The sequence below is a fragment of the Nitrosospira sp. NpAV genome, from assembly GCF_000832065.1.
Classification (GTDB): domain Bacteria; phylum Pseudomonadota; class Gammaproteobacteria; order Burkholderiales; family Nitrosomonadaceae; genus Nitrosospira.
In genome coordinates, this window is the sequence record NZ_JXQM01000019.1 from 1 (window position 1) to 56984 (window position 56984).

The 56984-nt window shown below is 54.6% G+C and carries 59 protein-coding genes (1 of these 59 running past the window's edge); 30 read left to right on the forward strand and 29 right to left on the reverse strand.

Annotated elements, in window-relative coordinates:
- Both SQ11_RS11095 and SQ11_RS11100 read left to right on the forward strand, forming a co-directional pair.
- Positions 1-346: hypothetical protein (locus SQ11_RS11095; protein WP_232297979.1), on the forward strand; the 346-nt coding region annotated here is incomplete at its 5' end.
- A 187-nt stretch (positions 347-533) separates the two neighbouring features.
- Positions 534-725, forward strand: a complete 192-nt coding sequence (locus SQ11_RS11100; RefSeq protein WP_041514254.1) for a hypothetical protein — start codon at positions 534-536, stop codon at positions 723-725.
- 20 nt (positions 726-745) lie between these two features.
- Here SQ11_RS11100 and SQ11_RS11105 read toward each other — a convergent pair whose 3' ends face one another.
- Complete coding sequence (locus tag SQ11_RS11105; RefSeq protein WP_198140855.1) at positions 746-1384, reverse strand: hypothetical protein; 639 nt, start codon at positions 1382-1384, stop codon at positions 746-748.
- Positions 1385-1719: 335 nt separating this feature from the next.
- Here SQ11_RS11105 and SQ11_RS11110 point away from each other — a divergent pair, with 335 nt between their 5' ends.
- Positions 1720-2829 carry a GGDEF domain-containing protein gene (locus tag SQ11_RS11110; RefSeq protein WP_041514255.1) on the forward strand — a complete coding sequence of 370 codons (1110 nt, stop codon included), beginning with the start codon at positions 1720-1722 and terminating at the stop codon, positions 2827-2829.
- A 26-nt stretch (positions 2830-2855) separates the two neighbouring features.
- Here SQ11_RS11110 and pyk read toward each other — a convergent pair whose 3' ends face one another.
- Positions 2856-4358, reverse strand: a complete 1503-nt coding sequence (gene pyk / locus SQ11_RS11115) for a pyruvate kinase (RefSeq protein WP_041514256.1) — start codon at positions 4356-4358, stop codon at positions 2856-2858.
- Between the two features lie 73 nt (positions 4359-4431).
- On the opposite strand from pyk, the gene SQ11_RS11120 reads away from it, so the two are divergent.
- Entirely contained in the window at positions 4432-4692 is a 261-nt protein-coding gene (locus SQ11_RS11120) for a hypothetical protein (protein ID WP_041514257.1), read from the forward strand.
- 227 nt (positions 4693-4919) lie between these two features.
- Here the strand turns inward: SQ11_RS11120 and SQ11_RS11125 are convergent, their stop codons facing one another.
- Positions 4920-5105, reverse strand: a complete 186-nt coding sequence (locus tag SQ11_RS11125) for a hypothetical protein (RefSeq protein WP_041514258.1) — start codon at positions 5103-5105, stop codon at positions 4920-4922.
- A gap of 61 nt (positions 5106-5166) precedes the next feature.
- On the opposite strand from SQ11_RS11125, the gene SQ11_RS11130 reads away from it, so the two are divergent.
- Positions 5167-6522, forward strand: a complete 1356-nt coding sequence (locus SQ11_RS11130; protein WP_084226827.1) for an esterase-like activity of phytase family protein — start codon at positions 5167-5169, stop codon at positions 6520-6522.
- Positions 6523-7074: 552 nt separating this feature from the next.
- Positions 7075-8790, forward strand: coding sequence for a di-heme-cytochrome C peroxidase (locus tag SQ11_RS11135; RefSeq protein ID WP_041514259.1), 1716 nt, complete (start codon positions 7075-7077; stop codon positions 8788-8790).
- A gap of 76 nt (positions 8791-8866) precedes the next feature.
- Here SQ11_RS11135 and SQ11_RS11140 read toward each other — a convergent pair whose 3' ends face one another.
- The 5 genes from SQ11_RS11140 to SQ11_RS16845 form a co-directional block, all read right to left on the reverse strand.
- A complete protein-coding gene (locus tag SQ11_RS11140) occupies positions 8867-10588 on the reverse strand; it encodes a YdiU family protein (RefSeq protein WP_084226849.1) in 1722 nt (573 codons plus the stop codon).
- Positions 10589-10732: 144 nt separating this feature from the next.
- Entirely contained in the window at positions 10733-12343 is a 1611-nt protein-coding gene (locus tag SQ11_RS11145; protein ID WP_041514260.1) for a hypothetical protein, read from the reverse strand.
- Positions 12321-12695 (reverse strand): hypothetical protein, encoded by a 375-nt coding sequence (locus SQ11_RS11150; protein WP_041514261.1) that lies wholly within the window; start codon positions 12693-12695, stop codon positions 12321-12323. Before SQ11_RS11150 ends, SQ11_RS11145 begins: the two co-directional genes overlap by 23 nt.
- A gap of 110 nt (positions 12696-12805) precedes the next feature.
- Positions 12806-13351 carry a YMGG-like glycine zipper-containing protein gene (locus SQ11_RS11155; RefSeq protein ID WP_041514262.1) on the reverse strand — a complete coding sequence of 182 codons (546 nt, stop codon included), beginning with the start codon at positions 13349-13351 and terminating at the stop codon, positions 12806-12808.
- A gap of 10 nt (positions 13352-13361) precedes the next feature.
- Positions 13362-13883 carry a hypothetical protein gene (locus SQ11_RS16845; protein WP_084226828.1) on the reverse strand — a complete coding sequence of 174 codons (522 nt, stop codon included), beginning with the start codon at positions 13881-13883 and terminating at the stop codon, positions 13362-13364.
- Positions 13884-14175: 292 nt separating this feature from the next.
- Between SQ11_RS16845 and SQ11_RS11165 the strand changes: the two genes are divergently transcribed.
- Both SQ11_RS11165 and SQ11_RS11170 read left to right on the forward strand, forming a co-directional pair.
- Positions 14176-15162: a DnaJ C-terminal domain-containing protein gene (locus SQ11_RS11165; protein WP_041514264.1), complete on the forward strand. Its 987-nt coding sequence runs from the start codon at positions 14176-14178 to the stop codon at positions 15160-15162.
- The gene (locus tag SQ11_RS11170) at positions 15159-15566 is read left to right on the forward strand and encodes a chaperone modulator CbpM (RefSeq protein ID WP_232297980.1); all 408 of its coding nucleotides are present in this window, start codon (positions 15159-15161) and stop codon (positions 15564-15566) included. Before SQ11_RS11165 ends, SQ11_RS11170 begins: the two co-directional genes overlap by 4 nt.
- Before the next feature lie 220 nt (positions 15567-15786).
- On the opposite strand, the gene SQ11_RS11175 is transcribed toward SQ11_RS11170, so the two are convergent.
- Positions 15787-16212, reverse strand: coding sequence for a hypothetical protein (locus SQ11_RS11175; protein ID WP_041514265.1), 426 nt, complete (start codon positions 16210-16212; stop codon positions 15787-15789).
- Positions 16213-16340: 128 nt separating this feature from the next.
- Positions 16341-16796, reverse strand: coding sequence for a DUF2501 domain-containing protein (locus SQ11_RS11180; RefSeq protein ID WP_041514451.1), 456 nt, complete (start codon positions 16794-16796; stop codon positions 16341-16343).
- 307 nt (positions 16797-17103) lie between these two features.
- Here SQ11_RS11180 and SQ11_RS16850 point away from each other — a divergent pair, with 307 nt between their 5' ends.
- On the forward strand, positions 17104-17670 hold the full coding sequence (locus tag SQ11_RS16850) for a hypothetical protein (RefSeq protein WP_084226830.1): 567 nt from the start codon (positions 17104-17106) through the stop codon (positions 17668-17670).
- 21 nt (positions 17671-17691) lie between these two features.
- On the opposite strand, the gene SQ11_RS11190 is transcribed toward SQ11_RS16850, so the two are convergent.
- The 5 genes from SQ11_RS11190 to SQ11_RS11210 all read right to left on the reverse strand — a co-directional run bounded on the left by SQ11_RS11190 (position 17692) and on the right by SQ11_RS11210 (position 23566).
- Positions 17692-18999, reverse strand: a complete 1308-nt coding sequence (locus SQ11_RS11190; RefSeq protein WP_052494188.1) for a ribonuclease H-like domain-containing protein — start codon at positions 18997-18999, stop codon at positions 17692-17694.
- Complete coding sequence (locus tag SQ11_RS11195; protein WP_232297981.1) at positions 18996-21551, reverse strand: DEAD/DEAH box helicase; 2556 nt, start codon at positions 21549-21551, stop codon at positions 18996-18998. Before SQ11_RS11195 ends, SQ11_RS11190 begins: the two co-directional genes overlap by 4 nt.
- A 138-nt stretch (positions 21552-21689) precedes the next feature.
- Positions 21690-21875, reverse strand: coding sequence for a hypothetical protein (locus tag SQ11_RS11200; protein ID WP_041514266.1), 186 nt, complete (start codon positions 21873-21875; stop codon positions 21690-21692).
- A gap of 41 nt (positions 21876-21916) precedes the next feature.
- Positions 21917-22858, reverse strand: a complete 942-nt coding sequence (locus SQ11_RS11205; RefSeq protein WP_041514267.1) for an SdiA-regulated domain-containing protein — start codon at positions 22856-22858, stop codon at positions 21917-21919.
- Between the two features lie 18 nt (positions 22859-22876).
- Positions 22877-23566, reverse strand: coding sequence for a lamin tail domain-containing protein (locus SQ11_RS11210; RefSeq protein WP_041514268.1), 690 nt, complete (start codon positions 23564-23566; stop codon positions 22877-22879).
- 738 nt (positions 23567-24304) lie between these two features.
- Between SQ11_RS11210 and SQ11_RS11220 the strand changes: the two genes are divergently transcribed.
- From SQ11_RS11220 to SQ11_RS11230, 3 genes are all read left to right on the forward strand, one after another.
- Positions 24305-25060 (forward strand): helix-turn-helix domain-containing protein, encoded by a 756-nt coding sequence (locus SQ11_RS11220; RefSeq protein ID WP_156972476.1) that lies wholly within the window; start codon positions 24305-24307, stop codon positions 25058-25060.
- 11 nt (positions 25061-25071) lie between these two features.
- Positions 25072-25785, forward strand: a complete 714-nt coding sequence (locus tag SQ11_RS11225; RefSeq protein ID WP_041514271.1) for a hypothetical protein — start codon at positions 25072-25074, stop codon at positions 25783-25785.
- Between the two features lie 64 nt (positions 25786-25849).
- Complete coding sequence (locus SQ11_RS11230; protein WP_041514272.1) at positions 25850-26308, forward strand: hypothetical protein; 459 nt, start codon at positions 25850-25852, stop codon at positions 26306-26308.
- Here SQ11_RS11230 and SQ11_RS11235 read toward each other — a convergent pair whose 3' ends face one another.
- Positions 26309-28084: an SIR2 family protein gene (locus tag SQ11_RS11235; protein WP_041514273.1), complete on the reverse strand. Its 1776-nt coding sequence runs from the start codon at positions 28082-28084 to the stop codon at positions 26309-26311.
- A 361-nt stretch (positions 28085-28445) separates the two neighbouring features.
- On the opposite strand from SQ11_RS11235, the gene SQ11_RS11240 reads away from it, so the two are divergent.
- Both SQ11_RS11240 and SQ11_RS11245 read left to right on the forward strand, forming a co-directional pair.
- The gene (locus SQ11_RS11240) at positions 28446-28940 is read left to right on the forward strand and encodes a Pycsar system effector family protein (protein WP_041514274.1); all 495 of its coding nucleotides are present in this window, start codon (positions 28446-28448) and stop codon (positions 28938-28940) included.
- Positions 28937-29641: an adenylate/guanylate cyclase domain-containing protein gene (locus SQ11_RS11245; RefSeq protein WP_052494189.1), complete on the forward strand. Its 705-nt coding sequence runs from the start codon at positions 28937-28939 to the stop codon at positions 29639-29641. Before SQ11_RS11240 ends, SQ11_RS11245 begins: the two co-directional genes overlap by 4 nt.
- Here the strand turns inward: SQ11_RS11245 and SQ11_RS11250 are convergent.
- Positions 29627-29881 carry a hypothetical protein gene (locus tag SQ11_RS11250; RefSeq protein WP_156972477.1) on the reverse strand — a complete coding sequence of 85 codons (255 nt, stop codon included), beginning with the start codon at positions 29879-29881 and terminating at the stop codon, positions 29627-29629. The genes SQ11_RS11245 and SQ11_RS11250 overlap by 15 nt on opposite strands.
- A 351-nt stretch (positions 29882-30232) precedes the next feature.
- On the reverse strand, positions 30233-30658 hold the full coding sequence (locus tag SQ11_RS11255) for a hypothetical protein (RefSeq protein ID WP_052494190.1): 426 nt from the start codon (positions 30656-30658) through the stop codon (positions 30233-30235).
- A 1176-nt stretch (positions 30659-31834) separates the two neighbouring features.
- On the opposite strand from SQ11_RS11255, the gene SQ11_RS11260 reads away from it, so the two are divergent.
- From SQ11_RS11260 to SQ11_RS11275, 4 genes are all read left to right on the forward strand, one after another.
- The gene (locus SQ11_RS11260; RefSeq protein WP_041514276.1) at positions 31835-32638 is read left to right on the forward strand and encodes a hypothetical protein; all 804 of its coding nucleotides are present in this window, start codon (positions 31835-31837) and stop codon (positions 32636-32638) included.
- 507 nt (positions 32639-33145) lie between these two features.
- Entirely contained in the window at positions 33146-33811 is a 666-nt protein-coding gene (locus SQ11_RS11265; RefSeq protein ID WP_052494191.1) for a phosphatidylcholine/phosphatidylserine synthase, read from the forward strand.
- Between the two features lie 264 nt (positions 33812-34075).
- On the forward strand, positions 34076-35248 hold the full coding sequence (locus SQ11_RS11270; protein WP_041514278.1) for a hypothetical protein: 1173 nt from the start codon (positions 34076-34078) through the stop codon (positions 35246-35248).
- A gap of 129 nt (positions 35249-35377) precedes the next feature.
- On the forward strand, positions 35378-37075 hold the full coding sequence (locus tag SQ11_RS11275; protein ID WP_041514279.1) for an alkaline phosphatase D family protein: 1698 nt from the start codon (positions 35378-35380) through the stop codon (positions 37073-37075).
- A 147-nt stretch (positions 37076-37222) separates the two neighbouring features.
- Here the strand turns inward: SQ11_RS11275 and SQ11_RS11280 are convergent, their stop codons facing one another.
- The 4 genes from SQ11_RS11280 to glgP form a co-directional block, all read right to left on the reverse strand.
- The gene (locus tag SQ11_RS11280; protein WP_041514280.1) at positions 37223-37708 is read right to left on the reverse strand and encodes a VOC family protein; all 486 of its coding nucleotides are present in this window, start codon (positions 37706-37708) and stop codon (positions 37223-37225) included.
- A 13-nt stretch (positions 37709-37721) separates the two neighbouring features.
- Positions 37722-38504: a hypothetical protein gene (locus SQ11_RS11285; protein ID WP_041514281.1), complete on the reverse strand. Its 783-nt coding sequence runs from the start codon at positions 38502-38504 to the stop codon at positions 37722-37724.
- Positions 38505-38513: 9 nt separating this feature from the next.
- The gene (locus SQ11_RS11290; RefSeq protein WP_041514282.1) at positions 38514-40592 is read right to left on the reverse strand and encodes a M64 family metallopeptidase; all 2079 of its coding nucleotides are present in this window, start codon (positions 40590-40592) and stop codon (positions 38514-38516) included.
- Between the two features lie 172 nt (positions 40593-40764).
- Positions 40765-43314, reverse strand: coding sequence for an alpha-glucan family phosphorylase (gene glgP, locus SQ11_RS11295; protein ID WP_041514283.1), 2550 nt, complete (start codon positions 43312-43314; stop codon positions 40765-40767).
- Positions 43315-43528: 214 nt separating this feature from the next.
- Here glgP and SQ11_RS11300 point away from each other — a divergent pair, with 214 nt between their 5' ends.
- From SQ11_RS11300 to SQ11_RS11330, 7 genes are all read left to right on the forward strand, one after another.
- Positions 43529-43867, forward strand: coding sequence for a hypothetical protein (locus tag SQ11_RS11300; RefSeq protein ID WP_156972478.1), 339 nt, complete (start codon positions 43529-43531; stop codon positions 43865-43867).
- Positions 43864-46047, forward strand: coding sequence for a VTT domain-containing protein (locus SQ11_RS11305; protein ID WP_232297982.1), 2184 nt, complete (start codon positions 43864-43866; stop codon positions 46045-46047). The genes SQ11_RS11300 and SQ11_RS11305 overlap by 4 nt, the downstream gene beginning before the upstream one ends.
- 53 nt (positions 46048-46100) lie before the next feature.
- On the forward strand, positions 46101-46826 hold the full coding sequence (locus SQ11_RS11310; RefSeq protein ID WP_041514285.1) for a hypothetical protein: 726 nt from the start codon (positions 46101-46103) through the stop codon (positions 46824-46826).
- Positions 46819-47295, forward strand: a complete 477-nt coding sequence (locus SQ11_RS11315; RefSeq protein ID WP_041514286.1) for a CYTH domain-containing protein — start codon at positions 46819-46821, stop codon at positions 47293-47295. The genes SQ11_RS11310 and SQ11_RS11315 overlap by 8 nt, the downstream gene beginning before the upstream one ends.
- The gene (locus SQ11_RS11320; RefSeq protein ID WP_041514287.1) at positions 47276-47989 is read left to right on the forward strand and encodes an endonuclease/exonuclease/phosphatase family protein; all 714 of its coding nucleotides are present in this window, start codon (positions 47276-47278) and stop codon (positions 47987-47989) included. The genes SQ11_RS11315 and SQ11_RS11320 overlap by 20 nt, the downstream gene beginning before the upstream one ends.
- 301 nt (positions 47990-48290) lie before the next feature.
- Positions 48291-49217: a cation diffusion facilitator family transporter gene (locus SQ11_RS11325; protein ID WP_041514288.1), complete on the forward strand. Its 927-nt coding sequence runs from the start codon at positions 48291-48293 to the stop codon at positions 49215-49217.
- A gap of 341 nt (positions 49218-49558) precedes the next feature.
- Positions 49559-50101 carry an SRPBCC family protein gene (locus SQ11_RS11330; protein WP_084226831.1) on the forward strand — a complete coding sequence of 181 codons (543 nt, stop codon included), beginning with the start codon at positions 49559-49561 and terminating at the stop codon, positions 50099-50101.
- Positions 50102-50260: 159 nt separating this feature from the next.
- Here SQ11_RS11330 and SQ11_RS11335 read toward each other — a convergent pair whose 3' ends face one another.
- Positions 50261-50575: a nuclear transport factor 2 family protein gene (locus SQ11_RS11335; protein ID WP_198140857.1), complete on the reverse strand. Its 315-nt coding sequence runs from the start codon at positions 50573-50575 to the stop codon at positions 50261-50263.
- Between the two features lie 172 nt (positions 50576-50747).
- A complete protein-coding gene (locus SQ11_RS11340; RefSeq protein ID WP_041514289.1) occupies positions 50748-51146 on the reverse strand; it encodes an SgcJ/EcaC family oxidoreductase in 399 nt (132 codons plus the stop codon).
- Positions 51147-51487: 341 nt separating this feature from the next.
- Here SQ11_RS11340 and SQ11_RS11345 point away from each other — a divergent pair, with 341 nt between their 5' ends.
- On the forward strand, positions 51488-52090 hold the full coding sequence (locus tag SQ11_RS11345) for a DUF4142 domain-containing protein (protein ID WP_052494193.1): 603 nt from the start codon (positions 51488-51490) through the stop codon (positions 52088-52090).
- A 25-nt stretch (positions 52091-52115) separates the two neighbouring features.
- Here the strand turns inward: SQ11_RS11345 and SQ11_RS11350 are convergent, their stop codons facing one another.
- The 5 genes from SQ11_RS11350 to SQ11_RS16500 are packed head-to-tail and all read right to left on the reverse strand — an operon-like array spanning position 52116 to position 55232.
- Complete coding sequence (locus SQ11_RS11350; protein WP_041514290.1) at positions 52116-52640, reverse strand: hypothetical protein; 525 nt, start codon at positions 52638-52640, stop codon at positions 52116-52118.
- Positions 52637-52873, reverse strand: coding sequence for a hypothetical protein (locus SQ11_RS11355; RefSeq protein WP_041514291.1), 237 nt, complete (start codon positions 52871-52873; stop codon positions 52637-52639). The genes SQ11_RS11350 and SQ11_RS11355 overlap by 4 nt, the downstream gene beginning before the upstream one ends.
- Positions 52867-53487, reverse strand: a complete 621-nt coding sequence (locus SQ11_RS11360; protein WP_041514292.1) for a hypothetical protein — start codon at positions 53485-53487, stop codon at positions 52867-52869. Before SQ11_RS11360 ends, SQ11_RS11355 begins: the two co-directional genes overlap by 7 nt.
- A 19-nt stretch (positions 53488-53506) precedes the next feature.
- Positions 53507-54250 carry a DUF6475 domain-containing protein gene (locus tag SQ11_RS11365; RefSeq protein WP_198140858.1) on the reverse strand — a complete coding sequence of 248 codons (744 nt, stop codon included), beginning with the start codon at positions 54248-54250 and terminating at the stop codon, positions 53507-53509.
- On the reverse strand, positions 54237-55232 hold the full coding sequence (locus SQ11_RS16500) for a YdaU family protein (RefSeq protein ID WP_052494194.1): 996 nt from the start codon (positions 55230-55232) through the stop codon (positions 54237-54239). The genes SQ11_RS11365 and SQ11_RS16500 overlap by 14 nt, the downstream gene beginning before the upstream one ends.
- 237 nt (positions 55233-55469) lie before the next feature.
- Between SQ11_RS16500 and SQ11_RS11375 the strand changes: the two genes are divergently transcribed.
- From SQ11_RS11375 to SQ11_RS11390, 4 genes are all read left to right on the forward strand, one after another.
- Positions 55470-56012, forward strand: a complete 543-nt coding sequence (locus tag SQ11_RS11375) for a helix-turn-helix domain-containing protein (RefSeq protein ID WP_041514293.1) — start codon at positions 55470-55472, stop codon at positions 56010-56012.
- A 109-nt stretch (positions 56013-56121) separates the two neighbouring features.
- Positions 56122-56487 (forward strand): hypothetical protein, encoded by a 366-nt coding sequence (locus tag SQ11_RS11380; protein ID WP_232297983.1) that lies wholly within the window; start codon positions 56122-56124, stop codon positions 56485-56487.
- The gene (locus tag SQ11_RS11385; RefSeq protein ID WP_041514294.1) at positions 56484-56714 is read left to right on the forward strand and encodes a hypothetical protein; all 231 of its coding nucleotides are present in this window, start codon (positions 56484-56486) and stop codon (positions 56712-56714) included. Before SQ11_RS11380 ends, SQ11_RS11385 begins: the two co-directional genes overlap by 4 nt.
- Before the next feature lie 59 nt (positions 56715-56773).
- Positions 56774-56984: the 5' portion of a hypothetical protein gene (locus SQ11_RS11390; protein ID WP_041514295.1), read on the forward strand. It continues 122 nt past the right edge of the window; the window shows 211 of its 333 coding nt (coding positions 1-211); the start codon lies at positions 56774-56776; the stop codon falls past the right edge of the window.

The window sequence follows — 56984 nt, forward strand, 5'->3', positions numbered from 1 at the left end:
TGCGCCTGAAAAGGAGCCCAGCGTGCGTTCTCCGTCGCATGTTTGGTTATCTGGCTATTGGGACTGGCAGGATCATCACTGGGTATGGAAACCTGATGAAAGCATGGCGCAGGTGCAATCAGCTGCTAACGGTCCGGCGCCTGAACCCCATGCTCAAGCCTCTGTGCCAGAAGCTATTACTCCCGCGCCTTCTCCGTTGCATGGTAAGTCTAGTTACTGGGACAACTGGATTGCACCTGAAAAGGAGTCCAGCGTGCGTTCTCCATCGCATGTTAGGCTATCTGGCTATTGGGACTGGCAGGATCATCACTGGGTATGGAAACCTGATGAAAGATATGTCAAATAGAGAAGCCTTCGAGTGGCCAGCTATGTTGGGCATGCAAGGACCGTGAAGTAAGGAAGATCTAGCGGGTTGGACATTGTTTTTTATTCAACTACATTATTGATGTCCGTACGTGTGTGAAAGTCTTATAGATCAACCTGATTGCAATGTCATGCGGGATAATGCATGGGGACCAGTGGCATTACCCCTCATGCTTCAGCCCAAATGCGATTTGCTGCTCGGTAAATTTACTCCGCTTCACGTCATGACCCCTTTCAGCAAGGTTAAAATCATGCCGGAAATTCCACTTTTAAATGGTGCTGTTTTGTGGGATGGGGTCACTGCTGAGGCCGGCAACGCTGCAGGCGTCCGGTTCATAGGCGATGAACAGCATGGCCTATGACAGCCCGGCCGGAAAACTGCTCAAGAAAAAACAATCGCTCGCGGCGCATCCAGCCCTGACAGTTCCCCGCTTTGCTGCATATCTTGCAGCGCCCGCAGAATCATTTGCTCAAGCATTCTTCCAAAGGCTTGGTTGGAAGGAAAGACCTTTATGCCCTCAGGTATCTCCGTATTGCCGAAAGCGGTATGGAATGCATGTTTGATGCCGGTTCGCCTGATTGTCTTTCCTTTCAGGGTGATGGCCATCGACATGGTATAGGCATCGGTAATGGTTTTTCCAACCATCCATAGAGGAAACCTCGAACGAGAGGCTTCCACGGCGACGGTGCCGCTGTCGGCAATATTGTTTAGAACTATCCTGATAGCGCCATCGCCCTGATCCTCGACGGCGGAAACGACATCGATCGGCAAAATCACGCCGGTATCGCCGAGTATCTTTGCGGCATAATCTCTCAATGGAACGTCTCCCTGGGGAAAGGGATCGCCATTTCGCTGAAACTCGACAACGAGCTGCAGCCGAAGTGGCGTCTCCCGTTTCTTGACATCTTCATATTTTATCTTGGGTAACGAAGCCCCCAGAAATGATCGGGGCGACGCGCACCCCATCAATGCGGAGGACACGATGACAGATGCCAGTATTACGCGGGGACCGAGGTTCATAGATGCTCCGTATGGGGTTCACGGTGAATGACGCGCGCTCAGGAACCGGTGCTTGGCGTTTGTCCTATGACTAATTTCTTGCTATCTGTTGAGGGTAGTCCATTATGCTTAATGCTGCAACCTGTAGGATATCGTCATCCTTAAAACTATCCCAGATCTACTGAAAATATCGTGCCGGGGAACCTCTCAACGGATTTTCCTCTTCATATATAATCCTGAATCCGGCGGCTCGCCGCTCATTTTCCAGTTTAGGGCTATGCATCCACCAAATTTTTTATGCGGCTTGCTTCTCATCTTTGCGGTGAGCTCGTGCGGCTGCCGAATCTAAGGTAATAATGAGCCCGGAAACTCCCTTCGATTGTGTCACCTTTGGATTTGATCGCGTGCGAATTCGCGAGGCGCTGTCGGTGCTGGGATTGAACGGGGAGCATGCCGGGCTGGCAAATCGCATACGGAGCGAGGTCATAGAAGAAAAGGCCGATGCACTGGTTCATTCCTGTTGCCTCACACTTGCGCGCGATCGAAGTTTCGCATTGATCGAACGGAGTATCGGTATCGAATGCTTCAAGCAAACATGGAGCGGGCATCTACAAAACTACGGCCGGGATTTCGATACGTCGGAATATTTTGGAGAACGGCTGGCCATCGCCGCCGCTTTCGTTCGCGCAAAAATCCCCCTGAGCATTCTGCAGTTGCAGCACAGCCTCACCCAGCAAGCGCTGATAAGTAATCTGTCCGTCAAGTTTGTGGACGATGCGGCAACCTTTCAGTCATTCGTCGACTGCATTCTCAAGCTCACCTCCCTTGACATGTACCTGAGTGCCGAGGGATACCACCTTCCGCAAATTGACGAACTGCGAAAGGCGCTCGCCAGGCTGCGCAAGGAAACATCCCGCTGGCACCAGGAGGCTTCAACCGATCAACTCACGGGCTTGATGCGGTATAACGCGCTCATGGAAACCCTGGGACACCATATCGATATTGCGCATGAAGGTCACGAAGGCCCAGGCGGCGATGCTCTGTGCCTGGCGATGATCGATCTGGATTTCTTCAAGAAAATCAATGATACCCATGGGCACGTGGTGGGTGACTTCGTGCTCAAGCATGTGGCGGGACGGATTCAGGCGGCGGTGCGTGACTTTGACATGGTCGGCAGATTCGGCGGAGAAGAATTCGTCATCATCATGACGAATACGCATATGAAATTGGCGGAAGTCATCGCGGAGCGGATACGCAAGGGGGTGATGGACACCCCGTTGCATTTGAAGGAACTCAGCATCCCGGTCACGATCAGTATTGGCGTGGCGATGTTGAGAGAAGGCGAGCGCAAGGAAGCATTGATTGAGCGTGCGGACAAGGCCATGTACGAAGCAAAAAAAATGGGACGCAATCGCGTCATGGTTGCCAAAGACGCTGATGAATCCGGAACGCTTCCGGAGTTGTAGTTGGGTTAGGCCATATAGCGCTCCGATCACCCATCCAGCGACTCCACCCTACTCAAGCGGACAGTCCGCAGGGTGTCGGGCTGTTCACATGCACTACCGGAAGCGGAGACCAGCACAACCTGATCGTCCGGTTCCGCCAGCCCCTGCGAGATCAGCCACTCCCTGGCTTGAACCAGACACGCCTGCAGGCCGGTTCCGCCAGCGCCGGACGCAGTGGAAAGCAGAGGTGAGACGCCGCGCACCAATGCCAGGCTTCGGTACAACCTGATGGAGCCCGCCACGACGACAAGCGGTGCCTGGGGGCGGAAACGGGCAATAGCCAGCACCGCTGCCATGGAATGGGCGGGCACGATGATGGCCCGGGCACTAAGCCGTGCCGCGAGCTGGCAGGCGGCGAAACTCAGAGCACTGGGCGGCTTGTCGGGCGAATTGGGCATGTCCGTCGCCCGCATCCGGTCATGCGCCATGCGTAAGCTGTAACCCTTCTCTGTCGCTGTGAGCACGCGGGCAAGAAACCGCACGGCGGCGACAGGAAACTGGCCGATGGCTGTCTCGGCCGAGAGCATCACGGCATCCGTTCCATCGAGTACCGCGTTGGCAACATCGGTGGCTTCCGCCCGTGTCGGATGCTCGCGCTCCACCATCGACTCGAGCATCTGCGTGGCGGTAACCACCGGGCGTCCGCGCGCATTGGCCACTGAGATGATGCGCTTCTGCACAACCGGTATTTCGGCAAGATCGGTTTCGACGCCCAGGTCTCCACGCGCAACCATCACCCCGTCGGATGCCTCCACGATCCCCTCGAGATCCGCCAGCGCGTGGCGCTTCTCTATCTTGGCCATCAGCAGCGGTTGCGCTCCAGCCCCGGAGGGCAGACATGCCCGCACCCGCGCAAGATCGCCGGCAGATTGCACGAACGACACGCCGACCCATTCGATCTCATGCGCCACCGCGAATGCAAGATGACGCCGGTCATCATCGGTGGGCACCAGCTCGTTCAGGACTGATTCGGGAACGTTGATTCCTGAGCCGGAGCGCACAATACCGCCGATGATCACTTCGCACCGGACGCTGACAGCGGTCGCGGTCCTGACGCACAGCTCGATCGAGCCATCGGCCAGAAACACCGACTCTCCCGGGCGAAGCGCCTGAAGCAGTTCCGGATCCCGCACCGGCAAAAGACGGTTGCGCTCTTCCGCGCCCTCCCCTTCCTCTTTCACGAGACTAACCTCCGCAATCAGTCTGACGATCTCACCTTCAGCCAGCTTGCGAAAATCATCCGGCAGATCGCCAATGCGGAATTTCGGCCCTGGCAGATCAATGAGAATGGCTACCGGCTGGCCAAGCGCGTTTGCCGCTTGCCGCACCCGCTCGATGCGCCGCGAATGATCGGCATGATCGCCGTGCGAGGCATTCACGCGCGCGACATCCATGCCGCATCCGATCAGCTGCTCGATAATTCCGGGATGGTCGGTCGCCGGGCCCAGCGTACATACGATCTTGGTTCGCTGCCAACTGTGAGGAGTCATATTGCCGTTGTCTCTATATAATTCGGCAGATTTCAGATATTGTTGTCTTCGTGGGTTCAAACAAGGAGACACCATGCCCAAACTGACCGACTACGTCAAGATGGCGGCGGACGAGTATCTGGAAGAAACGGGAAATACCGAACTGAATGCTCGCTGGATCGCCGAATTCTTCCAGGATTATGGCGTGCAGGATGCCTACCCTCGACAGGACCTGGTCGCTTTTGCGGAAATGGTGCAGAAAGAGCTGACCAGGAATGAAGAGCGAGCCGCCAAAAAAATGCGTCTTCTACTGGACAAAGCCCTGCGCGGAATAAAATCCGCACGCAAGCTTTAGATAAGCCCGCTCAATAGTTTTAGGAGTGCCAGGGGCAGGGACACGGGGCATGGCAATAGCTCCACCCCCAGCCTTCTCACCGCCTTTTGAAAGATGCCGCACCATCAGGGGCCAAAGGTTCCAGGCGACCATTTTCCTAGCGCCGGCTGCAGGAAAAAGTGATCTCGCATAGTCCTTTCGGACGAACCTGATGCCCAATCCAATGGGCGTCATGTCATATTTGCCCTCTATCCTCTTCCAAAGTTGTAATCGCGGCCTTGCAATGGCGGAAGTACGGCATCGGTCATTTCGAGTGGCATATATCCCGATGCCTTGTTCAGTGCCATGCTGCTTGAACTACTGATCGCTGTTTCTCTTTCCGCGATGGCCACGCCGCATCCAAGGTTGCCCTTGATCTGAGCGGTGATTTTCATCGCCAGTTCTCGATGCGGCAGTCATTCGTCCGCTGCCAACCGTTCGGAGAACAAACAGACCATGAAAATTGCCCTCAAACCGCTGCTCGTCATCCTTGCTGCCGCCCTCGCCACCCCGGCGTTCGCTGCCGGCAATACGCTAATCGGGTGGGCCATGCTTCCTGCCGCCACCTTTGCCGATGGCCCGACCTCGGGTCAGTTCGCCGCCGCCAACCCATATGGGACCCATCTCCCCCCATACGCCGACCTGCAGCCCGTGCAAGGTTTTTCTGCCGTGCTGGCGGGACCTGAGAAGGATACCTTCCTGGTGATGACTGACAACGGATTTGGCGCACAGGCCAATTCAGCCGATACCCTGTTGCGTATGTACGCCTTGAAGCCGGACTTCAAGACGGCATCCGGCGGTACCGGCAAGGTTTCTGCGGTTAATTTCACGTTGGGCACTGAATTGGGCAGATTTTCCGGCCCCAGCCGGATCACGCTCAACGACGCAAATCAAAAACTTGGGGTCACGATCCAGGCCGATCTGGATAACTACTATAACGATCCCAGCAAGCCAGCCGTCGACCCGGACATCAAATTCGGCCGCCTGCTGACCGGCGCTGATTTTGACATCGAATCGGTCCGCCGCGATAAGAACTGCAATCTTTGGTTCGGTGACGAGTTCGGGCCTTACCTGGTCAAGACCGATACGTCCGGCACCGTTCTGCGCAGCGAAATCTCCCTGCCCGGTGTCTACGCGCCCCAGCACAAGGATGTCATCGCTGGCTCCGCCATCGCCAACCTTGGCAGCTCCGGCGGCTTCGAGGGGATGGCGATCAACAGGCGTGGCGACAAGCTATATACCTTGCTCGAGAAGACCGTTACCGGCGATATGGCCAAGACGCTGCGCATCAATGAGTTCGATATCGACGACGAGGCCTACACCGGTGTCAGCTACGTTTATCCGCTGGACTCCGAAGGCAATGCCATCGGCGACATGACCGCCATCGACGACCATCGCTTCCTGGTCATCGAACGCAATGGCGATACCGCGACCAGCGGCACTCCATTCAAGAAGATATTCATCGTCGATATCCAGGATGTCGCCAGCGATGGCACGCTCAGGAAGAGCGAATGGGTCGACCTGATGAATATCGCCGACCCGGACGACCTGAACGGTGATGGCAAGACTACATTCACTTTCCCGTACGTGACGATCGAGGACTTGTTGATCCTCGATGCCCAGACCCTGCTGGTGATTAACGACAACAACTTCCCTTATGGCGGTGGCCGCGAACTGACGTCCGACAATACCGAACTGCTGAAAATCCGCCTAGCGAAACCGATCTCCGGCCTCGGGCACCACCGCCACGCTCATGGCAAAGTCTCTGCCAACCGCTGCGAAGCTCGCGAAGAACATCACGACCGTCGTTGACGCTGTCATAACTGCGGCTCGCGGGGCTCTGGCCGCGCGAGCGGGACAGCGGAAGAAATAGCGTCAAACCCAGATCTGCTGCATTCACCCTGATCCCGCTGCCCCCAAGAAAACAACCGACCAGCAGCGCCCATTCTGAATCGCCCGGAACTCTTCCATACCTGTAAGATTTTGCAGGTATTCACGCTCACAATTCTCCTATCTAATGCCATTATCGTTAACAGCGATGAAGGGAGGGCATTGGGAATAGAAGCACCGCTTGCGTAACACCGGTCAAGCGCAACCGCTTGACACATTCACACCAATCGTGGAACTGGCTCTATATACCGGTAAGTTGAGGTATTCGAGTCAGGTTCGCTTCATTTAATCCGGATGTTTCCATGACTTCGCGCGACCATCGCTCAGGGCTCTTGGCTGGCAGGAAATTTTGAATGGAATGGCGCAATGATGCCTGTGCCCGGCCAAACAAATCTCCGATATCGAACACTCGCCCTGTGAGGATGCGAGCCGATTCATGAAATATCCCGGTTTACCTCATACGGAGAATAACAAATGAAAAACGGATTTGCATTCTGGATCGGCGGCATAGCGTTCGCGTCCGCCATGCTCGCACCGCCGCCTTCATCCGCGGCGGCTCCGCTCCCCATTGATCAGGGGAAGGAATGGACGGCTTCCGCCCAAAAAGACTTCTATAGCCGCGACCAGGGTTCACGGATCATGCCGCTTAGCTGGATCGCCGCGTTAAAACAGCCGAACGGCAAGCCTTTTATGGCCGATAGCCTGAGCCGGTATGGTTATTTGCCTAATGAGGCGAGCCTCCCCGCCGGACTGCCGGTCGGCTTTACCGTCGGCAGCGGAAGTAACGGCCAGGAGATTGGCATGAATTGCTCCGCATGCCATACGCGCCAGATTGAAGTCAATGGTAGCCTCTACCGGATCGACGGTGGCCCGGGTATTGTCGACTTCCAAAGTTTCCTTGCCGATCTCGATACGGCGGTAAATACCGTGCTGACGAATCAACAGGCATTTACGGAATTTGCCCATGCCGTGCTGGGTCCGTCGCCAACGCCGGCAGAAAAGACGAAGTTGGGCCAGGCGCTACAGGCCTGGTATTTGCCTTATCACACGTTGATGAAAGGTGCGCTGCCCGCTTCGCCCTGGGGACCGGCACGGCTCGATGCCGTGGCGATGATTTTTAACCGGCTTACCGGGCTCGATATCGGTCCGCCGCCCACTTATATGATCCCCGAGAATATCAAGCCCGCCACCGCCCCGGTACGTTATCCGTTTCTCTGGAATGCCGCGATTCAGGACAAAACCCAGTGGCCCGGCTTTGCCGGGAATGGCAACAATATCTTGGCGCTCTCACGTAATCTGGGTGAGGTTTACGGGGTTTTCGGCGTTTTCCATCCCAAGAAAGATGCGTGGCGGTTGCTTGGCGTCGACTACCTGCATAACAACTCGGCCAATTTTCAGGGGCTCGAAGCGCTGGAGGATCTGATTCGAAAAATCGGCGCGCCCAAATGGCCGTGGAAAGTGGACCAGGCGCTTGCCAGCAAAGGCAAAGCAATCTTTGCACGCAAGACTGACCAAGGCGGCTGCGTCGAGTGCCATGGAATCAGCCCTGGCCAAACCCGGTTCTTCGACCAGAAAACCTGGGCCACACCGGTACTGGATGTCGGCACCGATTCCAGGGAATACAACATTCTTGGCTGGACCGTAAAGACCGGCGTGCTTGAAGGGGCAAAAATCCCCTTTCTCACCCAACCTCTCAAACCGGTCGATACGGCCTTCAACGTTCTGGGATTATCGGTAATCGGCTCCATTCTCCAGCATTACGTTCCGGTATTGATGAAGACGCAAGATCAGGCGCAGGTGAAGGGCATGCAATCGCCATTTACGCCCGAAACCGAATCTCTCAAGGATGCGTTCAAAGCACCGGCGCCCACAACGCCTTCCTATGCCTATGAATCCCGGGTGCTTGAAGGAATCTGGGCAGCCGCTCCGTATCTGCACAATGGATCGGTGCCAACGCTTGCCGAGTTGCTGAAGCCCGCAGCCGAAAGGGTTGCTTCGTTCAAGGTCGGCCCGGCATACGATCTGGTCAATATTGGCCTTGCCGCCGAGCAGACCAAGTTCGACTACACGTTGCAGACTACGGATTGCAGCGACCGCAATTCGGGAAACAGCCGCTGCGGCCACGAATTCGGCACCACGCTTTCGGCGGACGAGAAAAAAGCGCTGCTCGAATACCTCAAGACGCTTTAACCGCTTGACATCATGCGGCAACAGCCCCCTCTCCACATCCCCGAGAGGGGGTCATCCCGCCTAGTGCAGCAAGGATTCAAGAACTGCATGACAGCGCTGAACATCCCGCCTTGTTGCGTGCCCACTCGGGCCGCCGGTCCGCAAGCGCTTCATGCTCGGGCTGCTCGTCATAGGGGTGTTGCAACACTTCCATCAGCCGTGCGATGACGGAAGCATCGCCCTGCCCCAGCGCCTCGATGGCCTGCTGTGCCAGATAATTGCGCAGGACATACTTGGGATTGGCGCGCCTCATCCGCTCCAGGCGCACATCCGCAAACTCCGGCAAACTGGTAGCCTCCCTATCCAGGCGCACCCGTGCGATATAGCGGCGCAGCCAGGCGGCCAGGCGGCTCTGTTGCGCGGGCGTCTCGTCGGCATAAAACGCCCGGCGCAGGGGCGCGGCTAGCCCAGCGTCATCCATGGCCTCCGCTGGATTGCCACCTTCAGCATCCACGGGAATGTCCATCAGCCCGCGAAAAAACAGGGTCATATCGGTCTCAACCTGTTGCAGCAGATCAAACAAGCCGCTCACCAGCGTGTCGTCCCCATCCTGTCCCAGCGAAACCAATCCGAGCTTGTCCGCCAGCATGCCGCGCCATGCATTCTGAAACGTCTCGCCAAAGACCGTCAACCCGTATTCCAGCGCCGCGTGGTCCTCGATCAGCGGAGCAAGGGCGCTGGCTAGCCGAGTCAGATTCCAGTGCGCGATCTCCGGCTGGTTGCCGAAGCAATACCGTCGGCCTTGCGCATCTGTGGTATTGGGCGTCCATTGGAAATCAAAACCCTCCAGCCATCCATAGGGGCCATAGTCGATCGTTAGCCCCAATATCGACATATTGTCGGTATTCATCACACCGTGGACGAAACCCACCCGCATCCAGTGAGCCACCAGTCTCCCGGTGCGGCGGCAGATTTCTTCGAACCAGCGCGCGTAAGTTGACGGTGAGGGCGTGCCCAGTCCGGGGAAATGCTCGCGTATCACGTAATCGGCCAGACGCCGGAGCGAGTCCAGTTCATTGTACGCCGCAAGGATTTCAAAGTTGCCGAAGCGCACGAAAGATGGCGCCACACGGCAGACGATGGCACCCGTCTCGGGACGCGGATTGCCGTCATAAAACATGTCGCGCACCACCATTTCGCCGGTTGCCACCAGGCTCAACGCCCGGGTCGTCGGTACCCCCAGGGCGTGCATGGCTTCGCTGCACAGAAATTCGCGCACCGACGAGCGCAGCACCGCGCGGCCATCCGCGGTGCGTGAATAGGGTGTTTTGCCCGCCCCCTTGAGCTGCAGCTCCCGGCGTGCGCCGTCCGGACCGAGTATTTCGCCCAGGGTAATGGCGCGGCCATCGCCGAGCTGGCCCGCCCAATGGCCGAACTGATGTCCGCCGTAACGCGCCGCATACGGCTGCATGCCGGGCAGGACGCGGTTGCCGCCGAGCACTTCGACTGCCGGACCCGTAGGCGAATCCGGACGCGAAACGCCGAGCAGCTCACCCACCGGATCCGCCCAGGCCAACAGCCGGGGCGCCCGCACCGGGGTTGGGTCAACGCGGGTATAGCAGGCGTTGCGCACCGCACGGGGGATGTTGTGGGTCTCCGGGTCGCCCGGCAGGGCGTGCACGAAGCTATTGTCGAATTGCATATCGCACAGATCGGTGAGACTGGGGCTATCGGCGGTTGCGGGGATGGCAGGCACGGCGGCGGCATCGTGCGCCTCATCGTGCACCTTTACGCTGCGTTTAAGATTGATTGGGCTCATAAAAGTTGACTCATAAAATTTATCGATTTCAGCAGGATGGGCAAGCATGCGTAACCCATCAAAGCACGCGCACGACCCGGCACATCAAATCCCGACCGGGTGCTGGCGGACAATGCCGGCATAATGATCCATTTGTCATTTCGTTCAAACAATGGCGCGCAGCGTCTTGCCTACCGTCCTCTCGAGATCCGACGACAATCTTTTCTTCAGGAGCGGCGCACGCCCGTATGACTCCTGTTGAGAGAACGCCATATCGCAAAGCTGGGCGGCATACTCGAACGCAATCGCGTCACCCGCGCGCTGGTGATAAGTTGGCGGGGACGTTTTCAATAAATATGACAATACGGCCACGCCTCCCTCGAAATCGGCAGTCATGACAGGCTCAAAAATCTTTTGATCGAGCGTGCTTAAATCGAGCGCCGCCTCGTTATCCATTTGAAGCCGGAAAAGCGGCATGGGCAGCGTGCCTGCCCCCAGGCCTAGATAGCGCGTCACGCCCACCAGATCCTCCGGCTGCTCGAGTACATGGCCAATGAGCATGCGCTGATCATCCGCATACGCTTTCATCATATTATGCAGAATGGCATGAAAATCTTTTTCCCAACCGGGCTCCGACATTTCATGGAGTTGTCCGTAAAAACCGACACCACGATTAGCCCAATCAAGCAACTCGTTGAGCGATTCACGCCAGGGATTGAGGCCAAGCGCCTTGTCCCAGCAATCCCAGGTTGCGGCGACGCCCAAAGCGGTATTCCCAGGCGTATCCGCCTCGGCGGAATCGGCAAGGAGGAGTTTTAGCAGATTTATTAGACGCTTCGCCGGGGATACCGACCCGCCCTCCTTGCTATGACTGCCCAGCAATGTCCAGGTTCCGATCGTCATGACCTTGAAACTTGCAGCGAAAGCTTTTTCAAGCTCACCCTCACGGCCTGTAATGTCCGGCATTCCCCGTAACGATAAGTCCAGCAGAAACTGCCAAAGCCGGGCAAAGGGCGAATGACTTTGGCCCAGGAAGAATCTCGCAAAGATGCGCGCCTGCTGCTCCCCCTGCGCCTGCCATATGGCGCCCAGCTGCACCGTCAAGGCAAGTACTTCCTGTATATTGGCGGGCGTGATCAGATGCCGGTATTCAAGGGGGGCGGAATCCTCCACGCCCTGAGCAAACGCTTGTATGTTCGCATATCCGTGTGCCGCATTTCCGGCCGCCAGCGCGAATACGGCTGCCGGGTCGTCGTCAATCGCGTGAATCCCCGGTTCACGCGGCGCCAGCAACGCCTCTTTCGAGATGATGGGCACAGGTATGACGGAAGGTTTTTCTCCATTGACCCCGAATGCTGCCCATTCCTCCAATTGTGATTCCCGCTCCTCCGCGGACAACATCATCCATCCGTTCAGCGGAACAGGAAACACATTGCCGGGCAGTTCCTTGACCGCACGTAACGCCTTGATCCCGTTCAATACCGCCTGAAGCCGATTTCTGAACAGCATCCCATTATACGAACCCAGCAAAAAATCGTGATAGTGCCGAATCTCGTGCTCCATCACAGACCGTATCAGAATGGGACCAAGGGACTCCTCTTTATCTCCAGGGAGTCCGCCATGCGTTGGAGATCTCAGGAATGACAGGAATTCGTCGTAGGCCGCCTGCGAGGCGATACGGATGGTAACGCCGGCAAAACGGGGATTAAAACCGCCGAAGTCATTCTGATAAAAACCGCCCGGGATGCCTGAATCAGGCTTTATTGTCAGAGGCATCGGCTGCGGGAGCGGGTACTGTGCCGGACGAGCCGTGGGTAGATAACTGCTTTTCCAGATTTTCCGGCGTCGACTTGTTATCGATTTCGATAAGCGTCGCTCCCGTGGCGGTTTTTACTTCCAGGCGCCGCTTTTCATTGTCCTTGAAATGCCGCGCAATTTCGATCAGGTATTTGACCAGCGTGAAGGTATTGACCACGATGGCAACAATCGCGGCAGCCTCCAGCAACCCTAACGCCAGTTCCGTCTTATCGATCGAGCCTTCAACAGGCTCGACCTGCACCCCTTGTCTGGCAAGCTCCGCGCTAAGATCATCTATGAAAGATTTCTCACCCGTGATTCTTATTCGCATGATGATTCCTCCTGTAAGGGTTGGAACATTGATGGTGGTATTGAAGCATATTGACGGTTCACTCGCAAAGTTTACCCGACTCTCCCCGAGTCTCGTGACCGCCCATCACTTCATTGCGGCGGGGGAGGCGGAGGATTGCCGGGTGGCGGGGGAGGCGGAGGATTGCCGGATGGCGGGAGCAGCGGAGGATTGCCCCCAAGCCCCGGATTTCGGTCGTTATCCATGATTTGACCCGAGACAGGCACACGATGGCCTTTGGCATACATGCACTGGATGAAACCCATGTCATAACGTTGCTGAGCGGCATATCCCGAAGTCCTCGCAGCGCTTGTACCCATCAACCCTCCTACCAACAGGCCGCTACCCGCGCCAATCACCGCACCGGTTCCCCCCCCGAACGCGGCGCCTGCCGCCGCGCCAACCCCAGTGCCGATGGCGGCGCTTCCGGCTCCACTGGATACGGCTGCACGATTCGGCGTTGTTCCACGAACTTGTTCAACGGCATACTGTTTACAGTACGAGTCGTCCTCCCGGAATTGATCGAAAGTCTTGCCAGAGCCAGGCAGCACCATCACGCTAGGGCCGCTGGGTATGCTCGCGCACGCCGCCAGCAAGAACAGGGGCAGCAACGAAAATTGTCTAGGGATTTTTAGCATGGTGGACTCTTTATTGAACAGGTTGAGGAGCTACTTGCAGCCAGCCATCGGGACATTTCTTCACGTACGGATAGTATCCCTCCGGATTGCGGCAATAATGCCAATAATTGACGGGGGCCGGTGGTGGCGGTGGTTTCACCACTGCCTGTTGCGGCTGTTGTTGAATATATACGGGTGGCGCTTGCGGCACGGCCACAACCGGAGGGTACCCATAATAAGGGGGGTAATAGGGCATTCCAAAACCATAGCCGCCATAACCCCACCCCCAACCGCCATAATAACCCGGCCCGAATCCGCCGAAACCAAAACCAGGATAAAAACCTCCTATGCCAATGAAACCTATCCCCCCATGATGATGGTGCCCGCCGTGGTGATGATGCCCGCCGCCATGATGCCCTCCACCATGGTGACCTCCCCCATCGCCTCCGCCTCCCCCTCCATCTCCCCCGCCGCCCTCTTGCGCCCAGACTGACGGGGTGGAAACCGACCCAAGCGCAATGAGGACAAACCCTATTAACCCGATCTTTTTCACATACGCTCCCGTTCCCAACCGCAAGTCCGAAGCATGATTTCAATTGACCTCATTCATTCCCTCAAAAAAAAACCGTAGCTTCGCATAAGACAAGCACTACGCAGGAAAGTCCCCCATACCGCTATTTTTTTTACGCTATCCCGGCGGATTCAGGAATCTTCAACCCGCCGTGCAGCGTGTCGCCAAGGAAGCCATTGTCACAAAGGAGAATTAAAGGTTATGCTTACCTTTATTTACCTCAACTTACCTTTACTTCTCTTCGCCCTATCTCGTTATTGCTCATTGGAACAAGATGGAATTCAAGGATTACTACAAAATAATGGGCGTCGCGCGCGACGCCTCCCAGGACGAAATCAAGCGTGCCTATAGAAAGCTGGCGCGCAAATATCATCCGGATGTGAGCAAGGAGAAAGATGCCGAGGTTCGCTTCAAAGAACTGGGCGAAGCCTATGAAGTGCTGAAAGATCCGGAAAAGAGAACGGCCTACGATCAACTCGGCACAAACTGGAAAGCAAACCAGGAATTCCGTCCGCCACCGGACTGGAATGCGGGTTTCGAGTTTTCCGGACAGCGGTTTTCAGGCGGCGACGCGTCGCAGTACAGCGATTTTTTTGAATCGCTGTTCGGCCAGGGTTTTGGCGCCCGCTTTGGCGGCGGCCATGAGGCCGCCGGCAGACATGGCGCCGCGGAGGGATCCTTCCACCGGCCGGGCCAGGACCATTACGCCAAGGTGCTGATCGACCTCGAAGACTCATACACCGGCGCGACCCGTACCATCACCCTGCAAGTACCCGGAGTCGATGCACAGGGGCATGTATCAATGCGCGAACACAAGCTCAACGTAAAAATCCCCAAAGGCATCCGCGCGCGGCAGCATATTCGTCTGGCGGGACAAGGCGCGCCAGGCCATGGACAGGCCAAGGCCGGTGACCTGTATCTGGAAATAGAATTCCGGACGCACCCGCACTATCGCATTGATGAAATCGACGTATATCTCGATCTGCCAGTGGCGCCATGGGAAGCCGCCTTGGGCGCGACGGTGAAAACGCCCACCCCGGATGGCCTCGTTGAACTCAAGATACCCGCCGATTCGGCCGCCGGACGTAAATTGCGATTGAAGGGCCGCGGCATTCCCGGCAAAACGCCGGGTGATTTCTTTGTGGTGCTTCAGATCGTGGTGCCGCCCGCGGCCAATGACACCGCCAGAGATTTCTACCACAATATGGCCGCGCAGTTCAAATCTTTCAACCCACGGGCCAGACTGGGAGTTAAAACATGACAGATGAGAACCCACTCTCCTCTCCACGCGATATGCCGCCAGATAAGCCACAACACACGTCCGCCGAGAACAGCCGTGAATTGAGCGGCACTCTCCTGGATGAGCAAAACCTGCTGACCATTACTGAAATCAGCCGCATCTGCTCGGTACAAACCGAATATATCGTCGAACTGGTGGAAGAGGGCCTGATTGCACCGGAAACGTCTCCGGAGGTGGCCGAGAAAGACCAACCTCGTACCTGGCGCTTTACGGGGACCCATATGCGCCAAGCCAGGATAGCCTCGCACTTGCAGAGCGATCTCGGTGTCAACACCGCCGGGGTGGCGCTGGCCTTGCAACTGCTGGACGAAGTCGAAACCCTGCGGGCACGGCTGGAAGCAATGGGAGCGACGAGGAGCCGCTGATAATCGTATAGATCAGGTTGGCACAGCGTAACCTGACTGATGTAATAACAGCCGGCATTCCATTGACATGCCCAGTAGTGGCCCGGGGTTAATCCAGGCGCAAAAATAAATTGCCCCACTCCAAGGGCGGGGCAATTTATTATTCCTGATGCTTGTTTAGCTCACGACATCGCAAGCGGCGCAAACTTAGTCGCAAAAAACCAGGCTCCTGTTTGATATACTATAATTCGTCCGCGGCGCTAGCCGTTTGAGTACCGGACGGAGCATGCTGCTCTTCAAGTTTCGAAGCTATTTGACGATGCAAGGCGGCTTCCTGTATGTTTGTTTTGACGGCTTTCTCATAATGGCGTACTAACGCCGTGGTATGCGATTGCAGATCTTGTGCCCGCCTGCCGTAAAGATAGCTCTTGTCTTCATAATGCTCCAGCAGTTCCTTTTGTTCTTCAACTTTTGCCTGCATCTGTGCAGCCGCATCTTCATAGGATTTTGCTACCGCTTCATGATCGCTCCGGGTTGTGGCATTTTGCGCGGCCGCGAGAATCTCAGGGTTGTCAGCGGACCGGGCCGCAATCGCGGAAGGGGACAACGAAACCAGCAGGCCTACTATCGATAACGCCGCAAAAATATTTTCTAATTTTGTTTTCATGATAGTAATGAACCCAATTGGGATGAAAGTGACTTCATCCTACCTTAGTCAATACTATGAGTACATTGGGGAAACCCTGGTTCTACGCTAAGTAAAACCCTTAGGGGCGGGAAGTGCCCCGGGCATGATCAAAACATGGACTTGGCTTGGTCAAGTATCCTCTGGCATATCTCTTTGCCTGCTTCGGCCTTCAGGCCGGCCATGCTCAAATCCACGCTCTGGCCGTTGCTGCCGCTCAAAATTCCATTCGTGCCACTGATATAGTCGGGATTGTCCTTGGCCGGTTGATCCTGGCTACCGGCAAGCTTTCCCATCAGTTGATCCTTGACCGGAGACGCGTTGCTAGCGCTCAAATAATTGTTCTTGACGCAGAAGTCGATAATTCCTGCGGCATTGCCTACGCTTCCCGGCGTTATGGATGGCAGTGAGCCGAGCGACCCCAGCGACGAGGCTGCGCCGCTAACGCCGCTGCCGCCCATGATATCTTTCAACTGACCGAAGTCTTGGGCGGCAATGGAACCGGAAAATATCACCATTACAATGCTGCTGCTCAGTAACAGGGAATAACGTTTTGAAATATTCATTCCGCTTTCCTCCGGCATATTGAACGAACCTCCATTTGGCGTCCTGGATTCCACCATGAGGCCTGTCATCCTTATCATCCTCCAAATCCAATCATACCGCTTTTTTCTATAGCCAGCATAAGATTGTCATCGGATGACCGGCCCCGCGCGTTATGTCAAATACGGACCAAGATTACGGATTGACAAGCGGGATCGGCACGCCTAATACTAGTTCAGCCAGGATACACCCAGCAACAAGGATGAACCTCGATGCAGACATGACAAGTAATCTCCTTCGCGAAACGGTTAACGTGGCAAGAGGGCTTACATGAAAAAGATCAGATTACTGTGCCTCACATGCTTGCTGGCCCTGATTTCCGTAAGCCCGGCATGGACGTTCGATGGCGGTGGGGACGACGGCGGATTTGACGATGGAGGGGTCGATGATGCGGGAGAAGACCCTGGCGAAGGAGACAACGGCGATGGGGGCGATCACCATGGAGACGAGAACCACCATGGGGGCGGCCATCATCATGACCATTGGGCAGGTCACCACCATCATGGCGGGTGGGGATTAGGACCGGGCTTGGGACTGGGATTCGGCCCCGGTTTTGGTTTTGGCGGATTTGGCGGCGTCGGCTTCATGCAGCCATTTTATCCGTTCCCTTACTACGCATATCCGCCGGCAGTGGCTCAACCTGCCCCGCCCGTATATATTCAACAGCAAAATGCCGGTCAATCCGCTCCTGACTCTCAAACCAGTTTCTGGCATTATTGCCGAGCGCCGGAAGGCTACTATCCAGAGGTCAGGGAGTGCCCCGATGGCTGGCAGCAGGTGGCTCCCCAACCGGCGCCCCAGCCGCCCCCGCAGTTGCCGCAAGATAATCAAGGGTAGCTCTGCTGAACCAGTCACTCATCATACGCCGACTCCTTCCTTTCCTTTTTCCTTCCGCGGATTGAATTTCACGAGCCGCTGACATAACCGGGCCTGGCGCCTGAGGTGAATATCCATCGCCGGCTCCAGCCTCAGCAACTCCTCTGCAAGTGCCAAGGCAGCTTCCAGCTCGTGCGTGACATGCTCATGATACTTGGCCAGCGCTTCGATTCCGCGAACCGAATTGCTTTCCCTGAGGTGCGTCCAGATGGCGATGGCCCGCTCATCCTCTCGCTGATGCCGATGCAATTTGGCGAGAAACAAAAGCGCCGCCTCATCCAATACCCCCCACGCACCCGTGAGATGGTCGACGGCATACTGGATATCGCCCCGGGCCGCATGAACCTGCGCGACTTTAAGCACATTGACCGCTTCATGGCCGGGTTCGGTGTAGGTTTTGGCCAACATCGCCATCAGGGCCGCCAGCGATAAGACATCTCGCTGGTTGTGCTCGGCGATGGCGTGCAACGGCTCCACTCCCCCGCCCCGTACGAAGTCCGTCCAGGCTTGAGGAATAAGATGACTGGGAAAATCACTCTCGCGGATAAATCCGAGCAAGCACCGCTCCGCCGTTTGCAGGCGGCAATCATTCCAGCCGTGCCCGTAGGCGCGGCGCGTGAGATGCAGCAGATCGATATGACCTTTGCCTGGGCCTGTTCCTGTGCCAAAGGGATCAGTTAGCCGTGCCAGCCGATAACGGGTGGCGAGTAACGGCACGTCGAAACTCTTGCCGTTGTAGGAAACCAGATGGGCGGCGGAGGCGATCCAGCCGGAGATGGTTTCCAGCAAAGCCGCCTCCCCGGCAAACCCGGTCAGTATCCATTGCCCGAGCCGTAGGCAGTTCCCCTGAACTCGCGCCAGGCACACCATGAAAGGCAATGTGCCGGTGCCACCCGCCAGGCCGGTGGTCTCGGTATCGAGGAACAGCAACCCGTCCAGCGCCGCATCCTGCGGCAACCCCAGGGCAGCGAGCGGAGTATCCGCCAAGGCTGAAAACACAACCTTGCCATGCCGGCTGCCAAGCGGAATAGTCTGATCAATCTGGATCAGCCCCGGCGCGATCACCTCCCCGCGCAGGTGTTTGGCAACCTCGGCATCGCCGCGTCTTGTCCGGTTAACCCGGTTAGCCGCGTTGCGGAAATCGCCGCCACCGCTGCCACCTCCCAGGCGCTGCAGGCGAACATCCAGCGGAATCAAGGGCATCTGCAAAGTTTGGGACGGCTTTGCAGCGGGATACCCCGTGGGATGCCTGCCCTTGAGCAAGGCCAGACGCTCAGCCAGCGTCATCATGCTTCCATATCCAGCGTGCGGGCTGGGCCATCTGCCAGGAGCAAATCCAGGACGGTCAGCGCGGCTTGTTTGGGCGCATACCCCCGGCTTTCGTCGGAGGCAAGTATAGGGCCCACGCAAGAGGGGCAGCCCGACTGGCAGCCACAATCCTTTATCAGCGCAATGGTCCGTGCGATGATCTCATGACGCAGATCGAATAGCGGTGCGGAAAGCCCGATACCCCCCGCGTAGTTATCGTACAGGAATACCGTGGGGGTGAATTGCCGGTCATCGAGCTGGACCGTTTCACCGGAAATGGTTTGCGGACTACCCCGTCCGTTCTGGCCGACGCTGGCAAACCAAAGACCCTCGCCATCGCCCACCGCCCTGCCCAGATCATGCCGTTCCGAGAGAGTCAACAGGGCCGCCACGTGATGCAGCGCGTAGGCCGCGCCGAGAAATCCATCCAGCGCCTGCCAGCGCGCGGGAAAAGCGGCTTCCAATGCATTGGGGCTGGCCTGCCACCATACCGCAGTGGTATGCATCTCGTGGTCCGGCAGATGGACCTTGCCATAGCCCACATTCTCATGGCTGTAGTAGCGTATCTTCTTGTAGCCCGCGACACGGCGCACCAGATGCACTTCGCCACGGCCGCACAGCCCGTTCGATTGCTTGTCTTCTTCGAAGCAGTCAAGAATCTTGAGCCGGGTGTAGTCTATCGCATCGGTATAGTAGTCGGCGCGGGTCTTCGTCACGAAGGCTTTACGTCCTTCCCAGTCCAGTTTCTCGACTTGCCACGGGTTTGCCTGGATCAGATAGATCGCACCCTCGTATAGGGTCAACGCCGCGGTGGAATAATCAGCTTCGGCAATCACATCCTGCTTTCCGTCCGTTACATCCACCACCACGAAATTACCGTCCGCCACCGAGCGCAGGCTGACGCTGTTGGCGGGGTAGCTGTCCGCCATCCAGTGCCACCGCTGTCCTTCGTGGTGCAGCACACCCTGCGCCTCAAGGTAGCTCAGCATCTCCGCCAGCGGCTCCTTGCCAAAGCGCTCGTTATCCTGAAACGGCAGCTCAAACGCGGCGCAGCGAATGTGATCCATCAGGATCAGCAACTGGTCCGGATCGATGCAGCCGTGTTCGGGCGAAGCGGAAGTAAAGAATTCGGGATTGCGGATGATGTACTGATCCAGCGGATCGCTGGTGGCAATCAATACCCCCAGCGCGGGCCGGTTACGCCGCCCTGCCCGGCCCAGCCGCTGCCAGGTGCCGGCAATGGTGCCCGGAAAACCATTGAGCAGGCATACGTCCAACCCGCCAATATCCACCCCCAGCTCCAGCGCATTCGTCGCCACCACGCAATCCAGTTGCCCACCCCGCAGCCGCACCGCGGTGCCGCGCCGCTCCGTGGGCAGATAGCCGCCGCGATAAGCGGCGATGCGCGGTGCCTGCCGCGGATCATTGTCGAACACATCCTTCAGATACTTGGTCAGCACCTCCACCATCAAGCGGGTATTGGCGAATACGATGGTCTTGAGTCCGGCCTTGATGGCGCTGCGGGCGATACGGGTGGTCTGGGAGCGGGCCGAGGCGCGCAACCCCAGATCCGGGTTGATCATGGGCGGATTCCAGAACAGCAAATGCTTCTCGCCCGCCGGCGCGCCCGACCGGTCTATCGCCACCACCGGCGCGCCCAGTAATCCGCTCGCCAGCTGGCCCGGATTCGCAATCGTTGCCGAGCAAAAAATATAGGTAGGCTTGGCGCCATAAAATCCGCAGATGCGATTCAGGCGGCGGATGACATTGGCAACGTGCGAACCGAATACGCCGCGATAGGTATGCATTTCGTCGATAACCACGAATTTCAGGTTCTCGAAGAACTGCGCCCACTTGGTGTGGTGCGGCAGGATGCCCTGATGCAGCATGTCGGGATTGGAGATGACGATATCGCCATGCATCCGCACGGCCTTGCGCGCGTCCCCCGGCGTATCGCCGTCGAACGTATAAGCTCGCACGCCCAGGTTGCCCGCCTGATTGAGCTCCAGCAATTCCGCGACCTGATCCTGCGCCAGGGCCTTGGTGGGAAAAAGATAAAGCGCCTTCGAGCGATCCTGGATTGCCGCCTGCATTACAGGCAGGTTATAGCAAAGCGTCTTGCCGGAGGCCGTAGGCGTGACAATGACAACGTGTTCACCCTGGATGATGCGATCCCACGCCTCGCGTTGATGGCTGTAGAGCTGGGTGATGCCGCGCTGCGCCAGCCCTTCCGCAATGCGCGCATCCAAGTCCGGAGGGAACGCCGCGTAGCGCGCAGCGCGCGCGGGAATCAGAAGTTCGCCGGTGATGCGGCGCGCGTGTCGCTGCTTGAGCGCAGGTATCAAGCGATTCACATCGTCCGGCTCTGCCCGCACAACATCACCGCCCTGGTCCAGCTCCACTAAATCGTTCAATTTCACTCCTGCTGCGAGACTCACGGCTATGCTGGAATCAGGTACTGCGCTATTGATCCAGCGAGAAAATACTGCGAGTGCCATCATTCCGGGCTTGACCCGGAATCCAGCCCCAACCATGACGCACTTCTAGCCCCGCCGATTTAACGTTTATGCTATTTGGGCCGCCGCATCGATAACTAATTCCTGGTGGTAGGACTCCACACATACAGAACAAATGTTCTTGATCCTGGAATTTAACCAAAATATCGTCTAACGTCAACCAACTTGATCTGCCAGCGAGCATATCAGACTGGAAAATACCGTCAGATCCTTGGCAGCGAGTTCGATGATGCCCTGGAAATTGCGGAACAGACGAGATAAAACCCTTAAGCTGAAAACGGCGCCTGGATGGACGGCCGCATCCCGGAAAGAAATCGCGGTCGCCAAAAACCAAAAAGCCACAAAGGGCCATCTGCCCTCTGTGGCTCAGGCTCAGGCGCTGCCTAAGCAGTCTTGCGGCGCCGCCCCATAAAACCCACCAGGCCGAGACCCGCCAACAGCATGGCATAGGTTTCGGGTTCCGGCACCGGGGATAGCACGAACAGCATGGAGTTGGGTGTGCCCGTGTCCTCGGCCACCAGATAGATGCGGCCGAATTGGTCGACTGTCACACCCTCGATTGCCTGGGTGGTCACGCCCGATAAATCGAAGGAGCTCAGCACGTTGCCGCTGCGATCCGTTTCCACCAGCTTGCGCGAATCGAGGCTCAGGATCAGCAGATTGTCGGCCGCGGCCGTGCCGGCCAAACCGTCGATGGGCGACAGCGTCTGCACATCCGACAGGCTGGCCAGGCCCAGGAGGCTGGCATCGAACAACGGCGCCATCGTCGAGCTGCCGCCTCCGGCGGCGAAGCTCAGCGTGCCGGCGCGCACTTCCATCGGGCTGGCCTGCTTGACGGAAACAAAGCTGCCGTCACGCGGGTCGTAGCTGATACCCTCTAGTCCCGTGTTGTTGTAGGGATAGTCAGAAACCGAGGCCCATGGGGCGCTTGCCAGCGCAACGCTGCCATTAGCCACATAGGTAAACCGGAAGGCGTCCTGCAGGCGCTCCTCGCCTACTACCAGCACCCCGTTGCCGAGGTAAGTGAGACCTTCAGCATCATGGTGGCTCGTGGTCGATGGCCAGTTGCTGAAGACCATTTTTCCCTGCGTCACGCCAGTAAGCGAGACTTCGACGACGCCTTGCCCCTCGTCACCGACGAAAAACAGCGATCCGCGGTCACGGGCATAGGTCACGGCCGAGGCTTCGAGCCCCATGCCGCCCAATGCGTCAAGATTGTGGCTGCCGGTCAACTGGTAGCTGCCGAGATTGATCGAAGATCCCGCATGCGCCGAGACACAGACCGCGGCGGTAACGATGGCGGTAATCAAATGTCTGAGTTTCATGATGAGCAAATCCTCCCCTCAATGCTGACGCTTGCGGGCAACAGCGCCAATCAGCCCGAGTCCTGCCAGCATCAGTGCAAAGCTTTCAGGTTCCGGAACAGCGCTGACCAGGCCCGGTGAACCTATTTCCGCGCCGTCGTATGAGGTGAATGCGCCATTGATACCCACCGCACTTAATTGCGAAACGGCCACATTCGCCAACCCCGCCGCATTGTCAAAAGATTTCCCGGTGGTGGACGCGTTGAAGCTTATGCCAGTGATCAGGCTTCCACCACTGTTGAAGATGTTCACCGCATCGCCACTGGTGCTCAAACCGACACCCGAGCCGCCATAGTTGCCGATGACCAGTCCCGCAGGGGTATCCGTGCCAAACCAGGCGCTCCTGAAGCCTGAATTGATTGAAGAATCATTGGTGCCGCTGGCATTGCTTTCGATGAAAATGACCGATTGACCGGCCGCGATGCTGGTCACTCCGCGCAAGGCTACCCCGGAAGCGAACGAGTTGGAGTTGTCATCCACTTTCCAGCCAGTGATATCCACGGCGGATGATCCGGTATTGGTGAGCTCGAACCAGTCCGCTTCATATGCGGTATTGCCGCTGGCATACGGCGCAACTTCAGAGATAATGATATTGGCATGAGCCGGGGCAGCGGCGGCGGCGAGTGCGGCAACCAGGCCCAGCAACGGGTTTTTCAAAGCTTTCTTCATGGCTTTTTCCTATTGTATGGATTAGAGACGGGTATGACGGATGTCATTTTCAGATGCCAAGACCGCAAATATTGCGCGGCCCGGCATCTTCATCGCAGTTTTCTGTGATTGCATTACTATAGGGGATGGTTGACTTCATCATGATGACGGAGATAGCCTTTCAACATGATGAGATCGGATTAATCCGACGGGCGCATCCCTCTCTCCGCCGACTAAATACCATTCTTTTGTGGAATTTATACCGGCGGTTCAGAGAAGCACAGTAGCTTCCGACCTCAACTGACGCACAGTCGACAGCACCCTCCTCCTTCGCAGCAACAGCATCCGCACCTCAAGTTCCACACTGAAGAACGCCTCGAAAATCTTTTTAACATCTACACCCTTGCCGAGGGGGCGCGTTATCCTCGAGCTTGCGTATGCGATCGCGATAGAGCGATGGAGAATAGGTTTAGGCATGGTGTATTAGCCTTTGCCCAGATTCAATTAGATTGCTGAACTTGAGCGTGCTGCCGTTCGAGGCTTTCCATTGCATCCCGGATGAATTTGCCCACCAGATTGCTTAGGCTGCGCTGTTCCAGAGCAGTGAGTTTTCTCAAGCGTTCTTTTTTTCCCCGACGAAATGAATGATGAGAGAGTTCTTATTGTTGGGTTTGCTATTAACTTAGCTCATGACTAGAATCCACTTAATATGAATAGGGAGTCAGATCGTTCTATTTTTATGGAATGATCAACGGAATTATGCAAGAAAATTTGAATTCTTTCGCGGAAAGACTCAAGGCCATTCTTGGCGAACGAAATAAGCATCACTGGGGAATCGCCTTAGGCATAGGTCGCGGAACGATCGGCAATACGTTCAATGGCTCAGTCCCCACGTCAGAGGCGCTAAATGCCATCAGCCGCTCTGAAAATGTCAGTACTACGTGGTTGCTTGAGGGACGCGAAGATCCTTACTACGTGCGCAAATTTACAGATGATGATGAATGTGTAAATTACCTTGATGCGGTTTTCCTTGAAAGATGGACCATCTATCTGGTGACAGATCAGAAGCACCTGGCAGTGGCGTTGACAATGCCTGCACAGTACAAAATCAAGGAAGAATGGGTGAGCTATACCCCGGTGGAGGTATTGGCTGGGCGTTGCGGCAGAAAGACACTAGCCACGGGTGAAAAGGGAATTGCCTTCCTGCAAGGCATTCGTCATCAACGTGTATCCGCAGACCTGGACAATCTTTCACACAACAAGATCGGCACCTACAAATTGCTAAATGCAGAGCAGCCCTTGCTGAATCAGGATATGCTCGCCAAACGAAACCAAAAGATCTTCGATTGGCCAGAAGAAACCATGAGCCTCACGCCTGAAGAACACATCCTGATTGAGAGTTTCCCGCCACATGGCCGAAGACCAAAAAGCGGCTTACAAGACGATTGGGGACGCGCTTGTTCAACCGGAAGCGGACAAGTTAGCGGGATGATTGATGAAATTTATTTTTATTAGGGAGAAATAAAATGCCCCGTGATTCAGACTTTATGGTAGAGACTTCTTCTAAAGTTTCAGAAAAAATTATGGAACCAAGAGATTCCCTAAAAATATATATTCAATATGAATTTCTTACTATCGAGCAATTCGGGGGGATGCTACTTGCGATGGATGATATTGCGAAGCTTCTAACTTCCGAAGAAATGAAATATTTTTGGCGGGACATCTTTCAAGATGCGGACAGCTTTCTATGTGGAACAGAATTTTCTGAAGGCCGCCGGCAGAGCTTATTACTGAGCATTAATTTTGCCAAGAGTGGAACACTTTGCATTAATACGATTTATACAGGCGACTCAATAACATCGCTCTTTACAACGAAACCTGAAATGTGGGGGTTAATAATTACCATAATCGGTCAGTTATTACTCCCTGCCTACACAACATATAGAAGTGATGAAGAGATTCAACAAAAAATGCACGTTCTACAAGAACAATTAAAAACAGAAAAAATAGAACAGCAATATTGGCAGCGTAAGCATGAAGAATTAACTAACGAATTATTCTCCAAACGATTTTTTAGGAAGTTGGAATCCTTAAAACCAGGAGATGAATACTTTTCAGAAAAGAAAGCTATAGATCGCAAACTTAGCGAATTTTATTTGAATGCTATAGACAAAAATATTACAAATATTGAAATTAACGGAAAAAAAATAAACCCCCTAGAACATTTTCCGAAGTGGTAGGAAAGAATTTCAAAGTATGGAATGCCATTCTTAATTCAATTAACAAGGAGCCTGCGGATAAAATATGGACTGGATAAGTCGCCTTGAATCATTAGATCTGGTAATCAAAGCCCCCCAGATTCAGGTATTAGATTTCAATGACAGCTTCACAATTGACTCTGCTGCAGCGTTAATGGTTCAAGGTGCGCCCCAATTCTTTGCGTCGCTTAAGCCAAAAGATAAAGTAGAACTCATGAAGGGTTTCCATACAAGATCGCAAAGCCATCTTCCACCTAAAGATTGGTGGCCGAAAATAAAGGAAGAATTTCATATTTTCTTATGTACTGATGACAAAAAATATGACGAACTACGTCGGGAGCTTAAATCATCGGGAGGCAAAACATCTGCAACCATTCTGAGTATTATTACGGCGTCAATTGGTAGCAAACTTGGTTTTGAGGCCGGTACGATAGTAAGTTTGGTTGCTCTTTGTCTATATGCTTTGTTAAAAATAGGAAAAGAAGCATATTGTGCAAATATATAGTTACCACAACATCTGTCTCTGCCAACGCTTGAAATTTTCAAGAAATAACTGAAGAAATCGAGGACTGTTGCGGGCGTATCCCGCGCTAAGCAGAGCACGAATAGTTCCTGTCGACTCAAGCTCTTGAACAAGTATCGCAGCGGAAGTTGTGTTCCATCCGGCGCGGCCCATAGGCATCCACGCTAATCTATCTGAACTAGTCACTGCCTTCTCCATGGCAGCTTCATCGTTTTCTTCGAAGCTGACAAGAGAGCCCAGTATTTCGAATCTCTCGAACACAAGTTCGAAACCCGAGGCAACACCCAGGAAGCTTGTCCCCCACTCAGCCATGACATCAAGTAGATGGTCACTAAGCGGTGTCTTCCTGCGATCAAATCCTTCTAACTGTTTCCATATATCGCTCTCCACTCCTTTCCAAGACTGCAAGAACAATGTCGTAACAACCTTCTCACATTCATAATATTTCCGCACCCAAGGTGCAGCGAAAAGCTCATGAAGCATCTGCCACCGTTGAGCTCGTGTCAAACCGAGCCCATAGGCAGTAAAGACCAATACCGCGGGATATGATCGAATATTTAGCCATACAGTCAGACCACCACCTATTTTCTCAGCGTGATTATAGAGTGTTCGAATAATATCAAGTATAAGTCGCAACTCTCTATCGCCCCCCCAACGACCAAGAACACCGGCCATCCGGGCGAGCGCCTCAGTAATAGCCTCGTACTGCTGAACACGTAACCTAAACTCTGATTGACTCCACTGACCCTGTGCAGAAAAGTTAGGGGCATCAAGCTGGAGGAGGACGCGCTCAATTTCCTGCGTAAATAGGTCATCCAACTGTATCCGGTATTCCGGCTTAGCTTGATAGCGCTTGGTGCTATGGACAAGCAGTTCGATACTCAAGGGGTTCTGGTTCTGTCTTTCCGCAAGCGTTTCGACACGCTGCTTCAATGTTGTGAAGAACTCATTAGCGCTGGTAATAGTTACTACTTTCGCTTTACGATGAAATGTAAGTTCTTGTGCCCTTTCACTCAAGGCGCTACGAGTCATCCAAAATGTTGGATATCGTCGATTCGGCGCACGTAGAAAAGCACTACGCAGTGCATCGTCCCATTCACCTGACCAGCCACAGATGATTAAGCCATGCTCATCAAAAATTCGGTCGAGCAGATGATTATAGCTATCGGGGTATACGCTTAGCTCGCTATTCGTATTCAGGATGCGGGAATCTTTATAGTCACCATGAAGCTTAAGCAGGTAACATTGGCTATGTGTTAATGGCTCAGCCCCGAGAAGAGCATCTAACGATGAAACAATCGTTGGTTCCACACCACGCTCGCGGAGAGCGTTCTCCATAAGCCGATCGAAATTTGTAGTAATGATGACTCGGATATAGCCGGAGCAAACCAAACTCGCAATAGCATGGTGAGCTGCAGTTGGAATTTTTCGTCCTTCCTCTCGATCCTTTGCATTGGGCTCAATGTAACTATGAAGGATCGAACGTCGCTCTTCCGGAGAGATAGCCATATCTTCAAGGAGAGCCGAATAATTGGCTTCCAGCATAGTTTTTTGTCGGTACCACAGCGCCCAATCCGCCTGCTCCTCGATCCCCTGAGCCAGCCCCACACGCCGTATCAGATCTAACGTAATTTCCCAACCTGTTGGAATTTCGGCTGCTCGAGACAAACCGGAACCAATCAATACTGCAAATACGCCTTTGTTTTCGTGAATAGAAAAAGCCAGTTGCGTCAGCGGATCATTTTTGAGAAGGGTCATATACAAGCTATAGGCAATTATCGTAGCAGGATGAGAATACTACCAATTAATGCCGAGTTCGAGTGCTTTTGTAATGTAGGGAAGAGGATGATTTTTTTGGGGAGAGCGAACTTCAGTCGTGAGAAAAATAATCTTTTACAAAATACTGCGATTGATACTTTTAAGGTTCACAACCCTTCCTCAATATTTTTGGAGGACATCTCAATCGCAAATACCCACACTCATTCTCAGGTGTACATAAGTACAATAGACACGCTTCCGGCAAGCTGCAATGCTTTGGCATTATTTTAATAGGGGAATCCTTTGCTCTAGTTGAGCAACGAACCTCGACATTTATTCCCGGTGCTATAAGGAAATAAGTTTGAACGATAAAGAACGGCTCACTACGGCGCAATGGGTGCTAGAGAGAAATCTGGCATGGATAGCTGCAGCTGAAGTTAAATTAGGGATCATGATAACGCTGCAGCTCGCAATGATAGGAGGGTTAGCTACAGTATTCGGAGGCGCGGCTCACAAAACTACATGCTCCATAGTATTCACATGCATAAGTGGGACGCTTGGATTAATTGCTCTTTGTTGCGCCGTGATGGTGGCCATTCCGCGTTTAAATGGAACACAGCGCTCTTTATTATTTTTTGGTGAAATCACTAAGCACTCATTAAATAGTTACACGGAAAGCTTTTGTGAAGCAACCGATGCACAATTATTAATAGACTGGATTACTCAGATTCATCGAAATGCGGAGATTGCACGTGATAAACATAAGTGGATCAGATATTCCATTATATTTTCGTTTTGTTCTTTTGTTCCTTGGGTTATTGCGCTTTTCTTACTGCAAGAAATAGGAGCAATATGAGCTTAAGAGAGGAGCTGATCAGAAAGGTTGCTGAGTTTGCTACTCAAAATTGGGGGGAGATTCCAAATGCGCACACTATTCCCACAGATAGCGACTTAACATTTGGAAATGATGGTAAACGAATGCAAGTCGCCATTCTTTATGCCGATCTTAGAAGATCAACAGAAATGGTCGATTCGTTGATTGACACGCAAGCAGCGGAGTATTACAAAGCGTTTCTTCATTGCTGTGCGAAGGTGATCAAAGCGAATAGCGGAGAAATTCAAGCATACGACGGGGATCGTGTAATGGCAATTTATACTGGCAACTCTCAATGTCATCAGGCTGTGAGAACTGCGTTCCAGATAAATTATGTTGTTTCCCAGATTCTCAATGCAACGTTTTTACTTACAAGACATGAAGCACATAGAACATTACGACATACCATTGGCATCGACACAGGTCAAGTATTGGTGGCAAAAACTGGTGTACGTGTTGATAACGATCTTGTATGGGTTGGTGGCGCAGCTAATTATGCCGCAAAATTGAATAGCTTTGATGGTCTAGATGATAATTATCCTACGCGTATTACGCAGCTGGTGTTTGAAAAACTGACACCACTATTTCTAAACTCCAATCAAAATAGCATTTGGTCGGGTCCCTATAACAACCTAACCAGGCACTCGCATTATAGGAGTAACTATTGGTTAGAAATTATCTGACCTCCTATCAACCATCATAATACAGTTTTTGCTAGCCACCCCACCCACCGCCAGCATCACCAGCGAAATCCCTACCACAATCGGCACCGTATAACGTGACTGCTCAATCGTATCCAGCCTCATATCGAAAGTATTATCTGCGCTCTTATTGAGCCCCTCCTTCCGCGCTATCGCTTCCTGCAAGGTCTTGTGCACCACCTCTGCCTGAGCATTCCGCGCATGAATCAGCGCCGTTTTCAATGATTCTTGCAATGCCTGAATTGCACTTTGATTTTGTCTGCAACAAACCAACCGAGAAATTGGATGGGATAATTCGTCGCCCTGACGTCGGTCCCATGAAAAAAACGATTTGAGCAAAGCTTGAACTTAATTCGGGGGTTATCAGAAGATCGCAATCCCTCTCCCCGCCAGGCATGCTGGCATAGTCTCGGCGGGGATAAGAAAGGCAGGCTCACAGAATTAACTTAGCAAGTGATTGCGTTACCTCCCATGAACGAAGCAACGCTTGTGCACGCGGCGAGTTGGCTACTGTGCTTCTTCGTGCCGAATCCCGCCTTCAAACGTCGTGGGCAAATCCAATACTTAACAAGATTAGAAATGCTCGCAATACCCAAAATAAACAAAGTCATTTTTCAGAAAAATAAATGACTTCTTTGGAGACTGCTCAAACTCATTTATTGTCAGTGCATAGATGCTCGATCCAAGCCCGGCTCCTTCATCACGACGCATCGTAGATATCACCTTGAAGGAATTTTCGGTTGATCCATGGTCTATGACAATCGGTTTTGTTGCATATGAATTCTTGAGAACACCGGCCATCAAGCCTGTTCTTCGCTCGACGGTGAATTGTTTTCCGAGGTGCTCCTCTTCCTGGTATTTTCGCGAAGAAGACGGTTCGGTCGATGCGGTGTCGATACGCTCCACTTTGCATTGGTAATCCGGCATAGCCTGTGCATTTGCACTGTTAAAATAAAATAGTGCGCACAATAACTGTATGTAGGCGACTTGGAGTCTCATGTCTTCCTTCGGAAATTAGTATGGGTGAATTCCAGAGTGACGCCTGCTTGGAGAGGCGTCTGCCGCAATAGCCTAGTCATCATTTCCCCCGTTTCTTTGGCAAAATTAGCATGATTGGTCAATTTGTACTATCCCTGGCGACCCTTGCATTGCTGGCATTTATGAAAAGCCGAAAAATCCTTTACTTTAGAAGAAACTATATATCGGGATTATGTTTTTGCAAAGATATATGGAAGTTCAGGACCGGCTATCGAGCTATATTGCCCAGGACCCTTGACTGTCGGTGTTGATCAGGAAGCGTTTACATGGAAAATATAATATGGAAGAGCATGGGCAGCGTGTAAACCAGGGATTTTTCACTTCATCTATCAAAATCTCAGAAAAATGGATCTCAAAACACATTGGCTCGATATACCTATTGCCCAAACTGTGATCCTATCAAAAAAATGCAACATACTGTTCAATCAAGCAAATCTCGCGTGCGATCATTTTTATTGCCTGTTATAGCGCTAATCATTTTGACCGTATCAAGCTGCTCAATGCATCAACTTTACACGGTAGGCCAAGCTTGGCAGCGAAACGACTGCAACAAGCTTATAGATATGTACGAACGCCAGAGATGCGCAGACCGGGCAGATACCTCGTATGAGACATACCAGCGCCAGGCCGGAGAGATTGGAAATTCAAGGTAGAAATCAGTTCCAGAAAAGACGCGCTTCGGTGCTATTTTGATGCTGACGGTGACCTGCCCTTTCATTAGCTTCATGACATAAGGCACCCCCCCTCATTTATTGGCTGCCTTTGGAGGTGCTTTCCAGGCGATGATTGCCAGCTTCTGACAGGGTGTTATGCCGCTAATGGCAGTGTATGGCAATGAACATAGGGTATATGCACGGCGGCCGCATTCGATATCCATGCAAATTGCGTGCATCGCCTGCCATCGACCCCAGCGGATTACGTAGCCCGGCCTGCTTCTGCCTTGGGACCGAGGGACGTATGACCCTTCCAATCCAGAGCTACTATGCGCGCCAGCGCACGGACGATCGCTTTTCCCATCGATAGCATAAATACATACGTCTCGCACATAGCGCGGGAAGCAACAAGCCGCACCCGGCAAAACGAGTCCTTCGAGATCCTGAAGCGCACTGGCTCCGAAACCAGAGAAGGGAGGTCGCCATGTTACATATCACCCTGCTTGCACTTGGCGTACTGGTTGCAGGAAATGCTTTCGCAGTTCATCAGGCAGTGAACAATGATATCGGCCGGGTTTGCCCCGACGGCGTCGCCGCAATCGCAACCTGCGAAAGAGACAATATGATCAAGCCGCGGACTGCGGCCGCACACCCTGTCCAGCTTGCTGCTGTGGATACACAGGATCAACCGCGCTGCGCCGCAGATGGCGTGTGCAACCTGGCGGTATGCAGCGCAAAACAAGACCCGGACTGTCCCAAGGATCTTCCGCCCGGCGCGGGTGCCGATCCCGCCGCCTCCACCACCTCGATTTCCCTTGAAACGGTTGATTGCACCGACACGCAAGCGGTCGATATCAGTGCCGTGGCGTGGAATTTGGTGGACGACTGGGCCAACTTCGAGCGCACAGTTGAGTCGGCCACGGGTTTCAATCTCGGCAATTGCATCCGCAATCGGTTCAGGGATAACGCCCGCGTGATCTGCGAGCAACAGGCCAACTGCAATAACAACGGTCGCTGCGTGCTGGGCCGGTCTTCGCCTCTTAACAAGACCACCCGTATCTTTGGCACCTTTTTCAATAACATCGCCAACGCCTCGGCGCCCGACCGGCGCGCCTGCTACGCAGCCCTACTAACGCACGAATTCTCTCACTCCTGCGATCGCGTTTTCGAGCAACCGCGCGCCGAAGCCCGCGAGGCGGCCGCATTTACCTATTGGCGGACACGCTTTCCCGGAACTTCAGGCTGGACCAGGACGGGTACCAGCGGAACAGGTTGCGGCCTGGATTAGTATTTGTTTTGGACGTGATTTTGCTGCTGAAATCGGGATGACGACGAGTGACGCCGGATGGAGTTTATGTGCGCTGGCGAGCGGAACATGAATACATGAAGGTGGAGAATGAATGGCGAGCAAGGCATATTGAATTACGTTTCATGTGATATCGATCAACAATCCAATTCCAAGGAGGTGTTATGAACAACATTATCTGGTGGGTGGGCTTTATTGTGATTATCCTCGCCGTTTTGAGTTTCCTCGGCTTGCGCTAGGATCTATCCTCTTTGAGATGGTCCAGGACGTTCAAGTGGCCCATCTCCTAAAGGCTTGCCCACAGAGGTCGGATACAAGAGCCTGTCCTGCGACAATTTTATTTTCCGCTCCGTTTATACCGCGCATTACCATGCGGCTCGGGCAGCTTCGATAAAGTCTTCTCAGAAAATCTGAAGCAAAAGTCTGAGGCTCAAAGCGCAGGCGCAATGACAACTTTGTTAATCGCCCCTGGTGGTATTTTAACGACAGATGAAACCCTCCGCGAATGACAGGGAAAACCCCGTGCCCCCCTCCTCCAATCCTCCCAAGCATTTCTCGATGATACGCGAGTTCCAGCTGGCCGACTTCTTCACGCTGGGCAACGCGGGCTGCGGTGTGGCGGCCGTGTTCTTCGCCATGCTCTATATCGATACCCAGTCCACGGCTCATTTCTACAGTTCAGCTGGAATGATGGCTGCGGCGTTTGTGTTTGACGTGCTCGATGGACGGATCGCGCGATGGCGGCATCAGCATTCGGCGCTGGGCCGCGAACTCGACTCTCTGGCGGACATCCTCTCGTTCGGCATCGCCCCCGCAGCGCTCGGATTCGCTGCCGGATTGCGCGGCGGGTGGGATTGGATCGCGCTGATTTACTTCGTATGTTGCGGCGTAAGCCGGTTGGCCCGATTCAATGTCACCGCTGAAAATCTCTCGGGGGCAACCGGCAAGGTTGCCTATTTCGAGGGTACGCCGATTCCTACGAGTATTATTCTCGCCGCCGCGCTGGCGCTCGCCGCCTGGATGGGGCGGCTCGGCGAGAATCTGTACGGGGGAGCGTGGACGATCGGACCATGGGAATTGCATCCCCTGGCTCTCCTGTTCGTATTGTCCGGAACCCTGATGATCAGTAAAACGCTGCGCATTCCCAAAATCTAACCGGATTCGTCGGATTAGCAAGACATAATTCGACATATCCTAATCCATGCCAAGCTTCTCGCCGTGGCTGTACTAAAACAAATCGGCTTACCGAAACCATACTTGTTTGACGACTCTTAGGCCTATGGGGCTGTCTCTGCTCTCGCCTCTCGTCGGATTACGCTTTGCCAATCCGGCCTACTTCTCCCGTGTTTCGCGATAATATTGGAATGAACCGCATTTTCTTCATAGGAAGCTTTTCGTCAATACTCTTTCCACAGAACCATGATGGACGCAATCAAGTGCAAATGGCGGGTTCGTGTAACCGGATTGGATATCGCGCGAGCGCTAACGGCGCTTATATGCGGCTTTTTACTGGCAGGCTGCGCAATGAAAGGCGGCGGTCTTTGCAGAACCGAGCCGGTGATGGTGCTAAAAACCCAGGGAGGAGGGAGCGAAGACATCGTTGCGCTACCATTGGGTGATGCCGAGGGCACAATGCGCCTGTTTATACGCGAGATTTGCAATGACAGCAACGGCTCCCTGTGCAAATCCGGCCAATGGCGCGTGGGCCGTGTCGACATTGCCACGGGGAATTTGCCGGCACCGACCGCGCATGCATGGCGGCCCGAAGATGACGGTAAAGATTCGCCTTTCCTGCCTCTTGGAATGTCACTCGTGCTCGGCGCCGAACCTGGTTCAGCAACGCTCTTTGTAGTCGATATCGCCAATACCAGTGCCGTGCGAATCTGGCAGCTTCGCATCCTGGATGGAAACATAATCGGTGCCAGATCAATCAACTCCAGCGATCCGGACGCCAGGGCCAAGCTTAAAGGAGCCAACGATTTGCAAGCGATACGCGAAGAAGATCGTTTCCTGGTATATATCACCCGCTTCGACGAGTACAGCCTGTTGCCTTGGAGAACAAGTACTTGGCCGGCCCTCGTCAAAATGCGCGATGGAGCTCCCCTGGAAACTTTCGCGGAAGGTTTTAGAAGCGCCAATGGTATTATCGATCCGTGTCCGAATTGTGATCTCGTCATCGCCAGCTACTGGGAGCGCAGACTTCGATTTATCTCCAAGGCTAAAGGGGAAATCAATGGCTTTGCCTCGGGGGAATTCCCCATACGACCGGATAACCTCACACTCGACGGCGAACGTATTCTGATTGCCGGCCAGCACGGGATATTTCCGACATTCCTGAATCTCTTCGTATCATCCTGGATACCCTCGCCGTCGGCTGTCTATGCTATCGACATCAAGTCACTCCATTCCGGCGCAATACCCCAGTTGCTGTGGGAAGGCGGGTGGAGGTTTGGGCGTTCGGTTGCGGTTGCGGTTCCCATTACGGGTTCCCGATTAGCAATCGGTCAGATCAGTACGCCAGGCATTCTCATAGTCGACTGCCCTGCGCATACCAAGCCCGTGAATGACATTCAATCAGCGCTTCCATTATAAGCCGGGGTTTATACCGGAAGATTAAATCAAGCTTAGTTGCTCTATTAAATATCTCGGTTATGCAGTTATTTGGTCTATTATTAAGCGTGCGGCGATCAATGAGCTCGTGAGTAACTTTCCGGATTAATCATGAAAACTTTCCATTTCTACGACCGGGGCTCCGATCGTCCCTGGATCAACCCGATGCTCACCAATGCGGTGATAGTCGGCCATACCACGGCCACCAGCACCAAACTCTGGATGCGCGCTTATCAGGAGAACAGCTATCGCATGGTGATCTGCCCCGAGCCCCTCTTGGGTCACGATGAGGTTGCCACCGATTGGAACCCGGAAACGAAGAGTAAAAAAGGAAAGGAGTCTTTTTTACTGAGAAACATCCATAACGGCGATACGCGCGAGATCGCCAATGCCGTGCTCACGGACAAGGCGGATTTAAAGTTCGGGCACGACATCACGAACGTCTGGGAAATCGATGGCCTGAAACCCGGCCAGCGCTATTATTACGCGGCCTTTGCCCTGGATCTGGCGGCAAGGAAAACGCCATGGGAGATCGTGCCGGATAATAAAGTCAACCGCTTCAAGACACAGGGGGATTCTCAGGAATCCATGACTTTCGGTCTCTTCAGCTGCCATATGCCATACAGGAAAAATTCGTTCGACCTGGTGAATATTCACATGTGGGACCGGTTCGGCGACGAACTTGAACAACGCAATGGCGAATTTATCCTGGGTGTCGGCGATCAGGTCTATGTGGATGGTAATTCCAATGTCAGCATATGGGAGTGGCTGAAAAAAATCCGCAAGGAATTCATGCAGGAAGTAAAGCCCGAAGACCGCGTCGAGGTGATGCGCTCTTGGTACCGCGATATCTACCGGGGTTACTGGGGCCATCGCCAACTGCGCAATGTATTCTCGCGCTTTCCTGTTTATATGATGTGGGACGACCATGAAATCCTCGACGGATGGGGTTCTTACGATGCCAAGGAAAAAAGAAACCTGCTGGACTCATGGTGGGACTGGGGCAATGATGACGAGAAACTCCTGCTCCTCAACCAGATGTACGAAGCCGCGAAACTTACCTATCACGAATATGAGCATTCGCATAATCCCGAGACGCCCGCTAACCAATTCGATTATGCCTTCACCTGGGGTTCGGCGGCTTTTTATGTTCTAGACATGCGTGGGCAGCGCGACTATACCCGCACGACCAAGGATCGAATTCTTGGTCACGCCCAGATGAAGCGCTTCAAGGATTGGCTTGGTTCCAAGACCGTCAAGAACGCGGAATCGATTTTTGTGGTTTCGCCTGTCCCCATTGTGCATGCGATGAGCTTTGTTGTCAATTATCTCGATATTCTCGGCGTAGCCGACGATATGCGCGACGAATGGGAACACGAGAGCAACTGGGTAGAGCGTGACGTGCTGCTGGATGCTGCCTTTGCCGCAGCGAAAGCTTACGGAAAGGCACTTTATTTTCTCAGCGGCGATGTGCATATCGGCGCGGCGTTTCGCATGACCCACAAGAAGTATCCAGATGCCCGCATTTATCAATTGACATCGAGCGCCATCACCTATGACCTGCCCTGGGCAAAGGCTTCCGCACTTGCACTGACTGTCAGGGATAAAGGACTTTTGCAGAGGGATGCGGAACATATCGAACCCAATGTCGCATTCCAATTGCTCATGGAACCTTGCAAGACCAATAATTTTGCGCTCATCAATGTCCAACGCAACGACCAGGGGCAGACCGAAGTGCGTTGGGATCTTTACGGTTCAGCGGAGCAGCGCGCGACAGTCACCAAACTGGAGCGTCTGGTACTGATTTAGCCCGAATCCGGCAACGCCTGACACGCAAGAATAGCGACTGGTAGGGCGTCAATAAGCCAAGCGCATCGCGCCGCATGAAAATCCGTTTTAACCACTCTCCGGATTATGCTTCGTTCACCTCATGCCCGCCACCCCGCCTTCCCGCTTCTACATCCGCTGCGATAGCGGATATTTGCCGGTGAGCACCCAGGCTTCGGTAGCCAGCCGCAATGACGTGCTCAGGTATTCCATCCGGATACCCAGCTTGTCAGGCGCGGTGATGATGGCATTTGCGGGCTTTCCGCGCTCCGGGCTTATCAGCGCTTCTATGCCGATGCCTTGCTGCTTCAATTTTTTTATTCTGCCTTCGAGATCCGACTCCCACATGCCAAAGTAAAGAATTTGTCCCACGCTTTTCTCCGAAAATATCCCATTGCCACCGGCCTGGATCAATTCCAGATAAGGCGGGCGGCTCCTTGAATATACGGCGATTACTTTTATGCTTTCGGATTGTTGGGTCTCGGGATTTTCAATACACAATACGCTATCCGTTGGTTCGGTAAACTTCACGCCTAATACATTCGAATAATACTCAACGGCTTCCTTGTAATTATGAACGACTATGCCGATATGGTAGTAGGGCGAATCAAACATATTGCACCTTTTTTCAGCGAAGTAGCGACTGTTCCCGCGAGGGGGCGATGGCGGAGCGAAGCTGATTTTGCAGCGGCATGGGCATTCCGGTGAGACTGATTCCCTGCAGTTCCGCAATGGAACGAAGCTGGTTGGGGAATTGTTTGAAGAGCGGCCGCGTCCTGACCAGCGTACCTTCCGGCCGTTCTTTCATGCGAAACAGGGTCACGCGCAGACGCGGCAGGCTCCTGGCAGTAAACGCTTTCTGGGGCAAACGGACATTGAGCTCAAAACTTTCCAGCTCTTCAAGGTGATGCCCCTCCAGGCCTTCGCGTCCTTGCGGGTCGGGATAGCTGCGCCGCTGCCCAATGTCGGGCACGGAGCCCGCGGCAATGAGCCGGTTGCCGTCGGTGACCTCATAGGCAAGCCCGTATTCAAGCCGGTCCGGCACCACAATGGCTCCCGCAACGACATGAGCGCCGATAACCGATATCCTGCCGCGATTGACGCGAAGCCGCAGCCGGACCGATGCGAGGCCGCTGGTGTCGCGATCAACCGGTGCTTCGGCCTGTTCTCCCTGCGGCCGCCCGGCGGCCGCCATCCGTTCTGGCACAGGCTCCATGATTGGACCGTCGGGTTCCTGCGCCGACAAGCCGTCCGCGCTCATCAACTGTACTTTGCCGCGGATCGGGCGTGGCCGGGCAGGGAAATCGCTCATCGCCCTCAGCCTTGGATTTTCGATGACCGGAGGCGCGGATGGGTCCGAGCGCATTGCGACAAGTTTGTCGAGACCGGCCCGAATTTTACGTCTTGCCATGATATCCTCCTACCAATTCCGGCCGTGCCGGTAGTTGTGGATCCACTGATAATAGATCTTCTGTAGCGACAAGCCGGGAGTGGCCCGGATCATCCCGAACCAGTCGGTGTTATGCACGAAGAGATCCCGTCTGCCGGCAACACCCTCATAGTTACACGGGATGAACCTGTCTACCGAACCAAGGTTCCATTCACCCACCCAATCATGCCGCCAGGCGCAAGCAAGTGCTGATCCATTGGACACCATGGTGCCCAGATATTCCCGGAACCAGTTCCTGGAATTATAAACAAACAGGTCTTCCTTTCCGTCGCCGTTGATATCGCCAACAAAATGAAGATCATCCTTGCGCATTTGCCACCCCGGCGCGTTGCCATCATAGCGTTTCACCATCGCAAGTTGCCTGCCGTCGGATGCCAGCATGCCGAGGTAAGCGATTGACCAGTTTTCGCCATTGAATACATACAAGTCTTTCTTTCCGTCGCCGTTGAAGTCAGCGATGTAGTGGCGGTCGCCGCGCCTCATTTGCCAGCCCGGCATTGAACCATCGTAGCGCTTCTGCATGGCAAGCGCGGCACCTGTCGAGCGGAGGATGCCCAGATAGGGAATTGACCATTCGGTGCCATTAAAGACCCAGAGATCTTCCCTGCCCTCTCCCGTGAAATCGCCCGTATAATGGCGGTCACCGGGGCGCATCTGCCAACCCGGCATCGAGCCGTCATAGCGCTGGACCAGTGTGAAGCCGCTCCCGGACGACCGCAGCATCCCGATATAGGGAATAGCCCAATCGGCGCCATTCACCACGAAAAGATCCTTTTTTCCGTTACCATCGAAATCGGCAACATAGAAACGATCGCCTTTCTGGAATTGCCATCCCGGCATGGAATCGTCGTAGCGCGCTATCAGCTTGAGGCCGTTATCACCGTCGTCGACGAGCAGGCCCAGATATTCCATGACCCAATCGGTGCTGTTGTAGACGACAACTTCATCTTTCCCGTCTCCATTGAAGTCGCCAATGTAAAACCGGTCGTTCGGCATGAATTGCCACGAGCCCGGCACCCTGTCCACCGTGCTGAACACGAGATCGAGCTGCGCGCCGCCGGAGCGGTAGATCATGATGCCGTTGCCATTATGCACCAGTAAATCGTGCTTGCCGTCACCATTGAAGTCGCCGGCATGGCATGTGAGGAAGTTGCGCCCCGTATATGCATGGTGCCGGGTCTTCATTTCCGTGTAGCAAACCGGGCAATAGGGAGGCGAGTTGCCGCGCATCCGGCAGTTCTCGACCGGGCGGTATTTGCCGCTGGTCACGTATTGCGCCCCCTCGAACAACCCGGCATCCTGGCTGCTGTCCCATCCCGCAGGCCGGGTTCCCTGATTGTAGTTGGTGCAGCCGCCGGCGCCGGGATTGGGATTGATGCCGGTGGGAACGGGAGTGGCAGGATTGACGAATCGACCCCACTTTAAGGTCGCGCGGTCCGTGTTGGCGGTAACATTGACGCTGCCCGGCTCGCCGCCGGCATAGGTGCCGGGCTGGCAGTACTCGTCGGCGAGACCCCCTGCTCCATGACCGAATTCGTGTGCCATCACTTCCCAGGACGAGCCCAGGGTGACAATCTGGAAACCGCCGCCCCCGCAACCGCCAAAACCGTTCTCGTTCAGAATAATCAGCACGAGATCATAATCGGGAGCCCACGTGTTGAGCGCGTCTTGCACCCGCGTCGAGGTGTCTGCCCCATTCTCCAGCCAGCAATGGGCCCATGAGCCGCTGTAAATATAGCCGAGAGCCGTATTGCGCAATGTCGTGCTGACAATGGTGTCATCGCTGCCATCGGCTGGAGTGCCCTTCTCGTCATAGACACGCTGGCTGACTCCCGAATCCACGGAAATCAGGTTAACCCTGAAGATATTGAAGGCCTGCATATCCTCGTAGAAGTAGTCGTTGCCAAACACGCCATCGATAAGCAGCTCTTTGACTTTGTTGTTATAGGCGGTTTGATCGCCCTCGGCGAATCCATCGCCGAGCACCGCAATATTCTTTTTGGCGCCAACCGGCCCCGAGCGAAGAATTTGAGTGACGCTGTCGGGCATGGCGAGTCTCCTATAGCGGAAATTCAGGAAGCGGGATCACCGGCAGGCAGGCACGTCATTATGCAGACCGATCCCTCTTTATTCATAGCTGAAAACAATAAAAAAGAAAGGATTTTTTATCGCGGGGACATTTTTACGGCTTTAACAACCATCCATCCGGTCTTTTTAGCAATTACCGCTGCCATAGAATCTGACGCGCTTCCAGGGGAACTCGCGCGCTATCGTGGCGGGGTATGAGCCGGGCTGTATAGTCCGATGCCGGGCGATCCGCGGGCACGCGCGCATGAAACGCATAGCCGGTGGCCGCGGCGACCAGTTCATGCAGGCGCGTCATCTCCTGGCGCACGGGCGCGTCTCCTAAAATACCATCGGCATACAACTCGACGCACACCGCTTTCGGGTCGAGATCGTTGAGATAGACATGAACCAAAAATACGTGGTGCCCACTCTCTGTCTCAACCGTCATCTCGCCAAAGCGCAGGGCGGACCATTTTTGCGCCAGCGCTTGACGCCAATCCGACACCTGCACACCGAGCGCGCCTTTATCGGCGCTGCGGTCACGGTAGGCAGCCGCAGCCGGAAGATAGTGGTTCTCCGTATATTCGCGGACCACGCGATTGGCGGAAAAACGGGGCGTCAATTGCGCCATGCTATTGCGCATGCGCGTGACCCATGCGGTTGGAATACCCTGTTTGTCGCGGGCATAGAATTCCGGAATCACCTCTCTTTCCAGCAGATCATAAAGAGCTTCGGCCTCGGCAGCGTCCCACGCCGGATCGTCGCCGTGCTCCTTGCCGTCGCCCAACGCCCATCCTACTTCCGGCGTATAGGCTTCCGCCCACCACCCGTCCAGCACCGACAGGTTGATGCCACCATTGACGAGCACTTTCATTCCACTGGTTCCGCTTGCCTCCCATGGCCGCCGCGGCGTATTGAGCCAGACATCGACCCCCTGCACCAATTGCATGGTCAATTGCATGTCATAGTCGCTCAGGAATATCACGGAGGCGCGCGCTCCGGCACGCTGAATAAAACGCATCCACTCCTGAATCAGGGCTTTCCCCGCCTCGTCCGCCGGATGAGCCTTGCCCGCCATGATGAGCTGAACCGGACGCTGTGGATTACTCAACAGGCACAACAATCGCTCAGGGTCATGCAACAGCAGATCCGGTCTCTTGTAGGTCGCAAAACGGCGTGCAAAACCCAGCGTCAGAGCATCCGGATCAAGCAGGGTATTCGCGGCCTCAACCGCATCGGACAGTGCTCCCGACATGGCCAATTGCCGGGACAACCGTTGCCGGACAAACTCGACAAGCGACTTGCTCGCGGCGCTGCGGAATCGCCAGAGATCCACGTCTGATACACAGAGAATCTTTTGCTCCAGTATTTCAGTCGTTCCCGCCCAGCGATTTTCTCCACAGGCCTCGGTCCAAAAACTGGATGCGGCCGGCGAATCCCAGGTCGGCACATGCACGCCGTTGGTCACGTGTCCCACGGGCACTTCATCTGTCGGCCAGCGTGGAAAGAGCGAACCAAGAAGATGCCTGCTCACCTTTCCGTGCAAGCGGCTCACGCCATTTATCGACCCGCTCCCGTGAATCGCCAGATAAGCCATGTTGAACGGCTCCGAAGAATCGTTCGGATTGCGGCGGCCCAGCGCCAGCAGATCATGGCATGTGATGCCGAGCTTGGTCTTGGCATAATCAGCAAGGTATTGCTCTATCAGGTCTGGAGCGAAACAGTCAAACCCGGCGGCAACTGCCGTGTGCGTGGTGAAGAGATTGCCTGCGCGCGTGATGGATAGTGCAGCCTCAAAACCAAGCCCGGTTTGTTCCATGCAGCTCCGGGCACGCTCCAACACCGCAAAGGCGGCGTGTCCCTCATTCAGGTGGCAAACTTCCGGCCGGATGCCCAGCTCGGCGAGCAACCGCCAGCCACCGAGCCCAAGCAGCAATTCCTGCTGAAGGCGCAGTTCCGATCCCCCGCCATAAAGCTCGCTGGTAATCCCCCTGTGAGTGGGATGGTTAGCGGCATCGTTACTGTCCAGCAGATACAATTTTACCCTGCCCACCTGAACCTGCCAGGTACGCAGCCACACCGAATAGCCGGGCAGCTTGAACTCCAGCCGCAACCATTCCCCATTCGGGCGGCGTAATGGCGTAATAGGCAATTGGCCAGGGTCGTTGTAGGGAAAGAGCGCCAGCTGGGCGCCGTCCTTATCGATTACCTGGCGAAAATAACCCTGCTGGTATAGCAACCCCACGCCGATCACCGGCACACCCAGTTCGCTGGCGGCTTTGAGCTGGTCACCGGCCACGTTGCCCAGCCCGCCGGAATAAATGGGCAGCGCTTCGCTCAGCATGAATTCCATGCAGAAATACGCAACGCAACGCAGGGGGGATTTCGGATGTGTTTTCTGGAACCAGGTGGATGCTTCGGCCGCTGCGGCCCTGTCCCGCGCCAGGTCAGCGATGTCCTTGCAAAAGACGGGGTTGGCGAAATCTTGCTGGAGTTTTTCCCGTGAGACCGTCTGTAGGACTACCCATGGATTATGTGTCAGCTCCCATAGCGCCGGGTCCATCTGCGCCCAAAGGTGGTCCGCGCTGTGATCCCACGATGTCTGCATATCCAGGGCCAGCTCCGCCAGCGCATCGTACCCCTCGATATCCCTCGTGGATTGCAGCCGGTAAAGCGGTTTGCGATCTGATGTCTGGTCAGCCAACTCTTGATCCTCCCCTACGTTCCGGATGGAATCTCCCGCATCCGGATATGTTCACCAATTGCCTGGTCTCAGTCAAGGGCTCCCTGAACAAACACATAAGGGATTATATGTTCGGAAGCGAACGGAAGCCTGGTGCAAAGCGGCCCATAGTAAGCGCAATGGCGAATATACAGCCCATCTTTATTCCCGGCGATGAATGAATCAGGAACCGATAATGGAAAAAGAACCATTGATCAAATTAACCTGGCATGGCCGTGAGACGGTTGTATCCGTGCCAGCGTTGCTTGATCAGGCCGAGCAAATAGAAATTATCCTGCCGCTCAACTATAACCACGCCTTGTTTCACAGACTTCATCCTCACGCGCCCCCGGCTGAGCTGGAGGCTATCGATGTGTCCGGCGGTCCGGAACTCCTGGTAAAGATTGCAACGATTAACGGCTTGGAGGAATTTGACGCGCTCGCCAGCAAGCTGACCACCGCTCAGACGGAGATACGTGTCGTCAGTCCGCCGAAAGTGGTCATCACGCATCCCGCCGCGAATTCCGAAGTATGATGAAGGCAACTCCCATCCTTAAACCGGGCAAGAACTGCTGGCGGACAGAACACGCCGACCGGATCGCCTTTCTCATTGATGGAGCGGATTTCTTTCGTGCCTTCCGGGAAACGGCGAAACAGGCACAACATTCGCTGTTGATCATCGGCTGGGATATTGACAGCCGGGTGGAGCTGATCAAGGAGCAAAAAGCGGAGCATGAATCCGACGGTCTGCCGGTGAATCTGGGTGATTTTCTCAATAGCCTGATCAAACGCAATGATCAACTTCATATTCACGTCCTGGATTGGGACTTCATCATGCTTTTCGCTCCATCCCGGGAGTGGATGCCGCTCTATAAAGAGGAATGGAAAGCCCATTCACGGCTGCATTTCCACCTGGATGACCAGCATCCCGCCGGAGCGTGCCACCATCAGAAAATAGTCGTGGTCGATGACCGTGTGGCATTTGCCGGGGGATTGGACCTGACTCGTGGCCGCTGGGATACATCCGAACACCGGCCGTGCGATTCCCGGCGGTGCGACGTGGAAACGGACCCGATTCCGCAACCCTATCACGACATTCAGATGATGATCAGCGGCGCGGCCGCGGCCGCGCTGGGCGAACTCGCGCGCGAGCGCTGGCATCGCGCAACCGGCGAAAAATTGGCACCTCCACAGGCCCCGGCCCCACCTATTCGCTCCCATTCCAGCGAATCTGGCTACTGGCCGGATTACCTGGCACCGGATCTCGAAAACACTTCAGTGGCCATTGCACGCACCGTTCCCCGGTATGGCGATCAAGTGGAGGTACGCGAGGTGGAACAACTCCTGCTGGATGCAATCGCCGCAGCCCGGGATACCATCTACATTGAAGCGCAATATCTCACGGCCCAGAAAATCGGTGCCGCCCTTGCAAAACGGCTCAGCGAATACGACGGACCTGAAGTCGTCGCGCTGCTGCCGGAGCACACCGATGGCTGGCTATCGCAAAACACCATGGACGTCCTGCGCGAACGTTTGTTCAAGCAACTGCAACAAGCAGATCATCACCACCGCTTGCGCCTGTATTGCCCCCATGTGCCGGGTCTGGATGGGGAGTGCGTGAATGTGCACTCAAAAATGATCATCGTCGATAATGAACTGGTCCGCGTCGGCTCCGCCAATCTCAATAATCGCTCGATGGGCCTGGATACCGAGTGCGATCTCGTGCTGGAGGCGGCCGGCGATGCGCGCGTCCAGCACGCAATCGAAACCTTTCGCAATCGCCTGCTGGGCGAACATCTGGGCGTCGAACCCGGCGTGATCGAGGCGCATCTGGCGCGCGACGGCTCGCTTATCCGCACGATCGAAGCGCTTAGCGGTTCGGGACGTACCCTGGTTCCGTTGACGTTCCGCGTGACGCCCGATATGGACGCATTGATTCCTGATACACAGATCGTCGATTCCGATAAGCCTCTCGACACGGAACGTTTACTAACGGAAGTTGTTCCGCATGAGCAACGCGAGCCAGCCCGGCATCATATCGCGCTGATCGTATCGATACTTGCCGCCATCCTGGGGCTGACCGCCGCGTGGCATTGGTCACCCCTGCGGGAATGGGTGAATGTCAATACATTGGCCGCGTTCGCCGCCGGTTTCGAGCAAACACCGGGAGCGCCCTTGCTTACGTTGGGTGTTTTTCTTATCGGTGGACTTATCGCGTTTCCCCTGACCGTACTTATCATTGTCTGCGTACTGGTGTTTGGACCCTGGCAGGGGTTTCTGTATTCGCTCCTCGGCGCCTTATTGAGCGCGATATTAACGTACGGACTCGGTCATTTACTGGGCCGCGACATGGTAAGGCGGCTTGCCGGCAAAAAGATTGGCGAATTGAACAGGCGGTTGGCCCGCCGCGGATTACTGACCATCATTTTCGTGCGGGTCATCCCGGTCGCGCCATTCACGATCATCAACCTGATCGCGGGCGCATCCCACATCCGCTTTCGCGATTTTGCCTTCGGCAGCGCCATCGGGCTGCTCCCTGGAATCGTAGGCATGTCGCTATTTACGGACCGGCTCGCCGCCACCATCCAGAAACCTGACTTGCCGGCATTCGCTTTATTGGCTGCGGTTATCGCTGCCATTGTCGTCAGCGGATGGTCGTTCTGGCGATGGGAGGAGCGGCGGCGAAACACCCGGCTAAGGGCTCAGACCGATTGAACCGCGTTTGATTGAACGATTTTTACTACCTACAGAAAAAAAGGGAGGCTGAAATGATCGCACAAATAATGGATATGCCCAGGGACATGCACGGCGCGGCGGACGTCCGGCTTGATGCCCCTGTTTTCCGGCTGGCTGCGGCAAACGGCATCGTGCCGCGATTCGAATTCCGAATTTTCGGGCACGATTTCAACCCGCTTGAACAACGCATTCGCAAAGTGGCCCCCTGCGAATCGATCGTTGAAAGCAGGGAAATCTACATTCTCAGCGACGAAAACGGCGACCGCAATGTCAAGATTCGCGCCGGCAAGCTGGAATTCAAACGCCTGATTGATCGCGTCAATGGATTGGAACGCTGGAAACCCACGGGATCATTGGAATTCCCCATCGAACGCGAAGCCATTCCAGACAAACTGTTTCCCGTTGCCGCGCTGGAGCGAAGCGCTCCTTTACCCGGCTCATTGACTGCGGTAGTCACCGAAAAAGAATTTCTTCATCATATCGCCCAAAACAACCTATGCGGCCCCCGTCTTTATCGCGCCAACCTGTTGAAGCGCCGCTCCCGTTTCACCTTGCAGGATTGCCCGGTGGAGGTAGATCGGATACTGGTCAACGGCGCGGCTATCGAATCTATCGCGATAGAATCCCAGTGCGCGGAGCAGGTGCTTGCGGTGCGCTCCGCCTTGGGACTGGAGCAGTTTGAAAACGTCGCCTATCCGCTGGCTATCTCCCGTGTCCTGGGAATTCGGCCGTTGCCGGATGCGGAAAACTATGAGTAAGGAGATTGAGCGCAAATTCCTTGTTGGAGATAAAAACCCAGCCAGTTGGGGTAATGCGATACACAGCGAGATTCGTCAGGGCTACCTGAGTATCGACAAATATCGCACGGTGCGCGTGCGTATTGCGGGAGATGCCGCTTACCTCACCATCAAGGGTATCACCGAAGGTGCTTCCCGCGCCGAATACGAATACCCGATCCCTGTTGCCCACGCCAAGCAGATGCTCGACGGTTTGTGCCTGCGGCCCTTGATCGAAAAGCGCAGGTACCGCGTCGGGTACGGCGGGCTCGTATGGGAGGTGGATGAATTTTATGGTGACAACGCGGGTCTGATAGTAGCGGAGGTCGAACTGAAAGACGCGCAGCAGGTATTTGATAAACCCCCCTGGGCGGGCGAGGAAGTGACGGACGACCCCCGCTACTATAACGCCAACCTGGTGAACCACCCCTATGCAAAGTGGAAAACCTGATGAAATGGAGAAACTGACGCTTGCCACCTACAACATTCATGCTTGCGTCGGCGCCGACGGCCGCTTTGAGCCGGAACGTACCGTGCAAGTGTTGAAGGAACTGAATGCGGATGTCGTGGCGCTGCAGGAAGTGGAGCACCATGAGGTTGAGGGCCGCGATCTGCTCGATTATCTGGCCGCGAAAACCGGGTTGACAGCTATTGCCGGGCCTACGCTATTGCGCAGAACACGGCATTACGGGAACGCCATTTTAACAAGACTTCCCATCCTGACGGTAAACCGGGTCGACCTGACCTTGCCCGGACACGAAGCACGCGGGGCGCTCGATATCACTCTTGATGGGAAAGGACGGCGCGTGCAGGTAGTGGCGACCCATCTAGGGCTTATGCCCTGGGAGCGCCGCCAGCAGGTCCGCGAGCTGCTTAAGCTTTTCCACATTGGTTCAGCGAATGTTTATGTCCTGATGGGCGATCTGAACGAATGGTTCCTGTGGGGAAGGCCCCTGCGCTGGCTGCACGCGCACTTCAAGCGCCCTCCCCACTGCGCAACCTTCCCCGCGCGCTGGCCTTTCATGGCGCTCGATCGCCTCTGGGTGCACCCGCGCAAGCGCCTCGCCAAGGTGGAGGTTCATGCCACCCATCTCGCACGCGTGGCATCCGACCACCTGCCCTTGAAAGGCGTTATCGAAATGTAAGAGGTACGCGCCAAGGCTCTTTTGTTTGTTCCTTATCTTCCTGTGCGTCACATGGCCCCTTTCTCGATCGGGAGTTCCCTGGGCATGCAGCGCCGTCCCCCGGTTTTGGGGATAAAACGAACAGAAGAAATTCGAGATTTTGCCTGGCAATCATGGAAACATGCCACGATTCGGTGTGTCTACAACTATCATGCTTAAAGTTCACGGTCCTGGTTGCGGAAAGCAAAGTGTTCGCCGATTCAGACATGGCGCAGCTGCGGCGCAGACGAAACCAACGAAGATCCGGACATGAGGAAAAACCGTGACCCAGCATGACCATCTCCATCCTCATAGCCATACGCAGCCGCATGCACCCAGGAATTTGACAGCTGCTTTTGCTGCCGGCATCGCCCTCAATCTTGGTTTCGTCGTCGTTGAAGCGATTTATGGTCTATTGGCCAACTCCATGGCCTTGATAGCCGATGCGGGACACAATCTCGGCGATGTGCTGGGACTGGTGATAGCGTGGATTGCCATAGTATTGGCACGGCGCGCGCCTTCTCAAAATTACACCTATGGCTTGCGGCGCGCCACGATTCTAGCTGCGCTTGTTAATGCGATGCTGCTCCTTGCAGCAGTCGGCGCGATTACAATTGAAGGCATACGGCGCCTGTCGGCACCGGGTGAAATCGCAAGCGTCACCGTCATCATCGTCGCCGCGGCAGGTATCGTTGTCAATGGCGTGACAGCGTGGCTGCTTGCCCCCGGAAGCAAGGATGACATTAATTTGCGGGGCGCCTTCCTGCACATGGTCTACGACGCACTAGTTTCACTAGGCGTAGTGATAACAGGCGGCGTAATGTTGTTCTCGGGCTGGACATGGCTTGATCCCGTTGCAAGCCTTGTCATCGCCGCTATTATTCTGGCGGGAACATGGGGTTTATTGCGTGATTCAGTAGGCATGTCGCTCGATGCAGTCCCGGCTGGACTCAAACTGGATGAGGTCAGCGCTTTTCTCAGGAGACAGCCCGGCGTGACAGCGATCCATGATTTGCACATCTGGTCGATGAGCACCACGGAGACAGTGCTTACCTGCCATTGTCTGATGCCAGGGGGCCATCCGGGCGATGAATTTCTGGCACAGCTCGCGCATGAACTCCAGGAGCGTTTCAAAATTGGCCACGCGACAATCCAGATCGAAATACACGAGCACATTCCATGTGCGCTCGAATCGGATCATGTGATTTGAGTTTTCTCGCTTCCAGGCCTGGAGCAGCCAGCGCTTCCGCAACGATTTTGTAGGAGAACATAGAGTCAATTTAAGCCTCTTCACCGTCGCTATGATCTTGGCTTCGGCCGGATCCGAAGCACGTCCCGGCATCCTTTTCCGGATCGATTTGCATCCGGAGATGCCAGTGCGAGTTACCTGATGATGCGTTAAGTTGAACACCGCACAGATCGTCCCCATCCGAAAGCACATTATTCATACACAGCCAATGAGGTCATTCCATGCCTTAAGCGTGCTAAGCGGGCGAAGCTTTTCCATAAGTTGCTATTGTCTTGAAGCAGCCTAATTTCAAGGAGATCAAAATGTTAGCTAAAATTCTAGCGATCGCGGCGCTTACCGCCGGCGGTGTAATGTTATCAAAACAACTCAGGAAATCACGCAAACCGGAGGAAACGACGATAGAAGAATCCATTGAAGTGAATGTGCCCGTCAACGTCGCATACAACCAGTGGACCCAGTTCGAGGATTTCCCCAAGTTCATGAAAGGGGTGCGTGAAATAAGGCAGCTTGACGATACCCATTTGCACTGGCGTGCCGAGGTAGCGGGCAAAGAGGAAGAATGGGATGCGGAAATTACCGAACAAATTCCTGACAAGCGAATTGCCTGGCACAGCACAAGCGGAGCTCAAAACGCCGGTGTCGTCACTTTCCATAAGATTTCCGATTCAATAACCCGGATCATGCTGCAAATAGACTACGCACCTAAAGGCTTCATCGAAAAGGTGGGAGACGCGGTAGGTGCGGTGGAAATAGAAACCCGGGGAAATCTGGAGGATTTCAAGAAATTCCTTGAGGAGCGCATGAGCGAAACCGGAGCATGGCGTGGTGCGGTTTCTCAACACTAACGCTTCAAAATAATGCTGCCTGGGGGAATAGCGAGACCGCTAAAGCCCGGATTAAGCCGGGCCGCAAAGCGGCTTCGGCTTGAGTGAATTGTTAGACGCCGCTGTCATTGCTGCCGGACGCCTGATCTTTGAGTTCAGCCAGATAAGTAATCAAGCGTTTTATCCTGGTGTTCTCCATTTCAAAAACATCACAAACATCGCATTAAGTAAGCCCCCGCCTTTGCGCGCGGCCCGAACCGTACCTTCCGCGATCACAACATTGTTTTCTTCCGTCATGCGTGTGATCCTTATGGTGGGACTGCCGGTAAATGCATCATTCTCAATTTCTTTGTCAAAGGCGTCTTTCCCTTTCAGATGAAATGCGCTCGGCATAAACCACTCGATATCTTCAGTCAGGCAGGACAGAATTTGCTCATGATCGCTCTTATTAAAGCTATCCATATACTTCTGTACGGTCATTTTGTTCGGGCTCATAAGATCCTCCTGCGGCGCTGGAACTGTAATGGGTCGAATATGGCGTCAATGTTTGCCGCGAACGGCCGGCGATGGGTTGTCTTTTGTCACCATTGAATGCTTGAGATGCCAACACCAGCGGCATGCTTCCAGCGTAATGGCAAAAAATACAGCGGGCGCGGGCTGGTGGGCATCATTTATTGGGTACCGGAGCCAGCATGTTGGCATCACGGGCCAGCACCCATTTTCCACTTTGTTTCTTGAGGATGGACAATGTATGCCCTGCGCGCGTCACGGATTGAGCGCCGCTGGGAGGAGTCACGACAACGGTGAGCTTGGCCCACATGAAAGCCCAGTCCCCGAGAATTTTGATCTCTTGAATCTCGCTTGCGCCGTCGAATTGCGGAGCCTCCGGGCCTGATTGAGCGCGTGCCGCAACAGCGAAGTCAGCTTTGCGCATGACAGGTTGGCCTGGCACGAGAAAGACCACATCATCCGCCATCAATGATAAAACCGTCTCGATGTCACCCGCTTTGCTTGCGGCCATCCAGGTGGAAACCAGCTGCCGGATTTCTCGTTCATCGTCTTGCATATATGCCTTTTTGTAGGAGCCTGCCTGCGGAAGCGGAGCGGATGATTATTCAACTCAGCGTGGCTTGTCGTTCTCAGCCTCGAAAGCCAGTGTCAAGTATACCTATAGCGCTCCCGCACCGTCCCAAGATCATGCACGCCCCGCGGTCTTTCTTTTATCAGCGGCGCCTTTTGGGCTTCCTGTTTTTGCCAGAGATATAATCCATGGAAGCTATCAAGAGATTCCCTATGATCACGAGGGGTTGCTCAACGGAGGAGCTTTATCTAAACTACGCCATCTCAAACCAACACCAATATGGAACAGCGAGGCAAACTCATCGTGCAACTATTAGGAGATTTTGCATGAAAAACCTGATCATTTTGTTGGCCGGGCTAATGGCTCCGGTATGCTCAGCCTTTGCGGAAATGCGTGATATCCACGATTCGCATATCGCGGACGTTGTGATTACCGCCAGCGGCATTGCGATCGAGGCCGGCAGGCTGGCACAATCCAAATCATCCAATGAAGAAATCAAAGCCTACGCGGAACGGATGGTGGGTGAACACACGGAGGTCAGCCAGTCAGCCATTGAATTGGTGACGAAACTCAAGGTGGAACTTCAGGATAATCCGATCAGCCAAGGTCTCAGAGCCGACGGCGCAATAGATCTCGCCAGGTTGCAGGCGCTGCGCGGACAGGAATTCGATAAAGCTTACATTGATCAGAAAGTCGTCCTTTATCAGCACGTGCTCGACACAATTGACAACCGGCTGATGCCCAACGCCAGCCATCAGGAACTGAAGGTTCTGCTATATAAGCTGTTTGCCCCTTTCTCTCTGCATCTTGACGATGCCCAGCAGATCCAGGAATCACTGGGTAAGCCAGACCGCCAACCAGACCGGAAAAGCCAGATTCCCGCCAGACCCCTCGCGCGGAATGGGGTCCTGGCCGAGCTGATGCTATAACTTCGTCAACTTATCCCCGTTGCCTTTAAGAAACCAGGCTCGAAGAACCGCTTCGCAATAGCCCGCGATTCTCCATTTCCATCCCTAACTTATCTATCGCCTGGGCATGGATGACATCCAGCGTGTCATAAGCCTGGTTGCGATAGGACACCGCCTTGAGCATGCCGCACGACATGGATTTCCGTATCTCGCGCAGTCCTATTTTCTCGCCGCAGTATGCGCGGATGATCTGCTCGATGCTTCGGCGGCTGTGTAATCCGGTGCCGAAGTTGGCTGCCAGATGATGCGTCAGCAACTCGAACCCGCTGGCTTCCCTGCCGAACTGGACCCGCACGTAGGCCATGTGCAACGTAGGCAATACGCGTTCGCACAAACTGAGTATCAGCGCCGCCTGGGCGTGCCGGTCATGCACCGTCAGTTCGCCATTCCCCGCTATACCCCCTGCCCTGCTGGCTTCGCGCATGTCGTTGACGGACGATATCTTGACGATAGGCCTGCTGATTGTCTCATAGGCCCATTTCAGGGCATGTTCCGGGCTGCTGAATTTCATTTGTCGTGCTCCTTGAGTTGATATGACAGGCAACGCTTGCCGTGTTTGCGGCCTTTTCCGCAATACGTGACGGATTGTGAAATCAGATGAATTGTTTCTTCATGCCGGCAACCGCGGCATGACTCCGCTTGCCTGCGAGCGGCAACATGTTCGGGGTTTCCGTACTCCCAGCGTTCAAGACCCGGTGATTTAGTGCAGCCTATGCCGGGCTTATGCATCGTCGCTTTCACCATCCTTGCCACTCCTCCCGGTTGGATACGTCGTCAGATGCCTCTGCGGAATCCCGCACTATCTGTTTTGCGGCTTTCAATCGCTTGCAGGTCGGCGCGATATCCTCCACGCCCTCGATCGCGCACCACATGGCGAGCCCATCCTCGATAAACCCTGCCCGGATAAACGCGGCACCGATATCCTGCCAGCGGCATTCGCGGTCGGCCTTCGACCAGGCCACGCCGCCACCGACGCCGGCGGCGGAACCACCCAATGAATAGGTATCGCGGCACGGCGCGGTAGGCACCATGAGGCCGAGGCCGATATTCGGATTGTTGCGTACACCATGCACGCCCATATTCATGGTCTGGCTGTTTCCAGTGTTGTAGGCGGACCCGCCCTGCCCTCCTGTTGCCGTGGTAACGGAAGTTTGGGTCTGGACTTGTTGCGAGTTCGACAATGCGCCGGCAGCCGCCGCGGCCTGCGAGGCTGCCTGGGTGCCGTGCCCGAGATCGATCCCGAGGCCAGCCTGGCCTTCCGCCCGTGTCTCGCTATGAGCAAGCAAAACGATTCCCGCCATTACTGCCAATCTGACTTTTAATCCCGGTCCCTTCACTTGGCTGATCGAATATTTCATTACTTCATTTCCTTTTCTCTTATTTTCGATGATGTTCAATGCTTTTATATGATTTTTCACCGTAATTAGATACATTATTCTCTTTTGCATCGCTTATATGGCTTACCGGCATTGATGAGTCCCCCGTTGCAGCTACACGTCCACCGTTTCCTGGGGGATTATTGCGCATACGTGTGAACCCGAGTGCGGGCTTGTCCACGCCCCCGGATAGCACCTGTCTGGCCAGTTGCTCACTCCCGATCAACACCGGCGGATCAGTCCTGAAACCTTTCAGATTGTTATGCGCCGTCACAAGGCCGGTCAGGCTGGCTGGATATTCGGGGTATTCGTTGCGCGAGCGGAACCCGCGATAGCGATTCTCGAATTCCTTCGCCACGAAGGGCCATTCATCCTCGCCTTTGCTTCCCAGCGCGATCCAGCCACCCATGTCCTGTATCACGCGATGAATCAGCGCATCGTCGAATACCACATCGCAGTAGGTTCCAATGTGGCGCACTGCCTGGTCGACCTTGGCCCAGGCTCGCAATGCGGCATCCTGCGTCGAACCCTGCAACATGCGGATGATATCGGCAGGTTTGGGTGGGAACTGCCCCGCATCCGGATTAGCGAGGTGACGATTGAAAGCATCCACGATAGCGCCGAGATCATGCCCCTTGAGCGCCATCCACCACACATCCAATGCAAACCTCGACACGCTTCGGCCATAGAAACCCATTACACCGATGATTCCGTCGTGGAATTTCTGGAAATCATCGGTTTGCATGATGAATTTCCCCTAATTGTTGCTCCTCCGATGCGGAACCCCTTAATTCCGGCGGCAGCCACCCTTCGGTTGCGGCCTTATTGGATGCTTCAAGCAATTCCTGCCTGTTAGGCATCCTGCCCTTATGCAGAATCAGCTTCGCCGCCTCTTCGCGCTGCCGTTTCACCGTGCCGATAACATAGGCAAAATTGGCCTTCCCCTTGGCAGCGGCGCTTCTTGCCGCCTGCACGAATTCCTCTTCAACCGCTCCCGCCTGCAATAACGCCAGCAGTGTCGGATGATGCGGATTACAAGCCTGCACGCCATGCCGGGTCATGCTTTTACAGCACGCACCCGCCGTGCCCGGTGGAACCGTAATTGCGGAGCCGTTTTCATGGCGTGTTGGGGCGATAGACTCGGAGGCAGGCAGCGGATCGCATGCGGATAATTCTTTATCCGCGGCACAAATATGTATATGAGCGTCTTCCCGGTCTTCATGAAACTGGCACTGGTGCTGGCGCTGGCGCTGGTGCTGGTGCTGGAGAGCTTTGCCGGCGGGTTCCCTCCGGGCAGCCTCGGGGGTTATTTCAGCACCTCTATTTTCGAAAGCGCCGGATAACCCAGTGGGTTTTTGCGGGATGCCGTAGCCATTTTCTTTTTCGGCTTCTTTCTCCTTGAGGGGACGCCCGCCCTTCCTGCCGTTGATTCTTGCTGCTTCAATTTTTGGCCGGGCTTTGGCGATCTCCCGGTCTGCGCGGGCGTTGTGGCGCAACCCGTCAATTTCAGAAACAGGAAAAAATTGCTCCGCCACCGCCTTTACGGCTTGCTGTTCCACCCGCGTCATGGCTCTGCAAACTCTATAGAGTCCGGGCAGCTCTTTAGGCAACGGTTTTTCCACACTGAAATAAGTATCCAGCAGCATCGTATAGGCACCGTGTTCAGCCAGGGATAGATGCGCGGTGTCGCGTTGATAATCGCCGCAATAGCGTTCGTAGTAATTCACTGGAATAGCCTTGTTTGCTTCATTTCTTTTAGCTTTAAGGGGCCTAAACCCACCTTTTTCCCCAGATACCGATAATTGAGGGGCTATTTTTCGCCATGAAATGCGATGGAAAGCATTATTACAAGAATAACTTGTAGATGTCAAGTGATTCTTGTAATCCAACTGCAAGCGTTGCTTGTATCATGCAAGAAATTGTTGCAAAGACATCTTTTTTGACGTTTTGGGTATTGCGCAAGCATGAATATTGCGAAAATAATTCGCGACGGGCGTGAAAAGCTTAACCTGAACCAATCTCAATTGGCCGAGCGGGTGGGTGTCACCCCGCAGGCAGTTCAGCAATGGGAATCCGGTGCGACGCAGCCCCGTGGAAAACGGCTGAATAAGATAGCGGAAGTTCTCCAACTACCCCCCGCACTGATGCATTTCGGAATGCCTGTGGCGCAGCCGAAAGAAGTGGTGGAAACAACGCCGGCGCCAAACAAACCCGGCAAGGCTCACTCGGACAACTCTCCCAAACGTGCCGCTGAAACGCCTGTTTCCGGTAGGGAAGCGCTCATCAAGCAAGTCGTGGATGCGATGCGGCGCATGTCGGATGAAGATGCCTCCCGCCTGGTGACGATAAGCCAAGCGCTTGTCGCCAAACCGGAGAAGAAAACAGAAGAAGCCTTGATAGATCTGAAACCTTTACCCAAGCCGGATTTGGCGCCTCACCCGCCTCCGGCATTTCCTCCGCGCCGGATGCCCTCGAGAGTCAAGACTCGGGGAAAGACGGCAATCTGATAGAAGACAGCAATACAGACATCAGCAAAATCGGCGGAAATTTGACAGACGCGGGAGAAATTAACGGAGTGTATTGAAGAGGTGGATAAATCAGTGCGAGGCATTTAGAATGGAAATGTATGGCTATTCACGTGTAATAACGAGCAGCGCCGCCCGGAGGCAATCTGCCAGGAAGTTCGGCATCGTTGCAATGGGCGCCGCTATCGCTATTTTGATGGCGGGAATCATGCATAATGACGCACGCGCGGAAACGCCCCAGCTCAGGGACCGGCAGACCGGAAAATATCTGGGAAATCTCAGCGCCAATCCCTATGATCCCAATTCCACCAGCAATCCTTACGGACAGTATGGAAGCAAATACAGTCCTGATTCCATCAATAATCCCTATGGCCAGTATGGAAGTCCATATAGCAACGATAGCGCCAATAATCCCTACGCAACCAACCCTCCGGCGATAGTCGATCCTCAGCGATGAAAATGGTACCCAAGCCCTACGATAATCTGGATATGCTGTTCGCTTTCCATATTTCTGAGAAAGCACGTACCCGGCGGGAACAATACATCCAGCAATTTCCCGAGCATTTGCGCGATGCCGAGAAACGGCGTTACACGCTGGAGCGCGCGGTGAAGGAGGTACTGTCGGAAGTCGCCGAAGTGGCATTGCTTATCAAGGAACTTGAATCCTTGCCCGTTTCGGAATAGAAGCGGAAACTTCCCATCCAATCCATAACCTTGCACCTTTATTCATTTTGGAGTCAATTATGAAACTCATCATCCTCGCCCTGCTTGGCACATTGATACTTTCCTCATGCATTATGGGAGGGAAGATGACAGGGTTGCGAGAGGGGCTCACCAAAGATCAAGTTGTAAGAATCGCCGGCAATCCGGATGGCTACCAGCGCGCCGGCGAGTATGAAGTCCTGCTCTATATTGAGCGGCGCACCAGCGCTTGGTCTTTTTTCTCCGGCTCCA

Bases quoted from the DNA above. Each gene is read 5' to 3' on its own strand.
- SQ11_RS11100 (WP_041514254.1), top strand. From the start codon at position 534: ATGCTTCAGCCCAAATGCGATTTGCTGCTCGGTAAATTTACTCCGCTT.
- SQ11_RS11105 (WP_198140855.1), bottom strand. From the start codon at position 1,384: ATGAACCTCGGTCCCCGCGTAATACTGGCATCTGTCATCGTGTCCTCC.
- SQ11_RS11110 (WP_041514255.1), top strand. From the start codon at position 1,720: ATGAGCCCGGAAACTCCCTTCGATTGTGTCACCTTTGGATTTGATCGC.
- pyk (WP_041514256.1), bottom strand. From the start codon at position 4,358: ATGACTCCTCACAGTTGGCAGCGAACCAAGATCGTATGTACGCTGGGC.
- SQ11_RS11120 (WP_041514257.1), top strand. From the start codon at position 4,432: ATGCCCAAACTGACCGACTACGTCAAGATGGCGGCGGACGAGTATCTG.
- SQ11_RS11125 (WP_041514258.1), bottom strand. From the start codon at position 5,105: ATGAAAATCACCGCTCAGATCAAGGGCAACCTTGGATGCGGCGTGGCC.
- SQ11_RS11130 (WP_084226827.1), top strand. From the start codon at position 5,167: ATGAAAATTGCCCTCAAACCGCTGCTCGTCATCCTTGCTGCCGCCCTC.
- SQ11_RS11135 (WP_041514259.1), top strand. From the start codon at position 7,075: ATGAAAAACGGATTTGCATTCTGGATCGGCGGCATAGCGTTCGCGTCC.
- SQ11_RS11140 (WP_084226849.1), bottom strand. From the start codon at position 10,588: ATGAGCCCAATCAATCTTAAACGCAGCGTAAAGGTGCACGATGAGGCG.
- SQ11_RS11145 (WP_041514260.1), bottom strand. From the start codon at position 12,343: ATGCCTCTGACAATAAAGCCTGATTCAGGCATCCCGGGCGGTTTTTAT.
- SQ11_RS11150 (WP_041514261.1), bottom strand. From the start codon at position 12,695: ATGCGAATAAGAATCACGGGTGAGAAATCTTTCATAGATGATCTTAGC.
- SQ11_RS11155 (WP_041514262.1), bottom strand. From the start codon at position 13,351: ATGCTAAAAATCCCTAGACAATTTTCGTTGCTGCCCCTGTTCTTGCTG.
- SQ11_RS11165 (WP_041514264.1), top strand. From the start codon at position 14,176: ATGGAATTCAAGGATTACTACAAAATAATGGGCGTCGCGCGCGACGCC.
- SQ11_RS11170 (WP_232297980.1), top strand. From the start codon at position 15,159: ATGACAGATGAGAACCCACTCTCCTCTCCACGCGATATGCCGCCAGAT.
- SQ11_RS11175 (WP_041514265.1), bottom strand. From the start codon at position 16,212: ATGAAAACAAAATTAGAAAATATTTTTGCGGCGTTATCGATAGTAGGC.
- SQ11_RS11180 (WP_041514451.1), bottom strand. From the start codon at position 16,796: ATGAATATTTCAAAACGTTATTCCCTGTTACTGAGCAGCAGCATTGTA.
- SQ11_RS16850 (WP_084226830.1), top strand. From the start codon at position 17,104: ATGAAAAAGATCAGATTACTGTGCCTCACATGCTTGCTGGCCCTGATT.
- SQ11_RS11190 (WP_052494188.1), bottom strand. From the start codon at position 18,999: ATGATGACGCTGGCTGAGCGTCTGGCCTTGCTCAAGGGCAGGCATCCC.
- SQ11_RS11195 (WP_232297981.1), bottom strand. From the start codon at position 21,551: ATGGTTGGGGCTGGATTCCGGGTCAAGCCCGGAATGATGGCACTCGCA.
- SQ11_RS11205 (WP_041514267.1), bottom strand. From the start codon at position 22,858: ATGAAACTCAGACATTTGATTACCGCCATCGTTACCGCCGCGGTCTGT.
- SQ11_RS11210 (WP_041514268.1), bottom strand. From the start codon at position 23,566: ATGAAGAAAGCTTTGAAAAACCCGTTGCTGGGCCTGGTTGCCGCACTC.
- SQ11_RS11220 (WP_156972476.1), top strand. From the start codon at position 24,305: ATGCAAGAAAATTTGAATTCTTTCGCGGAAAGACTCAAGGCCATTCTT.
- SQ11_RS11225 (WP_041514271.1), top strand. From the start codon at position 25,072: ATGCCCCGTGATTCAGACTTTATGGTAGAGACTTCTTCTAAAGTTTCA.
- SQ11_RS11230 (WP_041514272.1), top strand. From the start codon at position 25,850: ATGGACTGGATAAGTCGCCTTGAATCATTAGATCTGGTAATCAAAGCC.
- SQ11_RS11235 (WP_041514273.1), bottom strand. From the start codon at position 28,084: ATGACCCTTCTCAAAAATGATCCGCTGACGCAACTGGCTTTTTCTATT.
- SQ11_RS11245 (WP_052494189.1), top strand. From the start codon at position 28,937: ATGAGCTTAAGAGAGGAGCTGATCAGAAAGGTTGCTGAGTTTGCTACT.
- SQ11_RS11255 (WP_052494190.1), bottom strand. From the start codon at position 30,658: ATGAGACTCCAAGTCGCCTACATACAGTTATTGTGCGCACTATTTTAT.
- SQ11_RS11260 (WP_041514276.1), top strand. From the start codon at position 31,835: ATGTTACATATCACCCTGCTTGCACTTGGCGTACTGGTTGCAGGAAAT.
- SQ11_RS11265 (WP_052494191.1), top strand. From the start codon at position 33,146: ATGAAACCCTCCGCGAATGACAGGGAAAACCCCGTGCCCCCCTCCTCC.
- SQ11_RS11270 (WP_041514278.1), top strand. From the start codon at position 34,076: ATGATGGACGCAATCAAGTGCAAATGGCGGGTTCGTGTAACCGGATTG.
- SQ11_RS11275 (WP_041514279.1), top strand. From the start codon at position 35,378: ATGAAAACTTTCCATTTCTACGACCGGGGCTCCGATCGTCCCTGGATC.
- SQ11_RS11280 (WP_041514280.1), bottom strand. From the start codon at position 37,708: ATGTTTGATTCGCCCTACTACCATATCGGCATAGTCGTTCATAATTAC.
- SQ11_RS11285 (WP_041514281.1), bottom strand. From the start codon at position 38,504: ATGGCAAGACGTAAAATTCGGGCCGGTCTCGACAAACTTGTCGCAATG.
- SQ11_RS11290 (WP_041514282.1), bottom strand. From the start codon at position 40,592: ATGCCCGACAGCGTCACTCAAATTCTTCGCTCGGGGCCGGTTGGCGCC.
- SQ11_RS11300 (WP_156972478.1), top strand. From the start codon at position 43,529: ATGGAAAAAGAACCATTGATCAAATTAACCTGGCATGGCCGTGAGACG.
- SQ11_RS11305 (WP_232297982.1), top strand. From the start codon at position 43,864: ATGATGAAGGCAACTCCCATCCTTAAACCGGGCAAGAACTGCTGGCGG.
- SQ11_RS11310 (WP_041514285.1), top strand. From the start codon at position 46,101: ATGATCGCACAAATAATGGATATGCCCAGGGACATGCACGGCGCGGCG.
- SQ11_RS11315 (WP_041514286.1), top strand. From the start codon at position 46,819: ATGAGTAAGGAGATTGAGCGCAAATTCCTTGTTGGAGATAAAAACCCA.
- SQ11_RS11320 (WP_041514287.1), top strand. From the start codon at position 47,276: ATGCAAAGTGGAAAACCTGATGAAATGGAGAAACTGACGCTTGCCACC.
- SQ11_RS11330 (WP_084226831.1), top strand. From the start codon at position 49,559: ATGTTAGCTAAAATTCTAGCGATCGCGGCGCTTACCGCCGGCGGTGTA.
- SQ11_RS11335 (WP_198140857.1), bottom strand. From the start codon at position 50,575: ATGAGCCCGAACAAAATGACCGTACAGAAGTATATGGATAGCTTTAAT.
- SQ11_RS11340 (WP_041514289.1), bottom strand. From the start codon at position 51,146: ATGCAAGACGATGAACGAGAAATCCGGCAGCTGGTTTCCACCTGGATG.
- SQ11_RS11345 (WP_052494193.1), top strand. From the start codon at position 51,488: ATGAAAAACCTGATCATTTTGTTGGCCGGGCTAATGGCTCCGGTATGC.
- SQ11_RS11350 (WP_041514290.1), bottom strand. From the start codon at position 52,640: ATGAAATTCAGCAGCCCGGAACATGCCCTGAAATGGGCCTATGAGACA.
- SQ11_RS11355 (WP_041514291.1), bottom strand. From the start codon at position 52,873: ATGGTGAAAGCGACGATGCATAAGCCCGGCATAGGCTGCACTAAATCA.
- SQ11_RS11360 (WP_041514292.1), bottom strand. From the start codon at position 53,487: ATGAAATATTCGATCAGCCAAGTGAAGGGACCGGGATTAAAAGTCAGA.
- SQ11_RS11365 (WP_198140858.1), bottom strand. From the start codon at position 54,250: ATGCAAACCGATGATTTCCAGAAATTCCACGACGGAATCATCGGTGTA.
- SQ11_RS11375 (WP_041514293.1), top strand. From the start codon at position 55,470: ATGAATATTGCGAAAATAATTCGCGACGGGCGTGAAAAGCTTAACCTG.
- SQ11_RS11380 (WP_232297983.1), top strand. From the start codon at position 56,122: ATGGAAATGTATGGCTATTCACGTGTAATAACGAGCAGCGCCGCCCGG.
- SQ11_RS11385 (WP_041514294.1), top strand. From the start codon at position 56,484: ATGAAAATGGTACCCAAGCCCTACGATAATCTGGATATGCTGTTCGCT.